The organism is Variovorax sp. P4_B10, from assembly GCF_056402375.1.
The window spans coordinates 1-57671 of record NZ_JBFUHN010000011.1 but is presented as its reverse complement, the minus strand read 5'-3'; the positions used below and the strand labels follow the sequence as shown (position 1 = coordinate 57671).

Genomic DNA, 57671 nt, shown 5'->3' with positions numbered 1-57671 from the left:
CGCGTGGTCGAGTCGCTCGACGCCACCAAGAGCGAGGTGCGCATCGAGGCCGCCGGCTGGCTGGCCGAACTCAAGTACGCCGATGCCGTGCCCGCGATCACCAAGGGGCTCGAGAAGGAGACGCGCGAAACCGTGCGCGCGGCCTACCTCACCGCGCTCGAAGCGCTGGGCGACGACATCTCGCCCCGGCTCGCGCCGGCGATTTTGCTGGCCGAGGCGAAGAAGGGCCTGAAGGCCAAGCCGCCCGCCGGCCTCGCCTGGTTCTCGCTCGACGCCCTGCCGGCCTGCAAGTGGCTGGACGGCAGCGCGGTCGAGCCCGAGATCCTGCGCTGGTGGGTGGTGCTCGCCTGCAAGCTCAAGGAGCCGGGCGGCAACGCGCTGCTCACGCGCTACCTGGGCCTGCTCGAGGGGCCAGGACGACAGGCCATCGGCAGCCTGGTGCTGCGCCAGTTCATCGCGCAGGACACGCGCCACCCCTCGCTCGACGAAGGCATCGCCTACGCCAACGCCACAGCGCCGCAGCGCTACCAGGGCAACCAGCAGCGCTACCAGAACGCCAAGGCCGAGCACAAGCAGTACTACGAGACGGACTTCCAGAAGACACAGGAGCAGGTCTTCGAGGAATGCAAGCGCGAGAAGATGAGCGAGTACCTCGGCAGCGCCATCGGCGAGAAGGGCATCCTGGCCCTCACCGCGCAGGCGCCGGGGCACGAGGTGGTGTCGCTGCTGCAGCAGTACATGCGCGACCACTACCAGCGCCGCTCGCAGATCGAAGCCATGCTCGAAGGCGTGGCGCCGGGCAACGACCCGGTGGTGATCCAGCTGCTGCTCGGCATCTCGCGCCGCTACCGCACGGCCTCGGTCCAGGAGAAGGCGCGCGCGCTGGTGCAGCAGATCGCCGACCGCAACGGCTGGACGCAGGACCAGCTCGCCGACCGCACCATCCCCACCGCGGGCCTCGACGACACCGGCAAGCTCGAGCTCGCCTATGGCGACCGCACCTTCACCGTGGTGCTCGACGCCGCCATGAAGCCCGAGCTGCGCAACCCCGAGGGCAAGGTCGTCAAGGCGCTGCCCGAGCCGCGCCAGAACGACGACCCGGCCCTCATCAAGGAGGCCAAGGCGCAGTTCTCGACCAGCAAGAAAGAGCTCAAGCAGGTCATCGACCTGCAGACCGCGCGCCTGTTCGAGGCTATGTGCACCGGCCGCGTCTGGCCGCAGGCCGAGTGGCGCGAGTACCTGCATCGGCATCCGGTGGCGGGGCGGCTGATCCAGCGGCTGGTCTGGCTGGAACTGGACGCGGGCGGCCAGGTCCGCGGCAGCTTCAGGCCCACCGAGGACGGCAGCCTGATCGACACCCAGGACGACGAGGTCGAACTCGCCGCCGACAGCCAGCTGCGCCTGGGCCATGCCTCGCTGGTCGACGAGGCCACCGCCAATGCCTGGAACAAGCACTTCAAGGACTACAAGCTCGCGCCGCTCTTCCCGCAGATGACGCGCAAGCCGCCGGCGGTCGCGTTCACCGACGACAAGGGCCACGCGGTCAGCGAGATCAACGACCGCCTGGGCTGGATCAGCGACACCTTCACCCTGCGCGGCAGCTTCACCAAGCTCGGCTACCAGCGCGCGCAGGCCGAGGACGGCGGCTTCTTCTACCAGTACACCAAGGAATTCTCGACCGCGGGTGTGCGCGTGGCCATCGAGTTCTCGGGCAACACCCTGCCCGAGGAGAACGTGCCTGCCGCGCTCAAGACCCTGGGCTTCGAGGACATGAAGGCCCGCGGCTACGGCGACCGCGCGCTGCCGCTGTCGGGCGTGCCGCCGGTGCTGCTGGCCGAGGCCTATGCCGACTACCTGGCCATCGCCCAGGCCTGCGCGGGCTTCGATGCCGGGTGGGAAAAGAAGATGCCGTGGTAGGCCGGTCGTGCAGCGCCGAAAGGCGCATTGCCTTGGCGCGGTGCATGAATCATGATGGTGGCGCGGAAGGGATGGCCGCCCAGCCTCATGCTTTCGCATTACTGCGCGGATGCGGTGCGGACACGCGAAAATACGACGGCGTTCCTGCCACAGAAAAGAAAGCATGATCGGTCGCCGCTGAGGCGACAACCCAACACGCATGGCTCTCACACTCGACCCTGAAGATACGCGCGGACGCATCCACGATCTCGTGTGGTGCGGCTTCTATCCCGATGCCGATGTCGAGTGGATGATCACCGATGAATACCTCGACCCCGACGAGCTCACGAGCGAGGACCGGGCCTGGGTGAAGGCCGAAGCCTCTGCCGCCTGCGCCAACAAGCGCGCCGCCGAGGCCGAGTGGCCGGCGCAAACGGAGTACGACCGGCTCGAAGCCGTGTTCGCCCAGTTGCGCAGCGAAAAGATCATTGCGCTGCACCGCGCCGGCAACACGCTGTCCGACGGCCATGACGATGTGCGCGAACAATGGCGCGCTGCCGGGCGGCTCGCTTCCGGCATTCGCGGCTGCTGCTTTTATCACTCGCAGGATCTCGATACGGCGGTGCGCACCGGCCGGCTGCACCTGGCGTTCAGCGGCGGCATGATTCCCGAGATCGAGCAGCGCGAGGCCAACACCGTGGTGGTGGGCCACCGCATCGTCGAGCTGCTGCGTGCCGCCGGCTTCGAGGCGCACTGGAGCGGCGACATCAACGAGCGCATCGAGGCCGACCTCGGCCAATGGCGCAAGCGAGGTCCGTCGGTGTGAGCGCCCCGGCCTGGCAGCCGCCGCGCCGCATCGATGCCATCGACTTCTGGCTGCGTTCCCGGCTGCAGGCCACCGCCCATGCGCTGCGCGAGGCGCTGCAGGCCTCACTCGCCGCCACACCAGCGGCTACGATCGCCAAGGGCTGACCCGCAGCGAAAAACCAGCAGCAACAACACCATGAGCACCGGCACTTCACCGTCTTCCTCCCCCGCCACCCAGGCCGTGCGCCTGGCCCCCGAGGCGCGCTATGCGGCCGAGCTCGCGCGCCTGCAGGCCGCCGACGCCGACGCGCGGCCCACCGGCTGGAAGCTCTCGCCGCGCGCGGTGCGGCGCTTCATCCTCGGCGACGAGAAACTGCAGGTGAGCCGCAAGTTCTACGGCGACGATCCGCTGGTGGACCGCGCGATCGTCACGCTCATGGGCCACCAGGGCCTGATGCTCGTGGGCGAGCCGGGCACCGCGAAGTCGCTGCTCTCGGAGCTGCTCGCGGCCGCCATCAGCGGCGATTCGGGGCTCACGGTGCAGGGCACGGCCGGCACCACCGAGGACCACATCAAGTACAGCTGGAACTACGCGCTGCTGCTGGCCGAAGGGCCGAGCCAGCGCGCGCTGGTGCCATCGCCGCTCTACCAGGCGATGCGCGCGGGCAAGCTGGTGCGCTTCGAGGAAATCACGCGCTGCCCGCCCGAGATCCAGGACGTGCTGATCTCGCTGATGAGCGACAAGCAGCTCATGATTCCCGAGCTGGGCGACGATGCCCGGCTCTACGCCCAGCGCGGCTTCAACATCATCGCCACCGCCAACCTGCGCGACCGCGGCGTGCACGAGATGTCGTCGGCGCTGAAGCGCCGCTTCAACTTCGAAACGGTGAAGCCGATCCGCGACCATGCCTTCGAGGTCGAGCTGGTGATGGCGCAGCTGCAGCGCGAACTGGACGGCGGCGGCGAGTCGCCGGTCGATGTGCCGCGCGACGTGGTGGCGCTGCTGGTCACCACCTTCCAGGAGCTGCGCGCGGGCCAGACGCAGGACGGCACCGCCATCAAGGGCCTCGATGCCGTGATGTCCACCGCCGAGGCGGTGAACGTGGCCTACGCGGCGGCCCTGCAGGCACGCCATTTCAACGACGGCAAGCTCACGGCGCGCGAGATCGCGGGCCAGCTGCAGGGCGTGGTGCTGAAGGACAGCAGCGACGACGTGAAGCGCGTGCGCCACTACTTCGACACCGTGGTGCGCGAGCGCGGCAAGCGCGACGCGCAATGGAAGACCTTTCACGACGCGGCGCGCGCGCTGTGGCAATAGCAGCAGCGGAAGACGGCCGCGTCCTGCCTGCGGCGCTGGAGGCCGCGCGCGGCCGGCTGTTCGGCGAGGAGGGCGTGTTCTTCGTGCCGGTGCGGCACCACAGCCCGGCCTGCGCGTTCGCATTGCGCGGGTTGCTGCGCGAGATCCAGCCCGCGGCGGTGCTGATCGAGGGGCCCGACGATGTGGGCGCGCTGATGCCGCTGCTGCAGCACGCGCAGACCCGGGCGCCCGTCGCCTGGTTGTGCCAGAGCACGCGCCAGGTGCCGGCCGAGGACCCCGATGCGGAAGAAAAGACGCGCACCGAATCGCGCACCTCCTTCTTTCCGTTCTGCGACTACAGCCCCGAGTGGATCGCCGTGCGCGAAGGCGCGGCGCTCGGCGCGCAGCTCGGGCTGATCGATCTTCCCTGGAGCGACAAGGCCTGGCACCGCAACGAGAGCGAAGAAGAAGGCGATGCCCGCGACGCCGCGCGCAGCCTGATGGAAGAGCGCTATTTCGCGCACAGCCGCTACCTGAACGCGTTGACCTCGCAGCTCGGCTGCGTCGACCACCAGGAGCTGTGGGATCGGCTGTTCGAGCTGCGCACGACGGCCGCGCTCGGCGACTGGCGCGCCTTCTTCTGCGACGTGTTCAGCTGGTGCGCGATGGCGCGGCTCGACTACGAGCCCGAGGTGCTGGAGGCCGAGCAGAGCCTGCCGCGCGAACGCCACATGGCCGCGCACATCCGCCGCTGGCGCAACGAGGTGAAGGGGCCGATCGTCGTGGTGACGGGCGGCTTCCACACGCTCGAGCTCGTCAACCAGTGGCAGAAGGCCAAGCCTTCGAAGGCGCCGGCCACGTCCACCGCGAAGGATGCCAACGCGGTCGATGCCTGGCTGATCCGCTACAGCTTCGAGCGCCTCGATGCGCTCAACGGCTATGCCTCGGGCATGCCCTCGCCGGGCTACTACCAGCAGGTGTGGGAACGGCTGGAGGCCGGCGAGGCCGACCCCTTCACCGCGGTGACGCTCGACAGCCTCACGCGTTTTGCGCGCCAGACCCGAGCGCAGGACCAGGTCGATGCGGTGTCCACCGCGCTGGTGCAGGCCGCCGCCGCGCAGGCCATGCGGCTCGCGGCGCTGCGCGGCAATGCAGGGCCGGGCCGCCAGGATTTGCTCGATGCGATCCGCTCCTGCTTCATCAAGGGCGCGATCGACGAGGGCACGCGCGGCTTCACGGCCGACCTGCGGAATTTCCTGAGCGGCACGCGCATCGGCGACGTGCCGCCGTCGGCCGGCTCGCCGCCGCTGATCGAAGACGCGCGCCGGCTCGCGCGCGCGGCCGGCGTGCGGCTGGACGACAGCACGGCGCGCGTGGCGCGGCTCGATCTCTACCGCAAGCCCTCGCACCGCGAGCGCAGCCGCTTCTTCCATGCGATGTCGTACCTCGATGCGGGGCTCGGCACCTGGCTCGCGGGGCCGGACTTCCTCGGCAACAGCCGGCTGCACATCCTGTTCGAGGAGTGGCGCGCCGCCTGGTCGCCGCTGGTCGAGGCGCGGCTGATCGAGCTGGCAGCCGATGGTGCGAGCGTGGAGGCGGTGTGCATGGCCAAGCTGCGCAAGGAAGAAGCCGCGCTCGCCGACCAGGGCCGCGGGCGCAGTGCGAGCGCGGCCGTGACGCTGCTGCTGCGCGCCTGCCTGGTCGGCCTGCAGTCGCGCCTGCCGCAACTGCTGTCGATGCTCTCGACGCACCTCGATGAAGATGCCGCGCTCGGCTCGGTGGTCGACTGCGGCCACCGGCTCGTCACGCTGTGGCGGGCGCGCGAGCCGCTGGGCGTGCAGCAGCATCCGCAACTGCGCAGCCTGCTGGAGCGCGTGTGGCCGGCGGCGCTGTTCCTGCTGCCCGACGTGGGGCCGTGCCCGGAAGAGGCCGAGGCGGGCGCGGTGAAGCAACTGCTGTCGCTGCGCGAACTCGGGCGCCTGCTCGCTGCATTGAAAGACGAATTCGGCGAGGACGGCCAGGCCATCGATCTCGATCTTCTGCGCGCCCAGATGGAGCGCTTCGCGACCGGTGCGGCGGTCGCGCCGGCCGTTGCGGGCGCGGCATCGGCCTTGCTGTACCTCGACGGCCATTGGGACGAGCACGCGCTCGAAACCGTGGTGCGGCAGCGTTTCGGCGCGGGCGCCCAGCCGCGTGAGGCGGTGCGCTTCCTCAATGGCGTGATGGCCGCGGCGCCCGAGCTGCTGCTGCGCCTGCCCGCGCTGCTGGAAGGGCTCGACAGCCTGGTGAGCGGCTGGGACGCCGAGGCCTTCGTGGCCCACCTGCCCGATCTGCGCCAGGCCTTCACGCGCCTCAAGCCGCAGGAAACCGCGGACCTCGCGGGCCGTGTCGCCGGCCTGCATGGCTTGGGCGAGGCGCAGGGCGAATCGCTCTACCAGGTGCACTACGAAACCACCGAGCACGACCTGCACGAAGGCGCACAGCTGCAGCTCGCACTGGCCGACTGCCTGCGGCGCGATGGCCTCGCCGCATGGCTGACGGCCGTGGGCAAGACCACCGAAAGCGCCACTTCATGACCATCGACCTCCAGACGCTCAAATGCGGCGAATGCGGCAGCAGCGTGCTCAAGCGCACCGGCCTCAACGAATACACCTGCGACCACTGCGGCTCGGTCACGCTGGTGGAAGACAACGTGTCCGACCGGCTCGAGCGCGTGCTCGACCAGGTCAAGAACGAGGCCGGCCGGCGGCTCGCGGCCGAAGAGGCGCTCAGGCAGAAGCTGCTGCTGCGCAAGATCGGCATCGGCGTGATCGCCGTGCTCGGCGTCGTCCTGATGGGGCGCGTCGTCGAGGTGTTCTTCGATTCGCGCAGGCCGGCCGATTCGCAACGACCCGTGGCCGCTTCGGCGGTCGACCGCACCATCCCGACGGACGGCCTGAAGCTCGGCGAGCCGCGGCAGGTGCTCGTGGGCAGCGGCAGTTCGGCGGTGCCCAAGCTGCTGGTGGTGGCGCGCAATGAAACCGGCAGGCCGCTGTCGCGCACCGGCATCCGGGCCGCGTACTTCGACGGCGACAGCCGGCTCGACGAGCGCACCGAGACGCTGCCGGTCTTCGTGCTCGAACCGGGCGAGAGCGTGCCCGCGCTGATCGACATGCCGAGCGGAAAGAACGTCACGCGGCAGGAGCTGCGCGTGCAGAAGCTGTCGGAGCCCTACAACGCGGTTCAGGGGCCGCGCATGGCGTTCTCGCGCGTGCGGCTGGTGCAGCAGGGCGAGCGCGTGCGGCTGGTGGGGCGCATCGTCAACGCGCGCAAGGACACGGCCATGCTCGGCGGCATCGACGTGCTGGCCACGCTGTACGACGATGCCGGGCAGGTGATCGGCTTCGGCCACGGCTATGCGCAAGCCAACGAACTCAAGCCCGGCGCGCAGACCTCGGTGGACGTGAGCATCGCCCGCTTCGGCCGCGCGGCCGCGATTGCGGCCTGGGACTACCGCATTGGCTACAACACGCTCGATGCCGCCGGCGCACGCACCCCGGTGCTGAATGCCGACCGGGTGATCCGCACCGCGGGCGGCCCCGAGGCCTTCAACCCCGACCTGCGCCTGAGCACCGAAGACCTGCTGGCCGACGACAGCGAGCGCTTCGACGCGAAGCAGCTCGAGCTGCTGCCGTTGGTGGCGGGGCGCAGCAGCATCCAGCGGCCGCTGTTCCTGGCCGAGCTGGTGAACCACAGCACCGACGCGGTCGTCGTCGCGCCGGGCGGCGTGATCTCGCGCTTCGGCGGCAGCAAGGCCGACGGCACGAGCAACATCTCGGGGCTGGCCTACCTGTACCCCGGCGAGCGCTTTCCGATCCTGCTCGAGGCGAACGCGGTGGACCGCATCACCCAGACCCGTATCGAATGGAAGCCGATGCGCCGCGCCGCGCTGCCGGGCCCGCGCACGCCGCTGGAGGTGCAGGTGACGGGCACCAAGGCCGAAACCAACAGCGTGCTGCTCAATTTCAGCCAGCGCTTTCTCTACAAGAGCGTCGAGGTCACGGGCAAGGTGAGGAACCCCGGCAACACCATCGTCGGCAAGGTGCGGCTGTGGGTCAGCCTGCGCGACCGCAACGGGCAGCTCACCGGCTTCAGGCTGGTCGAGAACCTGCCGGCCATCGCGCCGGGCGAGAGCGTGCCGTTCCAGGTCGACGTGGAGCAGCACGGCCGCGACTTCGCGAGCGTGACGACGCTATACCAAACCGAATAGCCCCGTGCGCGACGGCATCGGGCCGTTCGCGCCATGATGGCGCCATGATTCCGTTATCGATCCTCGACCTTTCCCCGATCACCGAGGGCAGCGACGCCGCACAGTCGTTCCGCAACTCGCTCTCGCTGGCGCAGCACGGCGAGAAGCTCGGCTACACGCGCTACTGGCTGGCCGAGCACCACGGCATGCCGGGCATTGCGAGCGCGGCCACGGCGGTGCTGCTGGCGTCCATCGGGGCGGGCACCTCGACCATCCGCATCGGGGCCGGCGGCGTGATGCTGCCGAACCATTCGCCGCTGGTGATCGCCGAGCAGTTCGGGACGCTGGAGTCGCTGTATCCGGGGCGCATCGACCTGGGCCTCGGGCGTGCGCCGGGTTCCGATCAGCGCACGGCGCGGGCCCTGCGGCGGAACCTCGAATCGGATGCGGACCAGTTTCCGCAGGACGTGGTCGAGCTGATGGACTTCATGTCGAAGTCGCCGCAGCAGCCGGTGCGGGCCGTGCCCGGGGCGGGGCTTGAAGTGCCGGTGTGGATCCTCGGGTCCAGCACCTTCGGTGCGCAGCTGGCCGCCCATCTGGGCCTGCCCTACGCCTTTGCCTCGCACTTCGCGCCGCAGCAGATCATGCAGGCGATCCAGATCTATCGCGAGACCTTCAAGCCTTCGGCGCAGTTGCAGAAGCCGTACGTGATGCTGGGCTTCAACGTGTTCGCGGCCGACACCGACGAGGAGGCCGAGTTCCGCGCCACATCCTGGCAGCAGGCCTTCGTGAATTTGCGCAGCGGCCGGCCGGGGCGCCTGCCGCCGCCGGTGGAGAACTATCGCCAGAAGGTCGGGCCGGCGGAGAACGCGCTGCTCGACTCGGTGCTTTCCTGCTCTGCAGTCGGCTCGGTCGAGACGGTGAAGAAGGGCGTCGAGGCCTTCGTCGCGCGCACCGGCGCCGACGAGCTGATGATCACCTCGCAGGTGTTCGACCATGTCGCCCGGCTGCGCTCCTACGAGTTGCTGGCCGGGGCGTTCAAGTAGACAGCATTAGGCCCGCTTGCGGACTTCCTCGTCGACGAGGTCCTTCTTCGACAGCTTGCCCACGGCCGTCTTGGGAAGCTCCGCGCGAATCTCCAGGGCGCCGATCATCTCGTGCTTGCCGAGGCGATCCTTGAGGAACAGCTTGAGCGCATCGAGCGTGAGTTCGGCCGCCCCGTCCTTCAGCTTGACGAAGGCCTTGGGCGATTGCCCCCGGTAGTCGTCCGGCACCCCGATCACGCAGACCTCCGCCACGGCGGGGTGCTCGTAGATGGACTCCTCCAGCACGCGCGGATAGACGTTGTACCCGCCGCACAGCAGCATGTCCTTCGTGCGATCGACGATGTAGAAGTACCCGTCCGCATCCATCTTCGCCACGTCGCCGCTGCGGAAGTAGCCATCCGGAGTCATCGACTCGGCCGTGGCCTTCGGGTTGTTCCAGTAGCCCTTCATCACGTTCGGTCCCTTGACGCACAGCTCGCCCGGTTCGCCGAACGCGGTGACGTCCTTCGCCGGATCGTCCAGGCTCACGAGCTTGATCTGCACGCGGGGCAGCGGCATGCCGCACGAGCCGGCCTTGCGCACGCCGCGCGCGGGCGTGAAGGTGCCGACCGGCGAGGTCTCGGTCATGCCCCAGCCTTCGTTGAGGTGGCAGCCCGTGAGCGCGAAGAAACGCTGCTCCACTTCCACCGGCAGCGGTGCACCGCCCGAGCCGCAGAACTTGAGCGAGCGCAGGTCCATCTCGTTCGCCTTCGGATGGGCCAGGATCGCGGTGTACATCGTCGGCACACCGGGGAACACGGTGATCCTGCTGGCGGCCAGCTCGTTCATCACGGCATCGACGTCGAAGCGCGTGTGCAGCACCAGCGCCGCGCCCAGGCGCACGCCGAGCAGCATGGCGGCGCTGAGCGCGAAGATGTGGAAGAGCGGCAGCACGACCAGGAAGCGCTCGGTGCCTTCGCCCAGGATCGGCGGATCGCCCTTGGTCGACTCGCAGTACTGCGCGGAGGCCGAGGTGAGGTTGGCGTGGGTGAGCATCGCGCCCTTGGGCAGGCCGGTGGTGCCGCCGGTGTACTGCAGCACCACGATCTCTTCGGCGAGGTCGCCGAGCGGATAGGTCCGGTGGCGGCCCTCGCTCTGCAGCAGCGCGGTGAAGGACACATGGCGGTCGTCTGCCGGCACGGGCGCGATCTGGCCGGCGGCCTGCAGCTGGGCATGCACCTTGTCGCGCGCCGCGCCGTAGTCGCTCAGGCTGCCGACCACCAGCTTCTGCAGGCGCGAGTTGTCCAGCAGCCGTGCCATCTGCGGGTAGAGATTGACCAGATCGAGCGTGATCAGGATGTCGGTGCGGCTGTCTTCGATCTTGTGCGCCAGCACGCGCTCTGCATCGAGCGGCGAGTAGTTCACCACCGTGCCGCCGGCCTTGAGCACGGCGAAGAAGGCGATCGGGTAGTGGGGCGTGTTCGGCAGGTAGAGGCCGACGTGCACGCCCGGCTTCACCCCCAGGTCCTGCAGCCCCTTGGCGGCGCGGTCCACCGCGGCACCGAGTTCGCGGTAGGTGATGACCTGGTCCATGAACTCGACGGCGGAGCACTCGGGCCAGCGCGCGACGGCTTCGTCGAGCATCTGCTGGACCGGCTTGACGGGCAGCTCGGCGTCCCAGCGCATGCCGGGCGGGTACGCGCGTGTCCAGGGGGTGTTGCCAGGCGCTTCGACTGGCGAGGAGGGGTTGACCATGGGGTTGTCTCCGGTCTGATGGGGGATCTCATGGGCGGATCGATGCCGCCTTTTGGGGCACTGTAGCGCCGGGTCCGCGGCATGGGGGGTGTGGCCTGACAAGCCGGAGACAGGGGATTTCACCGATTTCCCACACGCCGGAAGCCCCTACCCCGGGGCTGGGACAATGGCGGGCTTATGGCAAAGCAACGGATCGTGGTGGGACTGAGCGGCGGGGTGGACTCCGCGGTCACGGCGCACCTGCTCAAGCAGCAGGGGCACGAGGTGGTCGGCATCTTCATGAAGAACTGGGAAGACGACGACGACAGCGAATACTGCTCGTCGAACATCGACTTCGTGGACGCCGCCAGCGTGGCGGACGTGCTGGGCATCGAGATCGAGCACGTCAACTTCGCGGCCGACTACAAGGACCGCGTGTTCGCCGAGTTCCTGCGCGAGTACAAGGCGGGCCGCACGCCGAACCCCGACGTGCTGTGCAACGCCGAGATCAAGTTCAAGGCCTTTCTCGACCATGCGATGCGGCTGGGCGCCGAGAAGATCGCCACCGGGCACTACGCGCGGGTGCGCCGCAACGAAGCCACGGGCAAGCACGAGCTGCTGAAGGGGCTCGACCCCTCCAAGGACCAGAGCTACTTCCTGCACCGTCTGAACCAGGCGCAGCTGTTGAAGACGCTGTTCCCGGTCGGCGAGCTGCACAAGACCGAGGTGCGCCGCATCGCGGCCGAGATCGGCCTGCCCAACGCGAAGAAGAAGGACTCGACCGGCATCTGCTTCATCGGCGAGCGGCCGTTCCGCGAGTTCCTGAACCGCTATATCTCGAAGGAGCCGGGTCCGATCAGGGACGATCGCGGCCGCAAGCTCGGCGAGCACCAGGGCCTGAGCTTCTACACGCTGGGCCAGCGGCAGGGGCTGGGCATCGGTGGCGTCAAGGAAAAAGGCGCGCAGCGCGGATCGGGCGACCACTCGCCCTGGTTCGTGGCGCGCAAGGACGTCGAGAAGAACACGCTCTGGGTGGTGCAGGGGCACGACCATCCCTGGTTGTTGTCTTCGTCGTTGAAGGCCGACGACGCGAGCTGGGTCGCAGGCGAGGCGCCCGTGCCGGGCGGCTATGGCTCGAAGGCGCGCTACCGGCAGGCCGACGCGGGCTGCGAGATGGCCGATGGCGCCAACGGAGCCTTCAGCCTGCGCTTCGGCGAGCCGCAATGGGCGGTCACGCCCGGGCAGTCGGCCGTGCTCTACGACGGCGAGCGCTGCCTCGGAGGCGGCGTCATCGTCTGACCGGGGAAGGCCGCACCGATTCGTCGATGTGTATCAGTGCTAGCGGATGGCGCTGGCCGGCCAGGTAGTCTTCCACGCACTGCAGCAGCAGCGGGCTGCGATGCCGCGCCACGCTGGCTCGGATTTCGTCGGGCGTCATCCACAGGGTGCGCACGATGCCTTCGTCGAGCGCGCGGCCTTCTTCGCGTGCGCCGAGCACGCCGGCGAAGGCGAAGCGCATGTAGGTCACGTCTTCTCCCTGCTCGGCCTGTGGGCGAGCGCGTGCCATGTAGACGCCGATCAGTGCGGTCGGGGTGAAGTGATGGGCGGTTTCCTCGAGCGTCTCGCGCACGCAGCCCTCGGCCGGCGATTCGCCGGGGTCGAGGTGGCCTGCAGGCGTGTTGAGCCTGAGGCCGTCGGCGGCATGCTCTTCGACCAGCAGGAACCGGCCGTCTTGTTCGATCACCGCGGCCACGGTGACGTTGGGCTTCCAGCGCGCGGCCATGGGACGGGTCAGCGCAGCACGTAGCCGCTGAAACGCCAGGTGCGATCGCGGTCGAGATGAAAGCTCACGAGTTCGCGCAGGGTGCCCTCGGGCTTGTTGGCGAAGCGGGTTTCGTATTCGACGCTGACGTACTGGCCGGCCATGTCGGCGTCGGGGTCGGCAACGACCTGGCGATTGACCGCCACCCAGGTGCGCTGCTGGGGCAGGCCGAGCGTCGCGCGGCTCTTGGCGACCTGGCCCGTGAAGTCGACGCGGGTCACGCGCTTGCGGGTGGCCGGCGTGGCGCCGTCCCAGAGTTCGCCGGCCTTGCCCTGATCGATCATCTGGATCGCCTGCATGCCGCCCCGCACCATGTCGCTGGCCTCGACGATGTCCTGCGCGGCGGCAAGGCCGGTCCAACTGCTCCACAGCAGTGCGGCAGCGAGCAGCGGCCTGATCATGCGGTTCATCGTCCCGTTCCTTGTGGTTGAGTTGCCGTTGGAGACTGTAGCTTGGCAGAGATTCCCGGGCGGCCGGGTCGGCGCGACTATCGGGAGGCGGCGGGGGGCAGCGAATTCGCCTCGATCGTTTCGAGCCGGTAGCCCAGCCCGTAGATGGCCAGCAGCAGGAACCCATTCGCGGGGCGCAGGTCGAGCTTGGTCCGCAGGCGCGACACGTGGGTGTCGAGCGAGCGCGAGAGTGCCTCGACGCCCAGCCCCCACACCGCCTCGTGCAGGTGTTCGCGCGAAAGCAGCCGCCCGAGGTTCTGGAACAGGAACAGCGCAAGCTCGTACTCGCGGTTCTTCAGCTCGACCGGCTTGCCCCGGACCTTCAGCAGGCGCGAGGGCGGATAGAAATGGTAGGGGCCGAAAACCAGCTCGACCTCGTGCTTCGCAGGGTACGAGCGGCGCAGCAGCGCATTGACGCGGGCCTCGAGCTCGCCCGCACGGATGGGCCTGGTCATGAAGTCGTCGGCGCCGCTGTTGAGGCCTTCGACCATGTCGGCTTCGTCGCACCTGTCGGTCACGAAAAGAATGGGGAGGCGGCTCTTGAGCTCGCGCCGGATGGCCTTCACCACGTCCAGCCCCTGGATGTCGGGAAGGCTCCAGTCGAGGATCAGCAGGTCGAAGGTCTGCCGCCGCAGTGACTGCAGCAGTGCTTTTCCTTCGGTGTACAGGTGGCACTCGTGACCGAGTCCCAGCATGGTGTGATTGACCAGTTTGAGCTGATCCGGTCCGTTGTCGAGTACCGCGATACGCATTGCATCCCCTTCTTCCTCCCTTCGCCAGCCTCGGTGAGCGGACGATTGAACGGAAGTGTATCTATCTGCGTCTGATGTAAGAAATGGAGATTGCAACTAATGCACGCTATTTGCGATTTTTGAGGAAGTAATAAATGATGTTGGACACAGTTGAATGCAGATGTTTGGATTCCAATGGCCTTTGCATCCGCGTCATGGTGGTCTTCGGGCGCACCACGGTGTACTTGGAACATGCCTGTCCGTGAAGGGGGCCGCCCGGCACAGCGGGGCGATCCCGGGTAGCAAATACCCAGGTCTGCTATGAATTGAATAGCTGCACCAATAGCATGCATGGGCGCTGGCAGGCAAATGTGCTGAGGTATTCCTGCGACACGGCCATTTGTAATCTTGCTGTAAGCTCTGCCCGCATTCCGTGCTGCCCCTTCCCCCTGAGGAGATCTCTATGCTGATAGGCGTGCCTGCCGAGACCGCGGCTGGCGAAACCCGAGTGGCCGTGACACCCGAAACGGTGAAAAAACTGGTCGCTTCAGGACATACCGTTCGCGTGCAGTCGGGGGCCGGCGTTGCTGCCAGCGTCACCGATGCGGCTTACCAGACCGCCGGCGCGGAAATCACCGACCAGACCGGTGCGTTCTCCGCCGACATGGTGCTCAAGGTGCGCACGCCCAGCGACGCCGAAGCCGCACTGATGAAGTCCGGCACCGTCGTCATCGGCATGCTCAATCCCTTCGATGCTGCGGGCCTGCAACGCCTGGCCAGTGCCGGCCTCACCGGCTTCGCCCTCGAAGCCGCGCCGCGCACCACCCGCGCCCAGAGCATGGACGTCCTCTCATCGCAGGCCAACATCGCCGGCTACAAGGCCGTGATGATCGCGGCCGACAAGTACCAGCGCTTCTTCCCGATGCTCATGACCGCCGCCGGCACCGTGAAGGCCGCGCGCGTCGTCATCCTCGGCGTCGGCGTGGCGGGCCTGCAGGCCATCGCCACCGCCAAGCGCCTGGGCGCCGTCATCGAAGCCTCCGACGTTCGTCCGAGCGTCAAGGAACAGATCGAATCGCTCGGCGGCAAGTTCATCGAGGTGTCCTACGACACCGACGAAGAAAAGGAAGCCGCTGTCGGCGTCGGCGGCTATGCCAAGCCGATGCCTGCGAGCTGGCTCGCGCGCCAGCAGGTCGAAGTCGCCAAGCGCGTGGCGCTCGCCGACATCGTGATCAGCACCGCGCTCATTCCCGGGCGCGCCGCGCCGACGCTCATCACCGAGGACATGGTCAAGGCCATGAAGCCCGGTTCGGTGATCGTCGACATCGCCGCCGGCAAGGGTCCTGAGGGCGTGGGCGGCAACTGCCCGTTGTCGGAAGCCGACCGGACGGTGGTGAGGCACGGAGTGACCATCGTCGGCGAAACCAACCTCGCGGCGCTCGTGGCGGCCGATGCCTCGGCGCTCTATGCGCGCAACGTGCTCGACTTTCTCAAGCTCATCGTCACGAAGGAAGGTGCGCTCAAGATCGACCTCGAAGACGACATCGTCGCCGCCTGCCGCGTCACGCAAGACGGCCAGGTCACGAAGAAATAAGCGGTCACGCGAGGAGAAGAAATCATGGATCCCGTTTCCCACACCGTCATCAACCTCATCATCTTCGTGCTGGCCATCTACGTGGGCTACCACGTGGTCTGGACCGTCACGCCCGCGCTGCACACGCCGCTGATGGCCGTGACCAACGCGATCTCGGCCATCGTGATCGTGGGCGCGATGCTCGCGGCCGCGCTCACCGAGACCACGCTGGGCAAGACCATGGGCGTGCTCGCGGTGGCGCTCGCCGCAGTGAACATCTTCGGCGGCTTCCTCGTCACGCGGCGCATGCTCGAGATGTTCAAGAAGAAGGAAAAGAAAGCGGCAGCACCGAAGGCTGAAGCGGGGGCCGCCCAATGAGCATGAACCTCGTCACGCTGCTCTACCTGATCGCCAGCGTCTGCTTCATCCAGGCCTTGAAGGGCCTGAGCCATCCCACCACCTCGATCCGCGGCAACGCTTTCGGCATGGCCGGCATGGCCATCGCGGTGGTCACCACCGGTGCGCTGATCTACAACATCGCCGGCGGCCACCTCATGGGCCTGGCCTGGGTGCTGCTGGGGCTGGTGGTCGGCGGCGGCTACGGCGCCTACCGCGCCAAGACGGTCGAGATGACCAAGATGCCCGAGCTGGTGGCCTTCTTCCACAGCATGATCGGCCTGGCGGCGGTGTTCATCGCGGTCGCGGCCGTGGTCGAACCCGCGGCCATGCTGGAAGGCATCGCCAAGGGCGCGCCCATTCCGACCGGCAACCGGCTCGAACTGTTCCTGGGTGCGGCCATCGGTGCCATCACCTTCAGCGGCTCGGTCATCGCCTTCGGCAAGCTTTCGGGTACCTACAAGTTCCGGCTGTTCCAGGGCGCGCCGGTGCAGTTCGCGGGCCAGCACATGCTGAACCTCGTGCTCGGCCTGGCCATGATCGGGCTGGGCCTGGTGTTCGTCTTCACCGAAAGCTGGCCGGCCTTCTTCGCGATGCTGGCGCTGGCCTTCGTGATGGGCGTGCTCATCATCATCCCGATCGGCGGCGCCGACATGCCGGTGGTGGTGTCGATGCTCAACAGCTACTCGGGCTGGGCGGCCGCGGGCATCGGCTTCAGCCTGAACAACGCGATGCTGATCGTGGCCGGTTCGCTGGTGGGCTCTTCGGGTGCGATCCTGAGCTACATCATGTGCAAGGCCATGAACCGCTCGTTCTTCAACGTGATCCTGGGCGGCTTCGGCGGCGAGGCGGTCAGCGCGGCCAGCGGTGCGAAGGAGCAGCGTCCGGTCAAGAGCGGCAGCGCCGACGACGCGGCCTACATGCTGTCCAACGCCGAGACCGTGATCATCGTGCCGGGCTACGGCCTGGCGGTGGCGCGTGCCCAGCATGCGGTGAACGAGCTGGCCGAGAAGCTCATCCACAAGGGGGTGACGGTGAAGTACGCGATCCACCCGGTGGCCGGACGCATGCCGGGCCACATGAACGTGCTGCTGGCGGAGGCCGAGGTGCCGTACGACCAGGTGTTCGAGATGGAGGACATCAACGGCGAGTTCGCGCAGGCGGACGTGGCAATCATCCTGGGGGCCAACGACGTGGTGAACCCGGCGGCACTGCAGAAGGGCACACCCATCTACGGCATGCCGATCCTGGAGGCCTACAAGGCCAAGACGGTGATCGTGAACAAGCGCTCCATGGCGGCGGGCTACGCCGGCCTCGACAACGAACTCTTCTACATGGACAAGACCATGATGGTCTTTGGGGATGCCAAGAAAGTAGTGGAAGATATGGGCAAGGCCATCGAATAGGCCGACGGTCCATGCCCGCAGCGATGCGGGCCAGATCATCGCGGCGCCATCTCGTGCGCCGTTTTCGTTTTCAGTTATCAGACCCGGAGGAGACAAATCCATGACCGACCGCCCCTGGCTCAGCAGCTATCCGCAAGGCGTGCCTGCCGACATCGACGCTTCGCACTACCCCTCGCTGGTCGGGCTCATGGAAGAGAGCTTCACCAAGTACGCCGATCGCACCGCCTACAGCTTCATGGGCAAGGACGTCAGCTACGCCGAGACCGACAAGCAGAGCAAGGCCTTCGCGGCGTACCTGCAGGGCCTGGGCCTCGTCAAGGGCGACCGCGTGGCCGCGATGATGCCCAACTGCCCGCAGTACCCCATCGCGGTGGCGGGCATCCTTCGCGCAGGCCTGATCCTGGTCAACGTGAACCCGCTCTACACGCCGCGCGAGCTCGAGCATCAGCTCAAGGACTCGGGCGCCAAGGCCATCGTGATCATGGAGAACTTCGGCACCACGCTGCAGCAATGCATCGCGGCCACGCCGGTGAAGCACATCGTGCTGACGTCGATGGGCGACCGCCTCGGCTTCCTCAAGGGCGCACTCGTCAACTACGTGGTGCGCAACGTCAAGAAGATGGTGCCGCACTTCAGCCTGCCGGGCGCGGTGCGTTTCAACGATGCGCTCGAAAAGGGCGCCGGCCGCACGCTGCAGCCCGTGGCCATCGGGCCGGACGATGTGGCCGTGCTGCAGTACACCGGCGGCACCACCGGCGTCTCGAAGGGCGCCGTGCTGCTGCATCGCAACGTGATCGCCAACGTGCTGCAGTCCGAAGCCTGGAACGAGCCCGTGATGGCGCAGGTGCCGGCCAGCGAGCAGCCCACCAGCGTGTGCGCGCTGCCGCTGTATCACATCTTCGCGTTCACGGTCGGCATGATGCTGAGCATGCGCACGGGCGGCAAGCTGATCCTGATTCCGAATCCGCGCGACCTCGCGGGCGTGCTCAAGGAGCTGTCGAAGCACACCATCCACAGCTTCCCGGCCGTCAACACGCTGTTCAACGGCCTGGCGAACCACCCCGACTTCAACACCGTCAACTGGAAGAACCTGAAGGTCTCGGTGGGCGGCGGCATGGCCGTGCAGGCCGCGGTCGCCAAGCTCTGGCTCGAGAAGACCGGCTGCCCGATCTGCGAGGGCTACGGCCTCTCCGAAACTTCGCCCTCGACCACCTGCAACCCCACCAGCAGCAAGGCCTACACCGGCACCATCGGCTTGCCGCTGCCGAGCACCTGGCTCAAGCTGCTCGACGACGATGGCCACGAAGTGCCGATGGGGCAGCCCGGCGAAATCGCGATCAAGGGCCCGCAGGTGATGGCCGGCTACTGGCAGCGTCCCGACGAAACGGCCAAGGTCATGACGGCCGACGGCTACTTCAAGAGCGGCGACATCGGCGTGGTCGACGAACGCGGCTACTTCAAGGTGGTCGACCGCAAGAAGGACATGATCCTGGTATCGGGCTTCAACGTCTACCCGAACGAGATCGAGGATGTGGTCGCACAGATTCCGGGCGTGCTTGAATGCGCAGCCGTGGGCGTGGTCGACGACAAGACCGGCGAAGCGGTCAAGCTCGTGATCGTCAAGAAAGACGAGTCGCTGACCGAGGCGCAGGTGCGCGAATACTGCAGAGCAAACCTTACGGGTTACAAGCAACCGCGAATTATTGAGTTTCGTACAGACTTGCCGAAGACGCCGGTTGGGAAAATCCTGCGCCGCGAATTGCGAGACGCCAAGAAGTAAGGGTTCGGCCCGGGTAGGGCCACGGCATCGATCTTGCATATTCGCGGTCGATGTTTCGATTCATTCTGACTCGTGCAAGCCTGCTGGTGCCGACCTTCATCGGCATGACGCTGCTTGCCTTCTTTCTCATCCGGCTGGTGCCGGGAGACCCCATTGAAACCATGGCCGGCGAGCGCGGGATCGATCCCGCGCGCCATGCCGAGCTGCGCACCGCCTACGGCTTCGACAAGCCGATGATCGTGCAGTACGGCATCTACATCGGCCGCGTGCTGCACGGCGACCTCGGCAAGTCGATCATCACGCAGGACACGGTGATGAGCGAGTTTCTCGCGCTCTTTCCGGCCACTGTCGAGCTGGCGGTCTGCGCGATCCTTTTTGCGCTGCTGCTGGGGTTGCCCGCCGGCATCCTCGCCGCGGTGCGGCGCAATTCGATCTTCGACCACGGCGTGATGGCCACCTCGCTGACCGGCTACTCGATGCCGATCTTCTGGTGGGGGCTGCTGCTGATCCTGTTCTTCTCGGTGCAGCTCGGGTGGACGCCCGTGTCCGGACGCATCGCAGTGCAGTACTTCATCGAACCCGAGACCGGTTTCCTGCTGATCGACTCGCTGCGTGCCGGCGACACCGGCGCCTTCTGGTCGGCGCTGCACCACCTCATTCTTCCGGCCATCGTGCTCGGCACCGTGCCGCTGGCGGTCATAGCGCGCATGACGCGCTCGGCCATGCTCGAGGTGCTCGGCGAGGACTACATCCGTACCGCGCGCGCCAAGGGCCTGTCGCGCTTTCGCGTGGTGGGGTTGCATGCGCTGCGCAATGCACTGATCCCGGTCGTGACCGTGATCGGGCTGCAAGTGGGCGTGCTCTTCACCGGCGCGATCCTGACCGAGACGATCTTTTCATGGCCCGGAGTCGGCAAGTGGCTCATCGAAGCCATCGGCCGGCGCGACTACCCGGTGCTGCAGGGCGGCATGCTGCTGCTGGGCGTCATCGTGATGATGGTCAACCTGCTGGTCGACGTTGCCTACGGCGTCATCAACCCCCGTATCCGGCGCTGATGAACATGGCTTCGACCCCCGCCATCCCCACGACCGGCGCGAGCACCGCGCCGCCCGGCCCCTGGCGCGAATTCTGGAGCGCCTTCTCGGCCAACCGCGGTGCGGTCATCGGGCTCTTCACCATCGCCCTGCTGCTGCTCGTCGCGTTGCTCGCGCCGTGGATCGCACCGCATGCGCCGAACCAGACCAACAGCGCCGTCTTCCTTCAGCCGCCGGCGTGGCAGCAGGGCGGCTCGGTCAGCTATCTGCTGGGCACCGATGCCATCGGGCGCGACATTCTTTCGCGCCTCATGTACGGCGCGCGGCTCTCGCTGTCGATCGGTGTCGCCGTGGTGGCGCTGTCGGTCGTTGCGGGCGTGGTGCTCGGGCTGATCGCGGGCTTCTTCCGCGGCGTGCTCGAGATCGCGATCATGCGGCTGATGGACATCGTGCTCACGCTGCCGAGCCTGCTGCTCGCCATCGTGATCGTCGCGATCCTCGGGCCGGGGCTGGTCAATGCGATGCTCGCGGTGGCGATCGTGGTGCTGCCGCACTATGTGCGCATCACGCGCGCGGCCGTCATTGCCGAGGTCTCGCGCGACTACGTGACCGCGGCGCGCGTGAGCGGCGCCGGCACGCTGCGCCTGATGTTCAGCGAGGTGCTGCCCAACTGCGCAGCGCCGCTGATCGTCCAGGCCTCGCTCGGCATCTCGACCGCGATCCTCGATGCGGCCGCGCTCGGCTTTCTCGGTCTCGGCGCGCAGCCGCCGTCGCCCGAGTGGGGAACGATGCTGGCCGACGCGCGCGAGTTCGTGCTGCGCGCCTGGTGGGTCGTGACCTTCCCGGGCCTCGCGATCCTCGCGGCGGTGCTGGCTTTCAATCTGCTGGGCGACGGTCTGCGTGACGCCCTCGACCCGAAGCTGAAACGCTGAAGCAAAGGAGAAAGCAAATGCCTTTGCTGGACATCAAAGATCTGCATGTGGAGTTCCCCACGCAAGGCGGCGTGCTGCACGCCGTCGATGGCGTGAGCCTCACGCTCGAGGAAGGCGAGGTGCTCGGCATCGTCGGCGAATCGGGCTCGGGCAAGAGCGTCACCATGATGGCGCTGATGGGTCTGGTCGGCTTCCCGGGCCGCGTGCGCGCGGACCACATGCGCTTCGCGGGCAAGGACCTGCTCGGCATTTCCGACAAGGTGCGCCGCTCGCTGGTCGGCAAGGAGGTCGCGATGATCTTCCAGGAGCCGACCACCAGCCTCAACCCCTGCTTCACCATCGGCTTCCAGCTGATGGAGGTGCTGCGCCTGCACCTGCACCTCGACAGGCGCACGGCGAAGAAGCGTGCCACCGAGCTGCTGGAGCAGGTCGGCATTCCCGCCGCATCGTCGCGCCTGGGCAGCTACCCGCACCAGCTCTCCGGCGGCATGAACCAGCGCGTGATGATCGCGATGGCCATCGCCTGCAATCCGCGCCTCTTGATCGCCGACGAGCCGACCACCGCGCTGGACGTCACCATCCAGGCGCAGATCCTCGACCTGCTGCGCGAGCTGCAGAAGGAGCGCGGCATGGCGCTGGTGCTGATCACGCACAACATGGGCGTGGTGAGCGAGATGGCGCAGCGCATTGCGGTGATGTATGCAGGGCAGGTGATGGAGCACCAGCGCGTCGACCGGCTCTTCGCATCGCCGCAGCATCCGTACACCGAGGCCTTGCTCGCGGCGCTGCCCGAGCGTGCCGCGCCCGAAGGGCGGCTCGCCACCATCAGTGGCGTGGTGCCCGGCGTGCACGACCGGCCGTCGGGCTGCCTGTTCGCGCCGCGCTGCAGCTACGTCACCACGCGCGCCTGCAATGTGCGCCCGGCGCTGCGCGAGTGGCAGGGCGCCGAGGTTCGCTGCCATTTCCCGCTCGGCGAGCCGGGGCGCCTCGAGGCCATCGAGAAAGACCGGCCGCAACAGCATCCGCCGGTGGAGGTGCTTCCGTGAGCGGCGCTCCGGCAGACATCGTGGTGGAGGCCAACAGCCTCCAGCGCACCTACGACGTCCGGCGCGGCCTGTTCCGCGCACCGGCGCAATTGCGGGCCGTGGGCGACATCTCGTTCCGTCTCGAACGCGGACGCACGCTGGCCGTGGTCGGCGAGTCGGGCTGCGGCAAGTCCACGCTGGCGCGCATGGTCGCGCTGATCGAGAAGCCGACGGCCGGGCAGCTCACGCTCGTGGGTGTCGATGCGGTGAATCCGCCGCCCGAGCGCAGGCGTGAACTGCGCCAGGCCGTGCAGCTCGTGTTCCAGAATCCTTACGGCTCGCTCAACCCGCGCAAGAAGATATCGACCGTGCTCGAGGACCCGCTGGCGATCAACACCACGATGGGCAAGGCGGAGCGCGCTGCCAAGGCGCGCGAAATGCTCGCCCGCGTCGGCTTGCGGCCCGAGTATGCCAACCGCTATCCGCACATGTTCTCCGGCGGCCAGCGCCAGCGCATCGCGATCGCGCGCGCGCTGATGCTGTCGCCGCGCCTGCTGGTGGCCGACGAGCCGGTGTCGGCGCTCGACGTGTCGATCCAGGCGCAGGTGCTGAACCTGCTGGCCGATCTGCAGGCCGAACTCGGCCTGGCGTATCTCTTCATCTCGCACGACCTCGGCGTGGTGCGCCACATCGCCCACGACGTGCTCGTGATGTACCTCGGCCATGCGGTGGAGCAGGGCCCCAAGTCGCACATCTTCGCGCGTCCGCTGCACCCCTACACACAGGCCCTGCTGGCCTCGACGCCGGGACTCAGCAGCCAGCGCATCGTGCTCAAGGGCGAATTGCCGTCGCCGCTGAATCCGCCCTCGGGCTGCGTCTTCAGCACGCGCTGCCCGCATGTCCAGCAGCGCTGCCGCGAAGAGCGGCCCCTGCTGCGCGCGCTGGATGAACGGCTGGTGGCTTGCCACTACGCCGAGAAGTTTCTCGATGGCGCGGCTCCCGTGCGCGCCGATGTCCCGCCGCTCGCCGTTCCCCTGGCGACGAATTCCTAAGTTGGTTTTTTTCAACCGTGTCTCAAGGAGTCCTTATGAAGACCCAGCCATCCGTTTCGCGCCGCTCACGAAAGCTGGCGCTCCTGGCACCGACAGCGCTTGCGGCCCTTACCCTGGCCTGCGGCGCCGTGTCAGCCAAGACGTTGGTGTATTGCTCCGAAGGAAGCCCGGAGAATTTCTATCCGGGCATCAACACCACTGGCACCTCGCAAGACGTGACCACGCAGGTCTACAACAACATTGTCGAGTTCGAGCGCGGCGGCACCAAGGTCGTGCCGGGGCTGGCCGAGAAATGGGATGTCTCGGCCGATGGCACCGTCTACACCTTTCATCTGCGCAAGGGCGTGAAATGGCACAGCACGAGCAAGAGCTTCAAGCCCACGCGCGACTTCAACGCCGATGACGTGATGTTCATGATCGAGCGGCAATGGAAGGAGAGCGATCCTTACTTCAAGGTCACGAGCCAGAACCACTCGTACTTCACCGACATGGGCATGCCCAAGCTCCTGAAATCGGTCGACCGCGTGGACGACTACACGGTGAAGATCGTGATCAATCAGGCCGAAGCGCCTTTCCTTGCCAACTTGGCCATGCCGTTCGCCGGCATCCAGTCGAAGGAATACGCCATTGCCATGCTGAAGGCCGGCACGCCCGAGAAGGTCGACCAGGACCCGGTCGGCACCGGTCCGTTCTACCTCGTGCAGTACCAGAAGGACGCGGTCATCCGCTTCAAGGCCTTCCCGCAGTACTGGGGCGGCAAGGCCAAGATCGACGACCTCGTGTTCGCGATCACGCCCGATGCCTCGGTGCGCTGGGCCAAGCTGCAGAAGGGCGAATGCCATGTGATGCCGTACCCGAACCCGGCCGACCTCGACGCGATCCGCAAGGACCCGAACGTGCAGGTGCTGGAGCAGCCCGGCCTCAATGTGGGCTACCTCTCGTACAACACGACGAAGAAGCCCTTCGACGACGTGCGCGTGCGCAAGGCGATCAACATGGCGATCAACAAGAAGGCCATCATCGACGGCGTCTACCTGACGACCGGTGTCGCTGCCAAGAACCCGATCCCGCCGACCCTGTGGTCCTACAACGACGCGGTCAAGGACGATCCCTACGATCCCGAAGCCGCCAAGAAGCTGCTGGCGCAGGCCGGCTTCCCCGATGGCTTCAGCACCGACCTGTGGGCCATGCCGGTGCAGCGCCCCTACAACCCGAACGCCAAGCGGATCGCCGAGCTGATGCAGGCTGACCTTGCCAAGATCAATGTCAAGGCCGAGATCAAGAGCTTCGAATGGGGCGAGTACCGCAAGCGCCTGCAGGCCGGCGAGCACCAGATGGGCATGCTGGGCTGGACCGGCGACAACGGCGACCCGGACAACTTCCTCTACACGCTGCTGGGCTGCGCCTCGGCCAAATCGGCCAGCGGCAGCAACATCTCGAAGTTCTGCTACCAGCCTTATGAAGACCTCGTGGTGAAGGCCAAGAGCGCGACCAAGCAGGCCGACCGCGACGCGCTCTACAAGAAGGCGCAGGTGATCTTCAAGGAACAGGCGCCGTGGTTCACGATTGCGCATGCGGTGCAATTGAAGCCGGTGCGCAAGGAAGTCGTTGACTTCAAGCTGAGCCCGTTCGGCCGCCACACCTTCTACGGCGTGGACATCAAGTAAACCGTGGCCGCGCCCATTGCCATCGTCGCTGCGATGCACGAGGAGCTGGGTGCGCTCCTCGCGCAGATGCCCGACGAGCAGCGTGTGCGGATCGCCGGGCGCGACTTCTGGATTGGCCATCTGCATGGCCAGCCCGTGGTCGCGGTGCTGTCGCGCATCGGCAAGGTCGCGGCGGCGGTGACGGCCACGGTGCTGCTCGAGCGGTTTGCCGTGCGGGCCATCGTCTTCACCGGCGTCGCGGGCGGACTCGCGCCGGGCGTGAAGGTTGGCGATGTGGTCGTCGCAACGGAACTGCTTCAGCACGACCTCGACGCCTCGCCGATCTTTCCGAGATACGAAGTGCCCTTGACGGGCCTTTCGCGCTTCACTGCCGATGCGGCGATCGGCGATGCATTGGCGGCCGTTGCCGAAGAGACGTTGCGCGACCCGGTGGCGTTGGTGGGGCAGGGGGCCGTCGACGAGTTCGGCCTCCAGTCGCCGAAAGTGCATCGTGGCTTGTTGATCAGCGGCGACCGCTTCGTCTCGACCGCTGCCGAAAGCGAAGCGTTGCGCCGCCATCTGCCCGATGCGCTCGCGGTGGAAATGGAGGGCGCCGCAGTGGCACAGGCATGCCACGACTACGGCGTGCCGTTCGCGGCGATGCGGACGATTTCGGATCGCGCAGACGACGCAGCGCATGGCGACTTCGCACGCTTCGTCGCCGAGGTCGCGAGCCGCTACAGCCTCGCGCTGGTCGATGCGTGGCTGGCCAGGCGGCCTGCCGCTACTTGAGCCAGCCGCGCCGGCGAAAGTACCACATCGGCACCAGCGCGCTGGCCGCCATCAGCACGATGGCATACGGATAGCCCATTGCCCAGTCGAGCTCCGGCATGAACTTGAAGTTCATGCCGTAGATGCTCGCGATCAAGGTGGGCGGCAGCAGCGCCACGCTGGCCACCGAGAAGATCTTGATGGTCTTGTTCTGGTTGATGTTGATGAAACCGACGGTCGCATCCATCAGGAAGTTGATCTTGTCGAACAGGAAGGCCGTGTGGTTGTCCAGCGACTCGATGTCGCGCAGGATCTGCCGCGCCTCTTCGAACTGCTCGGCGTTGAGCATCTTGCTGCGCATCATGAAGCTGACCGCGCGGCGCGTGTCCATCACGTTGCGGCGGATGCGGCCGTTCAAGTCTTCCTGCCGCGCGATGGCACCGAGCACCTCGCCGGCCAGCTCGTCGCTGACGTTGCCCGACAGCACTTTCTTGCCGGCCACCTCGAGCTCGTCGTAGATGTTCTCCAGCGTGTCGGCCGAGTATTCGGCGTCGGCGTCGAAGAGCTTGAGCATCACTTCCTTGGCATCTTCGATCAGCCCCGGTGCGCGGCGTGCGCGCATGCGCAGCAGGCGGAACACGGGCACGTCCTCGTCGTGGATCGAGAACAGCACGCCGCGGCTGCGCAGGTCGGTGTTGTGCTGGTTCAGGATGAAGGCGACGCGCACGGTGCGCGGGTCTTCGTCGTCGTCGATCAGGAAGTCGGAGCGGATGTGCAGTTCGCCGTTGTCTTCCTCGTAGAAGCGGGCCGACTCCTCGATGTCCTCGTCCATCGCGTCTTCGGGAATCGAGAGACCGTAGTACTGCTTGATCCAGCGCTTCTCTTCGAGCGTGGGCGACTCGAGGTCGACCCAGATCGGCTGGAACTTGGAGAGCTCCTCCAGCGCCTCGATCTCTTCCTGGACGAGGCGGCCGTTGGCGAGCGTAAAGATGTTGAGCATGGGCTCACTCCCGGGGATGACTGAACGTTGGGCGAGGGCGGGGCGCTTTCAATTCCCAGGCCCGGCGCAAGGCGTCAGAAGGGAGTTGAAAGCTGCCGAGACGGGGCGGTTTCCAAGGGGAGTCTCCGGTTGCAGCGAGGCGCGATTATGTCACCGGCCACGAGGCGGCAAGGCGTCCGGACTGGACGGACATACAGTAAAGTCTGGTCCCATGCAGACCGCTGCGCTCCCCGTTTTTTCCGCTGCGCCCCAGACCCAGGCCGAGCGCCTGGCCGCGGCGCTCGCCACGCTCAACGACGAACAGCGCGCGGCGGTCGAACACGGCGTGGATGCGACGGTGGGTGGCGATCACCGCCCCCTGCTCGTGATTGCCGGCGCCGGCTCCGGCAAGACCAGCACGCTGGCGCACAGGGTGGCGCACCTGATCGCGGGCGGTGTCGATCCGCAGCGCCTGCTGCTTTTGACCTTCTCGCGCCGCGCCGCGCAGGAAATGGAGCGCCGCGCGGGCCAGGTGCTGGCCCGGGTGCTGGGCCTGAAGTCGGAGCGGCCGCCCGCGCTGCCGTGGGCCGGCACCTTCCATGGCATCGGCGCGCGCCTGCTGCGCGAATACGCCGCGCAGATCGGGCTGGACGAGAACTTCACGATCCACGACCGCGGCGATGCCGAAGACCTCATGGGGCTGGTGCGGCACGAGCTGGGCCTGTCCTCGACGGTGAACCGCTTCCCCCGCAAGGGCACCTGTCTGTCGATCTACTCGCGCTGCGTCAACACGTGCGCGCCGCTGGCCGATGTGCTCAAGGAAGCCTTCCCCTGGTGCGGCGAATGGGAGGCCGAGCTCAAGAACCTGTTCGGCGCCTACGTCGAGGCCAAGCAGCAGCAGAACGTGCTCGACTACGACGACCTGCTGCTCTACTGGGCCGGCATGGTCGCGGAGCCTGCGCTGGCCGAGGCCGTGGGCGCGCGGTTCGACCATGTGCTGGTCGACGAATACCAGGACACCAACCTGCTGCAGGCCTCGATTCTTCTGGCGATGAAGCCCGACGGACGCGGCGTCACGGTGGTGGGGGACGACGCGCAGTCGATCTACGCGTTCCGCGGCGCGACGGTGCGCAACATCCTCGATTTTCCGTCGCAGTTCTCGCGGGCTTCGGCGGAAGGCCCCGTTCCGGTGCCCGCGCGGGTCGTCACACTGGAGCGCAACTACCGCTCGACGCAGCCGATCCTCGATGTGTCGAACCGCGTGATCGCGCAGGCGGCCGAGCGTCACGCCAAGACGCTCTGGACCGACAAACCCTCCGCCGGCAAGCCGCAGCTGGTGCTGGTGCCCGACGAGGCCGGGCAGGCGCGCTGGGTGGCCGACAAGGTGCTCGCGCACCGCGAGGGCGGGCTGGCGCTCAAGTCGCAGGCGGTGCTGTTTCGCACCTCGTCGCACAGCGCGGCACTCGAGCTCGAACTCGCGCGCCGCAACATCCCGTTCATGAAGTTCGGCGGCCTCAAGTTTCTCGAGGCCTCGCATGTGAAGGACCTGCTCGCGGTGCTGCGCTTCGCCCAGAACCCGCGCGGGCGCATGGCGGGGTTTCGCGTCACGCAGCTGATCCCCGGCATCGGACCCGTCACGGGCACGCGATTGCTCGACGCGATGGACCAGGCCGCCGACCCGGTGGCGGCGGTGCGCGGCTTCGTGCCGCCGTCCGCTGCGCGCGAACAGTGGGCCGGCTTTGCCGAGGCCTATGCCGCCTTGCGCGCGCCTTCGCTGGCGTGGCCGACGGATGTGGAACTGGCGATGGGCTGGTACCTGCCGCACCTGGAGCGGCTCTATGACGACACCTCCGGCGTGCGCCGCGCCGATGTGGAGCAGCTGGTGCGGCTCGCCTCGGGCTACGCCTCGCGCGAGCGCTTCCTGACCGAACTCACGCTCGATCCGCCGGAGGCCACGAGCGATCGCCCCGGTCCGCCGCTGCTCGACGAGGACTACCTGATTCTCTCCACCATCCATTCGGCCAAGGGCCAGGAATGGAATTCGGTGCATGTGCTCAACGTGGTCGACGGTTGCCTGCCGGCCGACGTGGCGCAGAGCGCGCATGAGCTCGAGGAGGAACGACGCCTGCTCTACGTCGCGATGACGCGGGCCCGCGACCATCTGCACCTGCTGGTGCCGCAGCGCTTCTACATCACGCAGCAGGCGGCGCGGGGCGACCGGCACCTCTATGCGAACCGCACGCGTTTCATCGCGGAGGCCGATCTCGCGGGCTTCGAACAGCAGACCTGGCCGCCACCGCCGGTGCGTCCGCCCGCGGTGCCGCCGCCCACCGCCGTGATCGACCTGCGCAACCGCATGCGCGCCGCCTGGCGCTGAAACTGCTGGCCCTTCGTCCGGGAGGGTCACCGATGGCAAAACGCTGAAACACTTGCTTCCAAATGGCCGCAATGGCGGGCCAACATGCGCGGGCAGCTATGGAATCAATAGCGGATTGAAGCAGAACCCGGCGGCGCCTGCCACCCGGAGAACTCAGGTATTGCAATACCGTGACAGCTTGGGCATAGTGAATCGGCCATCTCTTCTTTCCCCCCTCTTTCTCCTTCTCCCCCTCTCCCCCCAATCAAACCTGTTTCGCCGGCCACGTTCCATCCCGGAGCGCGGTCATTTTCCCAACCGTCAATTCTCAGGAGGTCATTCATGAATTTGACGATCAGCGGTCATCACCTCGACGTCACACCTGCCTTGCGCACCTACGTCACGAGCAAGCTGGACCGGATCACACGGCACTTCGACCAGGTGGTCGATGTGAAGGTGATCCTCACGGTGGAAAAGCAGAAGGAAAAGGAACGCCGCCAAAGGGCGGAGTGCAACATCCACGTCAAGGGCAATGACATGTTCGCGGAGTCGAGCCACGCTGATCTCTACGCTGCGGTCGATGAACTGGTCGACAAGCTCGACCGCCAGGTGGTGCGCCACAAGGACCGCCTGCAGGACCACCACCACGCGGCACCCAAGCGCGTGATGTGAGCCCCTTGGGGTTCGCACAGGCCGCCTTCGGGCGGCCTTTTGCTTTTCCGACTGCGGCAGTAGGTTTTTACAAGGCCTTCCCTGGAGCGCGAGGCCTGCGAGCAACATGCTGTAAACAAAAAGTAGATAGCGGGACTGGGGGTTTTTACCAAGCGGGTGCATAATCGCCCCCGCTCTGCCCCCACCATGAATCGCCTCGCGTCCATCCTGCCGCCCGCCCAAGTGCTTGTGAGCGTTGACGCTACCAGCAAGAAACGTGCTTTCGAAGAAGCAGGCCTGCTGTTCGAAAGCCTTCACGGCCTGGGACGCGCCCTGATCACCGACAGCCTGTTTGCGCGCGAGCGCCTCGGCTCCACCGGTCTGGGCCACGGCGTTGCCATTCCGCATGGCCGCATCAAGGGCCTCAAGGCTCCGATGGCCGCTGTGTTCCAGCTGGCGAATCCCATCGGGTTCGACGCCCCCGACGAGCAGCCCGTCGGGCTGCTGATCTTCCTGCTGGTGCCCGAAGCGGCCACGCAGAAGCACCTCGAAATCCTCTCCGAAATCGCCGAGCTGCTGAGTGATGCCAGCCTGCGCGAACAGATCAAGTCCAGCACCGATGCCGCCGCGTTGCACGGCCTGATTGCAGGCTGGCAATCCACCCAAGTCGCTTGAGGTGGCTCGCCCCCAGGCTTCGCGCACTTCGTGTCGCTGCGCCAACCCCCTGCCGGGGGCAATACCGGCGGCCCGGCGAAGCCGGTTCCGCGGTATTCTGGGCTGCTCCAAACTAGGCGTTGAGCGCCGTCTCCTGAACGCATGAAGCCGACCGTCATCAGTGCCGATGCCATGTTCGAGGAGTTCCGCGGGTCGCTCCGCTGGGAATGGCTCGCAGGCCTCGGTGCCTCGGAACGCCAGTTCGACCCCGAAGTCATCAGCCGCGCCCAATCGGCCGCCGACCTGGTCGGCTACCTCAACTACATCCATCCGTACCGCGTGCAGATCCTGGGCGCCCGCGAGGTGGCCTACCTGACGCGCGGCAGCCCCGAAGACTGCGCCCGGCGCATCGCCCGCATCGTCACGCTGGAGCCGCCGATGCTGGTGCTGGCCGATGGTCAGGCCGCGCCCGACGAGCTGCTGTCGATCTGCGAGCGCGCCCAGCTGCCGCTGTTCGCCACGCGCGAGTCGTCGGCCTTCGTGATCGACCTGCTGCGCGCCTACCTGTCCAAGCACTTCGCCGAGCGCACTTCGATGCACGGCGTGTTCATGGACATCCTGGGCATGGGCGTGATGATCACGGGCGAGTCCGGGCTCGGCAAAAGCGAGCTCGGCCTCGAGCTGATCTCGCGCGGCAACGGCCTGGTGGCCGACGATGCGGTCGATCTCTACCGCATCAACCAGAACACCATCGAGGGGCGCTGCCCCGACCTGCTGCTGAACCTGCTGGAAGTGCGCGGCATCGGCCTGCTGGACATCCGCGCGATCTTCGGCGAGACGGCGGTGCGAAGGAAGATGCGGCTGAAGCTCATCGTGCATCTCGTGCGGCGCGACAGTTTCGAGCGCGACTACGAGCGCATGCCTTCGGCGCCGCTCACACAGGACGTGCTGGGCATCCCGGTGCGCAAGGTCATCATCCAGGTGGTGGCGGGGCGCAATATCGCCGTGCTGGTCGAGGCGGCGGTGCGCAATTCGATCCTGCAGCTGCGGGGCATCGACACCTATGCGGATTTCGTGGCGCGCCACCACAAGGCGATGGAAAACGGACGCGACGGCGACTGAACCGCGCCGATGCGGCCGCCGCCGGGCCGCTAACGTTTTTTTACACAGTCGCCGCAGAGGCCGTAGAGGGACATGGCGTGGTCCTGCAGGATCCAGCCCTTGTCCTTGGCGATCATCTGCTGGCGGCGCTCGATCTCGGCGTCGTAGAACTCCTCGACCTTGCCGCACGAGGTGCAGATCAGGTGGTCGTGGTGCGTGCCCTCGTTGAGCTCGTAGACGGCCTTGCCGCTTTCGAAGTGGCTGCGCTCCAGGATGCCGGCCTGTTCGAACTGCGTCAGCACCCGGTACACCGTCGCCAGGCCGATGTCGGAGTGTTCGTTGAGCAGCACGCGAAACACGTCTTCGGCCGTCATGTGCCGCTGGCTGCCGGTCTGGAAGATCTCCAGAATCTTCAGGCGCGGCAAGGTGGCCTTGAGGCCGGTGTTCTTGAGTTCGTCGATATTGGCCATGATGGTTCCTGCACCCTGCGCGGCGGTCAGGTCCTGAAAAGGTCAGCCGCTACAATGGTCGATCATATCGCTACCCCCTTTTCCTCCCATGCCTGCCATTCTCCAACGCCGTCCCTGGCTGCTGGCTGCGGCCGTTGCCGCGACGCTCTGCCTCGGTGCCTGCAGCGGCTTCAGCGATCGCACGCGTGGCGCGCTGACGGCCATCACCCCTTACAAGGTCGAAGTGGTGCAGGGCAATTTCGTGTCGAAGGAGCAGGTCGCGGCGCTCAAGCCCGGCATGTCGCGCCAGCAGGTGCGTGAAATCCTCGGCACTTCGCTGCTGAACGACGTTTTCCATGCCAACCGCTGGGACTACGTGTTCACCATCCGCCGCCAGGGCGTCGATCCCCAGGAGCGCCACCTGACCGTGTTCTTCAACGGCGAACTGCTCGACCGCTTCGAAGGCGACGAGATGCCCAGCGAAGAAGAATTCGTCGCCACGCTCGACACCCGCAAGAAAGCCGGCAAGGTGCCCCAGCTCGAAGCGTCGGAAGACGAACTCAAGAAATTCGCGCCCGCCAAGGACGAGAAAGCCGACGCCGCTGCATCGGCGTCCGTGCCCTCGCTGCCGGCGGCGTATCCCCCGCTCGAAGCTGCGCGCTGAGCGCAGCGGGAGCGGGCGGCGCCCGCCGAGTCAGGCGGCGTCCGTCCGGTGCCCATCATGGTTTCCAGTGGCCTGCGGGCCATTCCGAAGACTGAATCCGCGTGACTGAACCTACTTCCTCCTCCTCCATTTCCGCCACCCCCGCGCTGCGCCGCATTGCCATCGCCGGGGCTTCGGGCCGCATGGGCCACATGCTGATCGAGGCCGTGCGCAACGCGCCGGACTGCCGCCTCGCCGGCGCGCTCGACATGGCCGGCAGCGAAGCCATCGGCGCCGACGCGGCCGCCTTCCTGGGCTTCACGAGCGGCGTGCCCATCGTGGCCGACCTGCGCACCGGCCTGCAGGACGCGCAGGTGCTCATCGACTTCACCCGCCCCGAAGGCACGCTCGCGCACCTCGCGGCCTGCCGCGAACTCGGCGTGCAGGCCGTGATCGGCACCACCGGCTTCAGCGATGCGCAGAAGGCCGAGATCGCCGACATCGCCAAGGACGTCGCGATCATGATGGCGCCCAACATGAGCGTGGGCGTCAACGTCACCTTCAAGCTGCTCGAAATGGCGGCCAAGGCCATGTCGACCGGCTACGACATCGAGATCATCGAGGCGCACCACCGGCACAAGGTCGACGCGCCCTCGGGCACCGCGCTCAAGATGGGCGAAGTGATCGCCGACGCGCTGGGCCGCGACCTGAAGGACTGCGCCGTGTACGCCCGCGAAGGCATCACGGGCGAACGCGATCCCTCGACCATCGGCTTCTCCGCCATCCGCGGCGGCGACATCGTCGGCGATCACACCGTGCTGTTCGCCGGCATCGGCGAGCGCATCGAAATCACCCACAAGTCGTCGAGCCGCGTCACCTACGCGCAGGGCGCTCTGCGCGCCGTGCGCTTCCTGGCCGACAAGAAGGCCGGTCTGTTCGACATGTACGACGTGCTGGGCCTGCGCTAAAAGTAAGCCAATGAGCGTCCTCGAGTTGTTGACCCATGGCGACGGCGTCAGCCGTTCGGTGGCGGCGCTGCTGTTGGCCATGTCGATCGCGAGCTGGGTCGTGATCCTCTGGAAGGCCTGGCTGCTGCGCGGCGGCACGCGCGACGTGCTGCGCAGCATTGCGGCGTTCTGGCAGTCGGCCACGCTGGTCGATGCGGAGCAGAAGCTGAAGGCATTCGACCGGGCAACGCTGGTCCTGCCTGCGGTTTCGGCGATCAAGAATGCAGCATCCGGCACCGTCGGCGGAACGCTGGGCGCCACAGGCGACCGCAACCAGCGCCTGACGCGCGCGCTGCGCAATGCCCTGCATGGCGCGCTCCGGCGCCTGCAGGCGGGCCAGATCCTTCTCGCCACGGTGGGCGCCACCGCCCCCTTCGTCGGCCTGCTGGGCACGGTCTGGGGCATCTACGGCGCGCTGTCGGGCATTGCAGGCCAGACCGGCGGCTTCACCATCGACAAGGTGGCCGGGCCGGTCGGCGAGGCCCTGGTCATGACGGCCTTCGGCCTGGCGGTCGCCATTCCGGCCGTGCTGGCCTACAACGTGTTCGGCCGTGTCATCGGCCGCGTCGAGGCCGAGCTGGAAGGCTTTGCGCACGACCTGCTCGGCAGCTTCGGCGAGACGCCGGCACCCGCCGCACCGCCGCCGGCACGGCCGATGCCGGTCTGAGGGGTTCACGCACCATGGCCTCCTTCGGTCGCTCTTCGCTAGGCAGCAGCGCCACGGGCGGCGGGCGTGCCATGGGGGCCGGCGGGCAGCGGCCGCTTTCGGACATCAACGTCACCCCGCTGGTCGATGTGATGCTGGTGCTGCTGGTGATCTTCATCATCACGGCGCCGCTGATGGCGAGCTCGATCAAGCTCGACCTGCCGCAGACCGACGCGGGCCAGCCCAACGACACGCCCAAGTTCGTGAGCCTGTCGGTCGATGCGTCGGGCAAGGTCTTCTTCAACGACCAGGCCGTGACCGACGAAGAACTGGCCGCCCGGCTCGAGAAAGCCGCCGCGGACAGCAAGGACACCGAAGTGCAACTGCGTGCCGACCAGACCGTGCCCTACGGCAAGGTGGTGGCGCTCATGGGCATCGCGAACAAGGCCGGGCTGAGCCGCATCGGCTTCGTCACCGAGGCGGGGGCGACGCCTCCCACGCCGCGCTGATCCTGCCTTGCTCCTTCCCCCTCTGGCAGAAAGACAAGGGCTCAGGCGAGCACCACCGGCTTCGTGTGCCAGATCTCGTGCGCGTACTGCGCGATCGTGCGGTCCGAAGAAAACGCCCCCATCCCCGCGACATTGAGGATCGCCATCCGCGTCCACGCATCCGAATCGCGGTACAGCGTGTCGACCTCGGCCTGCTTCGCGACGTAGCTCGCATAGTCCGCCAGCAGCAGGTAGTGATCGCCCCAGTTCACGAGCGCGTCGTAGATGCCCTGGTAGCGCCCCGGCTCGCCCGGTGAGAACGCGCCGTCGCGGATCGCATCGAGCACGCGCTTGAGTTCGGCGTTTTCTTCGTAGATGTCGCGCGGCTGATAGCCGCGGGCGCGGATGTCGGCCACCTCGGGCGTGGTGTTGCCGAAGATGAAGATGTTCTCCGGCCCCACGTTGTCGCGCATCTCGACATTCGCGCCGTCGAGCGTACCGATGGTGAGCGCCCCGTTGAGCGCGAACTTCATGTTGCCGGTGCCCGAGGCCTCGGTGCCCGCCGTGGAGATCTGCTCCGACAGGTCGGCCGCCGGCATGATGATCTCGGCCAGGCTCACGCTGTAGTTCGGCAGGAACACCACCTTCAGCAGCTTGCCCACGCGCGCATCGGCGTTGATCGTGGTCGCCACGTCGTTGATGAGCCGGATCACCAGCTTGGCCGTCTGGTAGGCCGAGGCCGCCTTGCCCGCGAACACCACCACGCGCGGCACGATGTCGATGGGGCCGCCTGCCGCCTGCGCGTCGAGGATGCGGTGATAGCGCGTCACCACGTGCAGCACGTTGAGCAGTTGCCGCTTGTATTCGTGGATGCGCTTGACCTGCACGTCGAACATCGCATCGGTGTCGAGGTCGATCTTCAGGTGCTGCTCGACCCAGTTGGCCAGCCGCAGCTTGTTCTCGCGCTTGGCATGGCGGAATGCGCGCACGAAAGCCGGCTGCGCGGCCATCGGCTCGAGCGCCTCGAGCTGCGACAGGTCGCGCCGCCAGCCCTTGCCGATGCGCTGGTCGAGCAGCCCGGCCAGCGGCGGGTTGGCTTGCGCCAGCCAGCGGCGCGGCGTGACGCCGTTGGTCTTGTTGTTGAAGCGCTCCGGAAAGATCTTTGCGAAGTCGGAAAAGATCGACTGCTTCATCAGCTCCGAATGCAGCCCCGACACGCCGTTGATCGAGTGGCTCGCGAGCACCGCCACGTAGGCCATGCGCACGCGCCGCTCGCCCGATTCGTCGACCAGCGAGAGCCGGCGCATCAGCTCCACGTCGTTGCCGACCTTCTGCGTGACAGCGGCGAGGAACTTCGCGTTCATGTCGTAGATGATCTGCAGGTGCCGCGGCAGGATGCGCCCCAGCATCTCCACCGGCCAGGTCTCCAGCGCCTCGTGCATCAGCGTGTGGTTGGTGTAGCTGAACACCTTCTGCGTGTGCGCCCAGGCCACGTCCCACGCCAGGCCGTGCTCGTCGAGCAGGAGGCGCATGAGCTCGGGCACCGCGAGCACCGGGTGCGTGTCGTTGAGGTGGATGCTGACCTTCTCGGCCAGCTGGTCGAAGGTCTTGTGGTTGCGCAGGTAGCGGCGCAGCAGGTCCTGCACGCTCGCGCTGCAGAAGAAGTATTCCTGGTGCAGCCGCAGCTCGCGGCCCGACGGCGTGGAGTCGTCGGGGTAGAGCACGCGCGAGACGTTCTCCGAGTGGTTCTTGCTTTCCACCGCCTGCATGTAGTTGCCGCGGTTGAAGGCCGAGAGGTCGATCTCCTCGGTGGCGCGCGCCGACCACAGCCGCAGCGTGTTGGTGGCCTGCGTGCCGTAGCCCGGGATGATGGTGTCGTAGGCCACGGCGAGCACGTCGTGCGTGTCGACCCAGTCGGCCGCGCCGTAGGGGGCGTTCTTGCCTTCGCGTTTCTGCACGTGCCCGCCGAAGCGCACCCGGTAGTTCACCTCGGGCCGCTGGAACTCCCAGGGGTTGCCGCGCGTGAGCCAGTAGTCGGGCGTCTCGACCTGCTGGCCATCGACGATGCGCTGGCGGAACATGCCGTACTCGTAGCGGATGCCGTAGCCCATGCCCGGCACGCCGAGCGTGGCCATCGAGTCCAGGAAGCAGGCCGCGAGCCGGCCGAGGCCGCCGTTGCCGAGCGCCGCATCGGGCTCGCGCTCGGACAGCGCCGACATGTCGACGCCGAAGTCGGCCAGCGCCTCGCGCACCGTGTCGTAGAGGTCCACCGCCAGCAGCGCATTGGTGAAGGTGCGCCCGATCAGGAACTCCATCGAGAGGTAGTAGACGCGTTTCAGGTCCTGCGCGTAGTTGGCGCGCGTGGTCGCCATCCAGCGCTCGACCAGTTGGTCGCGCACGGCCTGCGAGGTGGCGTTGAGCCAGTCGTCCTGGCTGGCCGCAACCGGGTCCTTGCCGACCGCGTAGATCAGCTTGTTGGCCACGGCGCGCTTGAAGGCCGCGACGTCGCGGTCGGGGTGGTCGTAGGCGAAGTCTTTGATCGTCATGGTTGTGGCGCTCTCGGGTGAGTGGTGTTGTGTTGGCCGTGCGTGGGTCAGGTGGGGCCCAGCGCCTGCCGGTAAACGTCGATGTATTGCGCGGCCGCGGTGGCCCAGTCGGCCGGCCGCCGCATGGCGTTGCCGCGCACGCGGCGCCAGTCGGGCGCGCGCTGGTAAAGCGCGAAGGCGCGGCGCAGTGCGCGCTCGTAGTCGTGGCCGTCGAAGCGGTCGAACACGAAACCCGTGGCCTCGCCGCTCGCCATGTCCTCGAGCGTGCTGTCGACCACCGTGTCGGCCAGCCCGCCCACGCGGCGCACCAGCGGCAGGCTGCCGTACTTGAGGCCGTACATCTGCGTCAGCCCGCAGGGCTCGAACAGCGATGGCACCAGCGTCACGTCGCCGCCGCCGAAGAGCTGGTGCGCGAGCGTTTCGTTGTAGCCGATGGTGACGCTGACCGATTGCGGCGCCGCCGCGGCGCGCTGGCGAAAGGCTTCTTCGAGCCAGGTCTCGCCGCTGCCCAGCAGCGCGAGCTGGCCGCCCTGGGCCAGCAGGGCATCGATGCCGTCGAGTACCAGGTGCAGGCCCTTCTGCTCGGTGAGCCGGCTGACCAGGATGAAGAGCGGCGCGTCGGGGCGCTCGGCCAGGCCCAGCTGGTGCTGCAGCACGGCCTTGCAGCGCGCCTTGCCCGCCATGTGGCGGCCCTCGGGCGTGTGATAGCCCTGCACCAGCGCAGCGTCGGTGGCCGGATTCCAGACCTTGTCGTCGACCGCGTTGAGGATGCCGCTGAGTGCGCCGCTGCGCTGACGCAGCAGGCCGTCGAGGCCGCAGCCCTGTTCGGGCGTCTGGATTTCGAGCGCGTAGGTCGGGCTCACCGTGGTGAGCCGGTCGGCAAAGTAGAGGCCGCCCTTCATGAACGAGATCTGGCCGTGGTATTCGAGCCCGTCGATGTGGAAGGCGGGGCCCGGCAAACCCAGTTCGGCGAAATGCCGGGGCGCGAAGAGGCCCTGGTAGGCCAGGTTGTGCACCGTGAACACGCTGCCCACGTGCGGCCGGCCTGCCTGCCGTGCAAAGGCGAGGTAGGTGGGCGCCATCGCCGCATGCCAGTCGTGCGCATGCACGACTTCGGGCTGCCACGCCGGGTCGAGCCCCTGCGCCAGCTGTGCCGCGGCCCAGCCGAGCAGCGCGAAGCGCCGGTGATTGTCGCCATAGGGCTGGCGCGTCGTGTCTTCGTAGGGGTTGCCGGGCCGGTCGTAGAGGGTCGGCGCATCGATCACATAGGCGGGAATCGGCGGCGCGCCGTCGATGACGATGTGCCCGGCGCGCAGGCCGAAGCGCTCGCCCCACGGCGCCGTGAAATCGGCCACCGGCGCCAGCTCGCGCACGCCGGCCACGATGGCCGGGAAGCCCGGCAGCAGCACGCGCGCGTCCTGCCCTTCGGCCATGAGCGCGATGGGCAGGGCGCCGGCGACGTCCGCCAGGCCGCCGGTCTTGAGCAGGGGGAAGAGTTCGGCACTGACCTGGAGGATTCGCATCGTTCGTCGTCGCGGCCTCAGGCGGCCAGCCTTTTCAGCATTTCGCGCGTCACGAGCACCACCCCGTTCTCGGTGCGTTCGAAGCGCGCGGCATCGGCGGCGGCATCTTCGCCGATCACCATCTCGTCCGGTATGACACAGGCGCGATCGATCACCACCCGGTTGAGCCGGGCGCCGCGGCCGACTTCCACGTCGGGCAGCAGCACCGCCTCGTTGATCTCGCAGAAGGAGTGAATGCGCACGCCCGAGAACAGCACCGAACTGCTGACCTTGGAGCCCGAGACGATGCAGCCGCCCGACACGATGGTGTTGACCGTCATGCCGTGCTTGCCGTCGCGGTCCAGCACGAACTTGGCCGGCGGCAGCTGCCGCTGGTAGGTCCAGATGGGCCAGTCCGTGTCATAGATGTCGAGCTCCGGGGTGATCGAGGCCAGGTCGAGGTTGGCGGCCCAGAATGCATCAATCGTGCCCACGTCGCGCCAGTAGGCCTTGGCGCCCGGCCCGCGCGAGGCCCGCGTGACGCAGGACATGGCGAAGGGATGGGCCAGCGCGCGGCCCTGCGCCACGGCGCGCGGGATGATGTCCTTGCCGAAGTCGTGGCTCGAGTCGGGGTTGGCGTTGTCTTCCTCGAGCAGCTGGTAGAGGTAGGCCGAATCGAACACGTAGATGCCCATGCTGGCCAGCGCCACGTCGGGGTGGCCGGGCATGGCGGGCGGGTCGGCCGGCTTTTCGAGAAAGGCCGTGATCTGGCGATCGTCGTCGACGGCCATCACGCCGAAGGCCGTGGCCTCCATGCGCGGCACCTCGATGCAGCCGACCGTGCAGCCCAGGCCGCGCTCGGCATGGTCCTTGACCATGATCGAGTAGTCCATCTTGTAGATGTGGTCGCCGGCCAGCACCACCACGTAGTCGTGCGGGGTCGAGCGGGTCTGGATGATGTCGAGGTTCTGGAACACGGCGTCGGCCGTGCCCCGGTACCAGTGCTCGTCGCCCACGCGCTGCTGCGCGGGCAGCACGTCGACCATCTCGTTGAGTTCCGCCCGCAGGAAGCTCCAGCCGCGCTGCAGGTGGCGCATGAGCGAGTGCGACTTGTACTGCGTGACCACCGCCATGCGCCGGATGCCGGAGTTGAGGCAGTTCGACAGCGCGAAGTCGATGATGCGGAACTTGCCGCCGAAGTAAACGGCCGGCTTGGCACGCCGGTCGGTCAGTTGCTTGAGGCGGGAGCCTCTGCCACCGGCCAGCACCAGGGCGATGGTGCGGCGGACCAGTTGATGTGCCTGCAGGGGTTCCTGCGTGGTGAGCTGCTTGTCCATCCTGTGTCTCCGTTCGTTCGTTGATCTCGGTCGTCAGAGTTTCTGCATCGAGACTAGCACCGCGCTGTGCGATTGGCTCCTACGTTCTTGCAATCCGGAGGCTCGAACCCGGCACTTCCGCGGCATTGCCGAGTGCTTGCGGCGCAGCGCCATGGTCCTGCTCCGGATCGGTGGCGAGACAGCAGTGCCAGGCACCCGGGGGCAGCTTGAAAGACACGGCCTCCGCCCCCGCGTTCACCAGCACCAGCCATGCCCCGGCGTCGTCCGCCGCATCGTTCTCGAAGAAGATCGCAAGGGCCGTGCCCAGGCGCCAGTCGTCCGGCGTCATCGGCTGGCCGTCGGGGCGGAGCCAGCGGATGCCCGGCGTTCCCTGCGGCGGTTCGGCCGGCCACCAGCGCGTGCTGCGCAGCGCCGGCGCCTCGCGGCGCAAGGCCGTGAGGCGCGCCACGAAGTCGCTCGTGCGGGCCATGTCGCTGCCGGGGTCGGACGCGCCGATCCATGCGAGCCAGGTGGTTTCGTTGTCCTGGCAATAGGCGTTGTTGTTGCCCAGCTGGCTGTGGCCCAGTTCGTCGCCGGCCAGCAGCATCGGCGTGCCCTGCGACAGCAGCAGCACCGCGAGCAGCGCGCGTTGCAGGCGGCTGCGCCGGGCCCGCACGGCGGGGTCGTCACTGGGGCCTTCGACGCCGCAGTTGTTGCTCAGGTTGTGGGCGTGGCCGTCGCGGTTGTTCTCGCCGTTTGCGAGGTTGTGGCGTTCTTCATAGCTCACCAGGTCGCGCAGCATGAAGCCGTCGTGCGCGGTGATGAAGTTGATGCTCGCCATCGGCGCCCGGCCATGGCGGGAGAACTGTGCACTGGAAGCGGTGAAGCGGTGCGCGAAATCGCCGAGGCCCGCCGCGTCGTTCCGTCCTTGCCGCAGCCAGAAGCCGCGCTGCGTGTCGCGGTAGCGGTCGTTCCATTCGAGCCAGCCGGACGGAAATTCGCCGAGGCGGTAGCCGCCGGGGCCGATGTCCCAGGGCTCGGCGATCAGCAGCGTGCGCGAGAGCACCGGGTCTTGCGCGATGGCGGCGAAGAAGGGCGCGCGCGGGTCGAAGCCCGTCTTCGCATCGCGCCCCAGCACCGGCGCGAGGTCGAAGCGGAAGCCGTCGACGCCGAACTCGCAGGCCCAGTGGCGCAGGCTGTCCATCACGAGCTGCAGCACGCGCGGTTCGCCGAGGTTGAGGCAGTTGCCGCACCCGGTCCAGTTCTCGTAGAGCGCGCGGTCGTCGGGCCGCAGGTGGTAGTAGAGCGCGTTGTCGATGCCGCGCAGGGAGAGCGTGGGGCCGAATTCGTCGGTCTCGGCGCTGTGGTTGTAGACCACGTCGATCACCAGCTCCATGCCGCGCGCATGCACGGCGTCGGCCATCGCGCGGAACTCGCTCGCGGGCGTGGTGCCGGGGCGGCCGCTCCAGTAGCGGGCCTCGGGTGCGAACCAGCCGATGGTGTTGTAGCCCCAGTAGTTGCTCAGGCCCATCGCCAGCAGACGTTGCTCGTCGGCGCGGTGCTGCACGGGCATCAGGCTCAGGGTGGTGATGCCGAGGCGCTGCAGATGGTCGAGCACCGCGGGCTCGGCGAGGCCGGCGTAGCTGCCGCGCAGGGCCGCGGGGACGCCCGGGTGCAACCGGGTCTGGCCGCGGACGTGCAATTCGCAGAGCACGCGGTCACCGGCGGCGATGCGCGCATGGCCCGGGGGCGTTGTTGTGCCTTTGTCAGCTGCGACGCGTCCCTTGAGTGCGACGACACCGTTGTCCCGCGCATCCCGTCGATCCGGATGCGCCGGGTCGTGCCCAAGGAACAGATCGCTGCCGTCATAGCGCCCCACGATCTCGCGCGCATACGGGTCCAGCAGCAGCTTGGCCGCATTGAACCGCTGTCCCTCGTGCGGCGCCCATGGGCCGTGCACGCGATAGCCATAGACCAGCCCTGCACGCCCGCTGGGCAGCAGACCATGCCAGACCCCATCGGTGCATGCAGGCAGCCGCAGGCGTTGCTGCTCGTTCTGCCCGGTGCCATCGAAGAGGCAGAGCTCGACGGCCTGCGCATTCGGCGCAACCAGCGCGAAGTTGACGCCGCTCGGCGAAAGCGTTGCCCCGAGAGGAAACGGAGAACCGGGACTCAGCATGGTCAAGAGGAGGAAGATCGCATCAGGCCAGCACCCACATCACGGTCGCCAGCGGCGGCACGCTGATGGAAATCGAATCCGCCTTCCCATGCCAGGCCGTCGGCGAGCTTTCGACGATCCCGTTGCCCACACCGCTCCCCCCGTACACAGAGCCATCCGTATTGACGATCTCGCGATAGGACCCCGCCGCAGGAACCCCCAGCCGGTAAGCGTGCCGGGGCACAGGCGTGAAGTTGCACACCGCCACCACGAACGCCCCGTCCCTGGCCTTGCGAACGAAGGCGAACACCGATTGATCCGCATCGTCGTGCACGATCCACTCGAAGCCCGCGCCATCGTTGTCCAGCTCATGCAGCGCAGGAAAGTGCCGGTACACGTTGTTCAGATCGCGCACCAGCCGCCGCACCCCTTGATGCGGCGCATGTTCCAGCAGATGCCAGTCGAGGCTGCGGTCCGCATTCCACTCGGCAAACTGCGCGAACTCGCCGCCCATGAACAGCAGCTTCTTCCCCGGATACGCCCAGAGATAGCCATACAGGTTGCGCAGCCCCGCGAACTTCTGCCACTCGTCGCCCGGCATCCGCCCGATCATCGAGCCCTTGCCGTGCACCACCTCGTCGTGCGACAGCGGCAGCACGAAGTTCTCGCTGTGCGCGTACATCAGCCCGAAGGTGATCTGCTGGTGATGGTGCTTGCGGTAGACCGGGTCGGTGCCCGCATAGGCCAGCGTGTCGTTCATCCAGCCCATGTTCCACTTGTAGTGAAAGCCAAGGCCGTCGTTCTCGGGCGGACGCGTCACGCCCGGAAAACTCGTCGATTCCTCGGCCAGCGTCACCGCGCCCGGCCGCTCGACGCCCACCACGCGGTTCATGCGGCGCAGGAAGTCGATGGCCTCCAGGTTCTCGCGGCCGCCTTGCGCGTTGGGCACCCACTCACCGGCCTTGCGGCTGTAGTCGCGGTACAGCATCGAGGCGACCGCATCGACGCGCAGGCCATCGACGCCATAGCGTTCCAGCCAGTACAGCGCATTGCCGACCAGGTAGTTGCGCACCTCCGTGCGGGCGTAGTTGAAGATCAGCGTCTGCCAGTCGTTGTGGAAGCCCTCGCGCGGATCGGCGTATTCGTACAGCGCCGTGCCGTCGAAACGAGCCAGGCCATGCGCATCGGTCGGGAAATGCGCGGGCACCCAATCGAGGATCACCCCCAGCCCCGCCGCATGCGCGGCTTCCACGAAATGCCGGAAGTCGCCCGGCGTGCCGAAGCGCGAGGTTGGCGCATACAGCCCGATCGGCTGATAACCCCACGAGCCGTCGAAGGGGTGCTCGCTGATCGGCAGCAGCTCGATGTGCGTGAAGCCCATGTCGCGCGCATAGGGCACCAGCGTGTCGGCCAGCTCGCGGTAGTCGAGCCACTCGTGGCCGTTCTTGTGGCGCCATGAGCCCAGGTGCACTTCGTAGATGCTGATCGGCGCATGGCGTTCGTTGGCCTCGGCGCGTCCTGCGGGCATCGCCACCGCTGCCGGCAACGGCTGCACCACGCAGGCGGTATCGGGCCGCAGCCGCGACGAAAAGGCGAAGGGGTCGGCCTTGCGCAGCACCTCGCCCTTCGCCGAGAGGATCTCGAACTCGTAGCTGTCGCCCGTCGCCACATGCGGCGCGAAGATCTCCCACACGCCGCATTCGCGGCGCAGCCGCATCATGTGCCGCCGGCCGTCCCAGTTGTTGAAATCGCCGACCACCGACACCCGCCGCGCATTGGGCGCCCAGACCGCGAAGGCCACGCCCTTGACCCCGTCGATCTCGCGCAGATGCGCACCCAGCCTCTCCCAGGGCCGCAGATGCGTGCCTTCGGCCAGCAGCCACACGTCCGTTTCGCCGAGCACGAACGGAAAACGGTAAGGGTCTTCGAGCCGCGAGGTGTGCGAGCCCCAGTCGACCTGGAACGAATAGCCCAGCCTGGCCTCCGCGGCCGGCACCAGCCCACCGAACAGATCGGAGCCTTCATGCCGCGTGAGCATCGCCAGCGGCCAGCCGGTGCGCGAATGCATCACCGCCACGCTCTGCGCGCCGGGCATCAGCGCGCGCACCTCCAGCCCCTCGCGTGTCTCGTGCGGTCCGAGCACGGCAAACGGATCGCCATGTTCGGCGCGCATCAGCGCGCGGACTTCGGATTCAGGCAGCGGCTTCGGGTGCATGGTGGTCAGCTTTGTCCTTCGTCAGCGGGTTTTCCGAGAAAGATGCCATAGGGCGTCAGCCTCAGCATGCGCTTTTCGCCGTCGGCCTGCACGGTGCCGGCCTCCGGCAGCGGATGGCCGTGCAGCGGCACCAGCATCTCGCGCAGCGGGACCGACGCGGGCTCGCTCCCCAGATTGAAGATGGCTTGCAGCGATCGGTTCCCGTCGCGCCGTTCGAACCACAGCACGGGCTCCGGCGTGTCGAAGAACGCGATGCGGCCGGTGCGCAGCAGCGGCTGCGTGCGGCGCCAGTGCAGCAGGGTGCGGCTGAAGGCCAGCATCGAACCCGGGTCGTCGGCCTGTCGTTCGACGGCCAGCGGCAGGTGCGGGCCGTACACCGGCAGCCAGGGCGCGCCGGTCGTGAAGCCGCCGTGGGGTGCGTCGGCGTTCCAGGGCATCGGCGTGCGGCAGCCGTCGCGGCCCTTGAACTCGGGCCAGAAGGCGCGGCCATAGGGATCCTGCAGCAGCTCGAACGGCACTTCGGCCTCGGGCAGCCCCAGTTCCTCGCCCTGGTAGATGCTGGCGCTGCCGCGCAGTGTGAGCAACAAGGCGAGCCAGAGCCGGTCGCGCCGTGCATCGGCGGGCCCGCCATCGCTCCAGCGGGTGGCGACGCGCGGCACGTCGTGGTTCGACACCGCCCAGCAGCCCCAGCCGCCCGTGGGCGCCAGCGCATGGTCGAGCACCTCGGCCTGATGGCGCAGGTGCTTCGCGCTGCGGTCGGCCGTCAGCAGGCTGAAGCTGTAGGCCAGGTGCAGGCGCTTGCCGAACTCGGTGTATTGCGCCATGACGGGCGGCGCGTTCTCGTCGCCCACTTCGCCCAGCGCCACCGCGCCGTAGCCGTCGAGAAATTGGCGCAGGCTTTCGAGAAAGGCCAGGTTCTCGGTCTGGCTCTTGTCGTACAGGTGCTGCTGCATCGCGTACGGGTTGTCGGCCCGCACTGTGCTGACTTCGCCGATCGATTCGACCGTGGCCGGCGGGTTGTCGCGCAGCAGCGCGTCGTGGAACTGGTGGTTGCAGGCGTCGAAGCGGAAGCCGTCCACGCCGCGCTCGCACCAGAAACGCACCTCGCCGAGCAGGGCGTCCTGCACGGCGGGGCAATGGAAGTTGAGGTCGGGCTGCTCGGAGAGGAAGCTGTGCAGGTAGTACTGCCGCCGGCGCGAATCCCACTGCCAGGCCGAGCCGCCGAAGACCGACAGCCAGTTGGTGGGCGGCGTGCCGTCGGGCTTCGGGTCGGCCCAGACGTACCAGTCGGCCTTCGGGTTGTCGCGGCTCGAGCGGCTCTCCACGAACCAGGCGTGCTGGTCGGAGGTGTGCGAAAGCACCTGGTCGATGATGAGCTTCAGGCCCAGCGCATGCATGCGCGCCAGCATCGCGTCGAAGTCGGCCAGCGTGCCGAACATCGGGTCGACGGCGCGGTAGTCGGCCACGTCGTAGCCGAAGTCCTTCATCGGCGAGCGGAAGAAGGGCGAGACCCAGATCGCATCGACCCCGAGGCTCGCCACGTGGTCGAGCCGGGCCGTGATGCCGGGCAGGTCCCCGATGCCGTCGCCGTTGCTGTCCATGAAGCTGCGCGGGTAGATCTGGTAGATCACTGCGCCACGCCACCATTCGCTGTTGCTGCTGCCCATGCGTGTCCCTGTGGTCGGAATTTCATTGTGGCATGCGAAATCCGGGCCAGTGATACGGGCTTGCCGGCCGGGGGCGCGGCTCGAAGACCCGCGAAGCTTTCTACACTGGGCGCAGTTTTCGTTTTTCAAGATGACATCAGATTCCGTTTCCTCCCTCGCCGCGCTCGAGACGCGGCTCGCCCAAGACCTCGAATACCTCGGCTGGCCCGGGCGCCAATGGATGCCCGCGCAGCAGGCGGCGGGCGAGGCGATGCTGGACGTGGCCGTCATCGGCGGCGGCCAGGCCGGCCTGGCCGCCGCGGTGGCGCTGGCGCAGCAGGGCATCCGCGCCGTGGTGTTCGACCGGTCGCCCGCGGGCAGCGAAGGCCCCTGGGCCACCACGGCGCGCATGGAGACGCTGCGTTCGCCCAAGGAGCTCACCGGGCCCGCGCTGGGCCTGCCGTCGCTGACCTTCCGCGCGTGGTTCGAAGCCCAGTTCGGCCTGGAAGCCTGGAACGCGATGGACAAGATCCCGCGCCTCCAGTGGATGGACTACCTGGTCTGGTACCGCCGCGTGATGAGCGTGGACGTGCGCAACGACACCGCCGTCACCGGCATCCACCCGCTGCCCGACGCGGCGGCCGTGCGCCTGGACCTGCGCACGCCGAACGGCAGCCGCAGCGTGCTGGCGCGCCGCGTCGTGCTGGCCACGGGCCGCGACGGCCTCGGCGGGCCGGCGGTGCCGGCTTTCGTCGACGCGCTGCCGCGTTCGCAATGGGCGCATTCGTCCGACGAGATGGACTACGGCAAGCTGGCCGGCCTGCGGGTCGGCGTGGTCGGCGCGGGTTCGTCGGCGATGGACAGTGCGGGCACGGCATTGGAGGCGGGCGCGCGCAGCGTCGAACTGCTGATCCGCCGCCTCGACCTGCCGCGCGTCAACAAGGGCAAGGGCGCCGGCGTGCCGGGCCTCACGCAGGGACACTTCGACCTGCCCGACGAACTCAAATGGCGCATCCGCCACTACATCAACGTCGCGAACGTGCCGCCGCCACATGGCAGCACGCTGCGTGTGTCGGGTCATCCCCATGCGTACTTCAACTTCGGGTGCCCGATCCTCTCGATCACGCCGCAAGGCGAGTCGATGCGCGTGTCGACGCCCAAGGGCGATTTCGAGTTCGACTTCCTGATCGTCTCGACCGGCTTCAAGGTCGACTGGGCGAACCGCCCCGAGTTCGACGCCATCGCATCCCATGTGCGGACCTGGAAGGAGCGCTTCGTGCCCGCCCCCGGCGACGAAGACCAGGAGCTGGCCGATTCGCCGGACCTCGGGCCGGTCTTCGAGTTCCAGGAGCGCGTGGCGGGCGGCTGCCCCGGGCTCGGCCGCATCCATTGCTTCTGCTACCCGGCGGCCCTGTCGCATGGCACGGTGTCCGGCGACATCCCCGCGATCAGCGATGGCGCCAAGCGGCTCGCGAGCGGCATCGCCAGCTTGTTCTACCGCGAGGATTTCGATCATCACTTCGCCAACCTCGAGGCCTACAGCGAACCGGAGTTGTTCGGCGACGAATGGACGCCTGCACTACCGCCTCACGAAAGAAACTGAGCCATGACAAACAGCATTTCCAATGCCGTCGACGTGATCGATGCCGCGGTGCCGCTGGCGCCGGATCGGGCCACCTGGGCGCTGCGGCGCCAGCGCGACAAGGTCGTCTCTGCCACGCAGGGCAGCTACGACGCGATGTTCTCCCCGGCGGTCGAAGGGCTGTCGGTCACCGAGCGCCTGCTGGTGGCGCTGCATGCCTGCCGCGTGTCGAAGGCCGACAGCCTGGCCGCGCACTACCGCGACCGGCTCGCGGCCGAAGGCGCGGACAGCGTCGTGACGGCGGCGGTCGACAGCGGCAAGCCCGTGGCCGATGCGCGCCTGCGGGCCGTGCTGGCCTTCACCGGCAAGCTGATCGAGCGCCCCATCGAGGGCGACAAGGCGGCTGTTCAGTCGCTGGCCGACAGCGGCCTTTCGACGCCCGCCATCGTTGCCATGAGCCAGCTGATCGCCTTCCTCTCGTACCAGATCCGCGTGGCCGCGGGCCTGAAGGCGCTGGCCGCCGTGGAGGCCGCGGCATGACGCTCCCGATCCGCATCAAGGGCTTCACCAACGAGGTGCTGAGCTGGAAGCCCTGGCTCGACATGGTCCATGTCGACACCGCCACGCCGGCCCAGCTGGCCGCGCTGGACGAGATGAGCCCGCAGGCCCGCACCTCACCGTACTTCCTGGTGCTTGCGCACCAGCCGGAGATCTTGCTGCAGCGCTCCATCGCCTTCAACGCGATCATGTTCGCGCCGGGCGGCATGCCGCGCGCCGAGCGCGAGCTGGGCGCCACGGTGGAATCGCGCGTCAACGGCTGCGTGTATTGCGCCTCGGTGCATGCGCAGCGCTTCGAGCAGCTCGCCAAGCGCAACGACGTGATCTCGCAGGTGTTCGAGGCGCCGGCTTCCGCGGGCACCACGCCGCGCGAGAAGGCCATCGTCGAGTTCTCGGTCCGGCTGGGCGCCGAGCCGGACAAGGTGTCGGCCGAGGACATCCGGGCGCTGAAGCGGGTCGGGCTGGCCGAGCTGGAAATCCTCGACCTGATCCATTCGGTGGCCCTTTTTGCGTGGGCCAACCGCCTGATGCTCAACCTGGGCGAGCCGGTCTTTCCCGCGGCTGCGTCATAGGCGGGCGAGCAGCCCGGCGACGGTTTCGTTCGCCAGGCCCAGCGGCGCCAGCAGGTCGTTCTCCTGCCGAAAGTCGATGCCGTTGACCAGCGAGGCGGCGTCCACGATGGTGCGCGTCGCGGGCGTCGGCACGCCGGCGATCTGCCCCAGCGCTTCCACGAAAGCCAGGCCGTAGGGCATGTCTTCGGTCACGTAGCGGGTGTCGGTGCGCACCGGCCCGGGCGGCCCGCCGCGCTGGGCGTGCAGTTCGGCCGCGATGTCCTCGAGCCGGGTCGATGCGGTGCCGAAGGAGCGCGCGAAGTGGTCCTCGATCGGGCCGAGCTCGATGCCGAAGGCCTGGGCCACGGCGCGCCGCTCCAGATCCAGCGCCTCGATCACGCGGGACACCCCGGGCGTCATGCAGTGGTACTGCGGCCAGTTTTCCGCGCGCTCGATGCGGGTCCAGTTGAAGACCGCGAGCGGGCCGTGGGACTGCGGATTGACGTTGGCGAGTGCGCTGGCGAGCACGCTGTCCTGCGGAAAGAAGCCGTCGCCGAACAGCGCGGTGCACAGGGCGAGGGCCTGCGCGACATTCGCGCCCGGCAGGGCGGACACGCCGACCGCCTTGCGCCGCGTCATCACCCTGACCTGGGTGCCGGACTCCCTGCGCGCGGTCAGTACCGTCGTGCCGAAGCTCGCGACCGTCACCTGCTTGCCAGCACGCCGTGCGCTTTCATGAAGATAGAGCGACGACAGCGAGGCCATCGAGCTGACGATCACGGTCTGCCCGTCGCGCAGGAAGGGCAACAGCGCATCCATCACCCGCCGGTGGCCGTTGACCGGCAGTGCGAGCAGCAGCACGTCCGATGCATGCCCAAGCTGCGCCGCATCGTCGGCGACTTCGACCGTCACGGTGCATGGCTGGACGCCGCCGGCTTCCAGCGGCTGCGTGCGCAAGGCCTCGGCCCCCTGCCCACCCGGCGACCAGAGCATGACGCCGTGGCCCGCCTGGCGCAGCCACGCGGCGCAGGCCAGCGCAATGGCCCCGGTGCCTGCGATGCCGACCCGATAGCGCTTCTCGGCCGCCTCAGTCAACTTTGATTCCGCCCTGCTTGATCACTTTGGCCCAGCGTTGGCTGTCTTCTGCGATCACCTTACCGAGTGCCGCGCCGCCGCCGCAGGTGTTCACCGCGCCCAATTGCGCAAAGCGCTGTTTGGTTTCCGGCAGGTTGCACACCTCGACCAGTGCCGCAGAAAGCTTCTCGATGCTGGCCGCCGGCATGCGCGCAGGCGCCATCACGCCGACCCAGACCGGCACGTCCATGCCGGCCAGCCCGGTCGCGTCGCCGACCGTCGGCGGCGTGCCGAGGCTGGGCAGGGCCGCGCGGGAGAAGGTGCCCAGCACCCGCGCCTTGCCGCTCGCGACCATCGGTTCGATGGAGGCTGCGCTGGTGACGATCAGCGCCACCTGCCCGCCCAGCAGGTCGGTCAGGGCCGGCGCCGCGCCGCGATAGGGCACATGGAGCAGGTTCACGCCGCTCGCCTGCGCCAGCAGGGCGCCCGTGAGGTGCGACACCGTGCCGTTGCCCGTGGAGGCATAGGTAACCTGTCCGGGCTTCGCCTTGGCGTCGCGCAGCACGTCGGCCAGGGTCTTGTAGGGGCTTTCGGTGCGCACGGCCAGCGTCATCGGTGTGTCGCCCACCAGGGCCACGGGCGCCAGGTCGTGCACCGGGTCGTAGGGCAGCTTGCCCTGCAGGTGCGGCGCGATGGTGATGGCGCCGCCGGTCGCCAGCAGCACGGTGGCGCCGTCGGTCGCCTTGGCCACCGCATCGGCGGCCACGATGCCGCCGGCGCCCGCCTTGTTGTCGATGATCACGGGCGTGCCCAGCCTGTCGGTGAGCTTGGCACCCAGGTAGCGGGCAATGACGTCCTGCGCCCCGCCGGAGGCGAAGGGCACGACGATGCGCAGCGGCCTGTCGTTCTGCTGCGCCCACAGCGGCGTGGCGGTGGCAAGGCAGGCCGCAAGGCCCAGGGCAAGGTGTTTCCAGAGCAGTTTCATGGCGTTCAGGCGGGACGAAAGCAGACGTTACCCAGGCAACAAGCAGGTTATGTGCCCCAAGTCTAGGGTCTGCCGCGCCGGATGGCGCCGGCCGGGCGCGATAATCCGCCTTCCCCGGCCGCTCCGCGCCGGGCTCCTGCCGAACCGTCATGAACCCCAGCTACAAACCCAGCGACGTCGAGTCCGCTGCCCAGGCGCAATGGAGCGCCGCCGATGCCTACCGCGTCACCGAGGACGCGAGCCGCAAGAAGTACTACGCCTGCTCGATGCTGCCGTACCCCAGCGGCAAGCTGCACATGGGCCACGTGCGCAACTACACGATCAACGACATGCTCACGCGCTACCTGCGCATGAGCGGCTACAACGTGCTGATGCCCATGGGCTGGGACGCCTTCGGCCTGCCGGCCGAGAACGCGGCGCTGAAGAACGGCGTGCCGCCGGCCAAGTGGACCTACGAGAACATCGACTACATGCGCGGCCAGCTCCAGGCCATGGGCCTGGCGATCGACTGGAGCCGCGAGATCGCCACCTGCGATCCGAGCTACTACAAGTGGAACCAGTGGCTGTTCCTGAAGATGCTCGAAAAGGGCATTGCCTACCGCAAGACCCAGGTCGTCAACTGGGATCCGGTCGACCAGACCGTGCTGGCCAACGAGCAGGTGATCGACGGCAAGGGCTGGCGCACCGGCGCCACGGTCGAGCGCCGCGAGATTCCCGGCTACTACCTGAAGATCAGCGATTACGCCGAAGAACTGCTCGAGCACACCCAGCACAAGCTGCCGGGCTGGCCCGAGCGCGTCAAGCTGATGCAGGAGAACTGGATCGGCAAGAGCGAGGGCCTGCGCTTCGCCTTCACGCATGACATCAAGGACGGGAGCGGCCGGCTGATCCAGGACGGCCGCATGTACGTGTTCACCACGCGCGCCGACACCATCATGGGCGTGACCTTCTGTGCCGTGGCCCCCGAGCATCCGCTGGCCGCGCACGCCGCCACGCTCGACCCGAAGGTCGCGGCCTTCATCGAGGAGTGCAAGGCCGGCGGCACCACCGAGGCCGAACTCGCCACGCAGGAGAAGAAGGGCATGCCCACGGGCCTGACCGTGACGCACCCGATCACCGACGAACAGGTGCCGGTGTGGGTGGGCAACTACGTGCTCATCGGCTACGGCGACGGCGCCGTGATGGGCGTGCCCGCGCACGACGAGCGCGACTTCGCGTTCGCCAACAAGTACGGCATCGAGATCATCCAGGTGGTGCTGGTCGACGACGAGCCGCACTTCGACTATCACAGGTGGCAGGACTGGTACGGCGACAAGCTGCGCGGCGTGACCATCAACTCCGACAACTTCAGCGGCATGACGTACAAGGAGGCCGTGGCCGCCGTGGCGCATGCGCTGGGCCAGAAGGGCCTGGGCGAGCTGCAGACCACCTGGCGCCTGCGCGACTGGGGCGTGAGCCGCCAGCGCTACTGGGGCACGCCGATCCCGATCATCCATTGCGACGATCACGGCGCGGTGCCGGTCCCCGAGAAGGACCTGCCCGTGGTGCTGCCGATCGACTGCGTGCCGGACGGCTCGGGCAACCCCCTGAACAAGCACGAAGGCTTCCATGCCGGCGTGGTCTGTCCCGTCTGCGGCAAGCCCGCGCGGCGCGAGACCGACACGATGGACACCTTCGTCGATTCGTCGTGGTACTTCATGCGCTACTGCGATCCGAAGAACGACGACGCCATGGTGGCCGGCGGCGCCGACTACTGGATGCCGATGGACCAGTACATCGGCGGCATCGAGCATGCGATTCTTCACCTGCTGTACGCACGCTTCTGGACCAAGGTCATGCGCGACCTCGGGCTGGTGAAGGCCGACGAGCCCTTCAGCAAGCTGCTGACGCAGGGCATGGTGCTCAACCACATCTTCTACAAGCGCAACGAGAAGGGCGGCAAGGACTACTTCCCGCCCTCCGAAGTCACGACCGTGCTCGACGCGCAGGGCCGCATCACCGGCGGCACCACCGCCGACGGCACGAAGGTCGAATACGGCGGCGTCGGCAAGATGGGCAAGAGCGAGCGCAACGGCGTCGACCCGCAGGACCTGATCGAGAAGTACGGCGCCGACACCGCGCGCCTGTACACCATGTTCACCGCGCCGCCCGAAGCCACGCTCGAATGGAACGACGCGGCCGTCGAAGGCAGCTACCGCTTCCTGCGCCGGGTGTGGAACTTCGGCGTGGCGCAGGCCGACGTGCAGCCGGCGCCGGCCGGCGGCCAGACCTTCGGCAAGCCCGCCCAGGCGCTGCGCCGCGAGATTCACACGGTGCTGCGCCAGGTCGACTACGACTACCAGCGCATGCAATACAACACCGTGGTGTCGGGCGCGATGAAGCTGCTCAACGCGCTCGAAGGCTTCAAGCCCGACGGCAGCACGGGCGATGCGGCCGCGGTGCGCGAAGGCTTCGGCATCCTGCTGCGCTGCCTGTACCCCGCCACGCCGCACATCGCGCACCAGCTCTGGCAGCAGCTCGGCTACGACAAGGCGCTGGGCGACCTGCTCGATGCGCCTTGGCCGACGGTCGACGTGGGTGCGCTGGAGCAGGACGAGGTCGAACTCATGCTGCAGGTCAACGGCAAGCTGCGCGGTTCGCTGCGCGTGCCCGCCGGCGCCTCCAAGGCCGAGATCGAGGCGCTCGCCCTGGCCTGCGACGATTTCGTCAAGTTCGCGGAAGGCGCGCCGGCCAAGCGCGTGATCGTGGTTCCCGGCCGTCTGGTCAACGTGGTCCTTTGAACGCTAGAAGCATGAACACTCGCAATGCCTCGTTGCCGCGCCGCGGCTTTCTTCTTGGCCTGACGGTGGCGGGCGCCACCCTGGGCCTGGCCGGTTGCGGCTTCGAGTTGCGCAAGGCGCCGGTCTTTGCGTTCAAGACGCTGTCCCTGGAGGGCAATTCGGCCCTGATCAACCGGCTGCGGCGCGACCTGCGCGCGACCGGTACCGTGACGCTGGTGCCCAAGGAAGACGCCAAGACCGCCGACGCCGTGCTCGAAATTTTGGGCGAGGATCGCGACCGCTTCGTGATCTCGACCAATTCGGCGGGCCAGCTGCGCGAGCTGCAACTGCGCCTGCGCGTTCGCTTCAACCTGCGCGCGCCGGGCGGCAAGGAACTGCTTCCCGCCTCCGAGGTATCGCAGACACGCGACCTGAGCTTCAACGAAACCAATGCGCTGGCCAAGGAGGGCGAGGCCGACCTGCTGTTCCGCGACATGCAGGCCGACATCGCGCAACAGCTGATGCGTCGCCTGGCGGCCGTCAAGTCGCTCTAGGCGCGCATCACGGCGATTCCATGCAACTTGCCAGTGCCCAGCTCGGCGCCCATCTGCAGAAGGGGCTCAAGCCGCTCTACACGATCCATGGCGATGAGCCATTGCTCGCACAGGAGGCAGCCGATGCCATCCGCGCCGCCGCGCGCACGCAGGGCTACACCGAGCGCAGCTCGTACACCGTGGCCGGCGCGCACTTCGACTGGAGCGCGGTGCTCGCGGCGGGCGGTTCGCTCTCGCTGTTCGCCGACAAGCAGATCGTCGAGATCCGCATCCCCTCGGGCAAGCCCGGCAAGGACGGCAGCACGGCGCTGCAGCAACTGGCCGAGGCCGCGCCAGGCAACGACAGCACGCTCACGCTGGTGATGCTGCCGCGCCTCGACAAGGCCACGCGCACCGGCGCGTGGTTCTCGGCGCTCGAGAACAATGGCGTGAGCCTGCAGGTCGACCCGATCGAACGTGCCGCGCTGCCGCAGTGGATCGCGCAGCGCCTCGGGCTGCAGGGCCAGCGCGTGATGCCCGGCGACGAAGGCCAGCGCACGCTGCAATTCTTTGCCGACCGCGTCGAGGGCAACCTGCTGGCCGCGCACCAGGAAATCCAGAAGCTCGCGCTGCTGCATCCGGCGGGCGAACTGAGCTGGGAGCAGGTCGAGGGCGCGGTCAACAACGTGGCGCGCTACGACGTGTTCAAGCTCTCCGAGGCCGTGCTGGCCGGCAACCCGCAGCGCGTGGCGCGCATGCTCGACGGCCTGCAGGCCGAGGGCGAGGCCGAGGTGCTGGTGCACTACACGATCGCCGAAGACATCCGCGCCCTGAAGCGCGTGAAGGACGCGATGGCCTCCGGCCGTCCGCTGCCGATGGCGCTGCGCGAAAACCGCATCTGGGGCCCGCGCGAGCGTGCCTTTGAACGCGTGCTGCCGCGGCTCGACGACCGCATGCTGGCTCGGCTGCTGCGCGCCGCCCACTTGGTGGACGGCATCTGCAAGGGATTGAAGCAGCCCGACTGGCCCGCCAGCGGTTGGCAGGCCCTGCAGCGCCTGGCGCTGATGCTGTGTCGGGCGTGCAGCAGCGCTCCGGCCGCTGCACGCCGCGCCTGATTGGTGGCCTGAGACGCCAAAAGGCCCGCGTCAGCCGGGCCGCAGGTCGGCGTGGGAAAATGCGGACATGAACGCGTTCAACGTCAGCGAGCACATGCAGACCCTCGGGCTGCAGGCAAAAGCCGCTGCTTTCCTCATGGCCCGTGCGGATGCAGCTACCAAAAACAGAGCATTGAAGGCGCTGGCCCGGCGCCTGCGCGAAGCCGGCCCGACACTGGCTGTCGCCAACGAGAAGGACCTGGTGCGCGCCACTGCCGCCGGCCTTTCGGCCCCGATGGTCGACCGCCTCAAGCTCACGCCGAAGGTCATCGAGACCGTGGCCCTGGGCTGCGAGCAGCTCGCCGGCATGGCCGACGTGATCGGCGAAATCATCGGCATGAAGCAGCAGCCCAGCGGCATTCGCGTGGGCCAGATGCGCGTGCCGATCGGCGTCTTCGGCATGATCTACGAGAGCCGCCCCAACGTGACCATCGAGGCCGCAAGCCTTGCGATCAAGAGCGGCAACGCGGCCATCCTGCGCGGCGGCTCGGAAGCCATCGAATCCAACAAGGCGCTGGCGCTGCTGGTGTCCGAGGCGCTGGCCGAGGCCGGCCTGCCGGTCGAGGCGGTGCAGCTGGTGCAGACCACCGACCGCGAAGCCGTGGGCCAGCTGATCGCCATGCCCGAGTTCGTGGACGTGATCATTCCGCGCGGCGGCAAGGGCCTGATCGAGCGCATCAGCCGTGACGCCAAGGTGCCGGTCATCAAGCACCTGGACGGCAACTGCCACGTCTACGTGGACGACACGGCCGAATTCGACATGGCGCTGCGCATCGTCGACAACGCCAAGACCCAGAAGTACAGCCCCTGCAATGCGGCCGAAGGCCTGCTGGTGTCGGAGGCGGTGGCGGAAGACTTTCTGCCGAAAATTGCCGCCATCTTCGCGGCCAAAGGCGTGGAAATGCGCTGCGATCCCGCGGCGGCCCGGATCCTGCGGGCGGACGACGCGATCGATCCGGCAGCGAAGGTGATCGATGCGGTCGAGTCCGACTGGTCCGAGGAGTATCTCGCCGCGGTGATCAGCATCAAGGTCGTGGCCGGCGTCGACGAGGCCATCGCACACATCAACCGCTATTCGAGCCACCACACCGACGCCATCGTCACCCGCGACCATGTGCATGCGCAGCGCTTCCTGCGCGAGGTCGATTCGGCGAGCGTCATGGTCAATGCGAGCACACGCTTCGCCGATGGTTTCGAGTTCGGCCTGGGTGCCGAAATCGGCATCAGCACCGACAAGTTCCACGCCCGCGGGCCGGTCGGCATCGAAGGGCTGACCTCGCTCAAGTACGTGGTGCTGGGCCAGGGCGAAGTGCGGACGTGATGCACGCCGAAGCTGCGTGTGCGGTCTTGTCATCGGGGCGGACACCCCCAAATCCTACAATTCCGCTCCACCTTTAAGTACAAATCCAAGAAGGCCGCCGCATGGTTCCGCATCTCGTCACCGCCCTGACCGGCCCGATCAACGAACTGGAGCAGCGGGTGCTCGACTCGATGCCCGCCATCGAGCGCTGGTTCCGGCTCGAATGGATGGAGCACACGCCGCCCTTCTACAGTTCGGTCGACATCCGCAACGCAGGCTTCAAGCTCGCACCCGTCGACACCAACCTGTTTCCGGGCGGCTGGAACAACCTCACCAAGGAGATGCTGCCGCTGGCGGTGCAGGCCGCGCAGGCGGCCATCGAAAAGATCTGTCCGGAAGCGCGCAACCTGCTCGTCATTCCGGAAAATCATTCGAAAAACACCTTTTATCTCGCCAACGTCGCGCAACTGGTGCGCATCTTCCATATGGCGGGGCTCAATGTGCGGGTCGGATCCATCGATCCGGCGATCAAGTCGACCAAGAAGATCGAACTGCCCAACGGCGAGACCGTGACCCTGGAGCCGGTGGTGCGCAGCAAGCGCCGCCTGGGGCTCAAGAACTTCGATCCCTGCACGATCTTGCTCAACAACGAGCTTTCTGCAGGAACGCCCGGCATCCTCGAGGATCTTCACGAGCAGTACCTGCTGCCGCCGCTGCACGCAGGATGGTCGGTGCGCCGCAAGAGCAACCACCTGCACAGCTACGAAGAGCTGTCCAAGCGCTTCGGCAAGCTGCTGGGCATCGACCCCTGGCTCATCAACCCGATCTATGCGCGCGCCGAAGGCGTCGATGTGGCCGAGGGCCGCGGCATCGACGTGCTGACCAGCCATGTCGACGCCGTGCTCACCAAGGTACGGCGCAAGTACAAGGAATACGGCATCAACGAAAAGCCCTTCGTGGTCGTCAAGGGCGGTCACAGCGGCAGCGGCAGCCCGGGCGTGGTCACGGTGCGCGACGCCAAGGAGGTCGAGGCGCTGATCGGCAAGTCGCGCACCAGCACGTCCTCGGCGGCGAAGACCAGCGCCGGCCGCGACCTGCGCGAACCCACCGAGCTGATCGTCCAGGAAGGCGTGCTGACCAACGAGCGCGTGCACAACGGCGTGGCCGAGCCGGTGGTCTACATGATGGACCGCTACGTGGTGGGCGGCTTCTAC

General features: G+C 67.5%; 48 protein-coding genes (1 of these 48 running past the window's edge). 34 read left to right on the top strand and 14 right to left on the bottom strand.

Annotation, left to right across the window (positions count from 1 at the left end):
* The 7 genes from AC1DXX_RS07940 to AC1DXX_RS07910 all read left to right on the top strand — a co-directional run.
* On the top strand, positions 1–1917 hold the 3' portion of the coding sequence (locus tag AC1DXX_RS07940; RefSeq protein ID WP_478133630.1) for a DUF4132 domain-containing protein. It extends 1908 nt beyond the left edge of the window; the window shows 1917 of its 3825 coding nt (coding positions 1909–3825); its start codon lies off the left edge, out of view; the stop codon is at positions 1915–1917.
* Between the two features lie 199 nt (positions 1918–2116).
* The gene (locus tag AC1DXX_RS07935) at positions 2117–2722 is read left to right on the top strand and encodes a DUF6891 domain-containing protein (RefSeq protein WP_478133629.1); all 606 of its coding nucleotides are present in this window, start codon (positions 2117–2119) and stop codon (positions 2720–2722) included.
* On the top strand, positions 2719–2868 hold the full coding sequence (locus AC1DXX_RS07930; protein WP_478133628.1) for a hypothetical protein: 150 nt from the start codon (positions 2719–2721) through the stop codon (positions 2866–2868). Before AC1DXX_RS07935 ends, AC1DXX_RS07930 begins: the two co-directional genes overlap by 4 nt.
* A 31-nt stretch (positions 2869–2899) precedes the next feature.
* Complete coding sequence (locus AC1DXX_RS07925) at positions 2900–4021, top strand: ATP-binding protein (RefSeq protein WP_478133627.1); 1122 nt, start codon at positions 2900–2902, stop codon at positions 4019–4021.
* Positions 4012–6576 carry a DUF5682 family protein gene (locus tag AC1DXX_RS07920; protein WP_478133626.1) on the top strand — a complete coding sequence of 855 codons (2565 nt, stop codon included), beginning with the start codon at positions 4012–4014 and terminating at the stop codon, positions 6574–6576. Before AC1DXX_RS07925 ends, AC1DXX_RS07920 begins: the two co-directional genes overlap by 10 nt.
* Positions 6573–8249, top strand: a complete 1677-nt coding sequence (locus AC1DXX_RS07915) for an FxLYD domain-containing protein (protein WP_478133625.1) — start codon at positions 6573–6575, stop codon at positions 8247–8249. Before AC1DXX_RS07920 ends, AC1DXX_RS07915 begins: the two co-directional genes overlap by 4 nt.
* A gap of 44 nt (positions 8250–8293) precedes the next feature.
* Positions 8294–9274 (top strand): LLM class flavin-dependent oxidoreductase, encoded by a 981-nt coding sequence (locus AC1DXX_RS07910; protein ID WP_478133624.1) that lies wholly within the window; start codon positions 8294–8296, stop codon positions 9272–9274.
* Between the two features lie 6 nt (positions 9275–9280).
* On the opposite strand, the gene AC1DXX_RS07905 is transcribed toward AC1DXX_RS07910, so the two are convergent.
* Positions 9281–11008, bottom strand: coding sequence for a long-chain-fatty-acid--CoA ligase (locus AC1DXX_RS07905; RefSeq protein WP_478133623.1), 1728 nt, complete (start codon positions 11006–11008; stop codon positions 9281–9283).
* A 177-nt stretch (positions 11009–11185) separates the two neighbouring features.
* Here AC1DXX_RS07905 and mnmA point away from each other — a divergent pair, with 177 nt between their 5' ends.
* A complete protein-coding gene (gene mnmA / locus AC1DXX_RS07900) occupies positions 11186–12286 on the top strand; it encodes a tRNA 2-thiouridine(34) synthase MnmA (RefSeq protein ID WP_478133622.1) in 1101 nt (366 codons plus the stop codon).
* Here mnmA and AC1DXX_RS07895 read toward each other — a convergent pair.
* From AC1DXX_RS07895 to AC1DXX_RS07885, 3 genes are all read right to left on the bottom strand, one after another.
* Positions 12276–12770, bottom strand: a complete 495-nt coding sequence (locus AC1DXX_RS07895; RefSeq protein WP_478133621.1) for an NUDIX hydrolase — start codon at positions 12768–12770, stop codon at positions 12276–12278. The genes mnmA and AC1DXX_RS07895 overlap by 11 nt on opposite strands.
* Positions 12771–12778: 8 nt before the next feature.
* Positions 12779–13219, bottom strand: coding sequence for a DUF4019 domain-containing protein (locus AC1DXX_RS07890; RefSeq protein WP_478133620.1), 441 nt, complete (start codon positions 13217–13219; stop codon positions 12779–12781).
* Positions 13220–13296: 77 nt separating this feature from the next.
* The gene (locus AC1DXX_RS07885; protein WP_478133619.1) at positions 13297–14010 is read right to left on the bottom strand and encodes a response regulator transcription factor; all 714 of its coding nucleotides are present in this window, start codon (positions 14008–14010) and stop codon (positions 13297–13299) included.
* A 442-nt stretch (positions 14011–14452) separates the two neighbouring features.
* Here AC1DXX_RS07885 and AC1DXX_RS07880 point away from each other — a divergent pair, with 442 nt between their 5' ends.
* The 10 genes from AC1DXX_RS07880 (at position 14453) to AC1DXX_RS07835 (ending at position 25625) form a co-directional block, all read left to right on the top strand.
* Positions 14453–15583: a Re/Si-specific NAD(P)(+) transhydrogenase subunit alpha gene (locus AC1DXX_RS07880; protein WP_478133618.1), complete on the top strand. Its 1131-nt coding sequence runs from the start codon at positions 14453–14455 to the stop codon at positions 15581–15583.
* A 24-nt stretch (positions 15584–15607) separates the two neighbouring features.
* The gene (locus tag AC1DXX_RS07875) at positions 15608–15940 is read left to right on the top strand and encodes an NAD(P) transhydrogenase subunit alpha part 2 (RefSeq protein ID WP_478133617.1); all 333 of its coding nucleotides are present in this window, start codon (positions 15608–15610) and stop codon (positions 15938–15940) included.
* The gene (locus tag AC1DXX_RS07870) at positions 15937–17364 is read left to right on the top strand and encodes an NAD(P)(+) transhydrogenase (Re/Si-specific) subunit beta (RefSeq protein WP_478133616.1); all 1428 of its coding nucleotides are present in this window, start codon (positions 15937–15939) and stop codon (positions 17362–17364) included. Before AC1DXX_RS07875 ends, AC1DXX_RS07870 begins: the two co-directional genes overlap by 4 nt.
* A gap of 100 nt (positions 17365–17464) precedes the next feature.
* On the top strand, positions 17465–19144 hold the full coding sequence (locus tag AC1DXX_RS07865) for a long-chain-fatty-acid--CoA ligase (RefSeq protein ID WP_478133615.1): 1680 nt from the start codon (positions 17465–17467) through the stop codon (positions 19142–19144).
* A gap of 50 nt (positions 19145–19194) precedes the next feature.
* The gene (locus AC1DXX_RS07860; protein ID WP_478133614.1) at positions 19195–20199 is read left to right on the top strand and encodes an ABC transporter permease subunit; all 1005 of its coding nucleotides are present in this window, start codon (positions 19195–19197) and stop codon (positions 20197–20199) included.
* Positions 20200–20204: 5 nt separating this feature from the next.
* Entirely contained in the window at positions 20205–21110 is a 906-nt protein-coding gene (locus AC1DXX_RS07855; protein WP_478133613.1) for an ABC transporter permease subunit, read from the top strand.
* A gap of 17 nt (positions 21111–21127) precedes the next feature.
* Positions 21128–22156, top strand: coding sequence for an ABC transporter ATP-binding protein (locus AC1DXX_RS07850; RefSeq protein ID WP_478133612.1), 1029 nt, complete (start codon positions 21128–21130; stop codon positions 22154–22156).
* Positions 22153–23187 (top strand): peptide ABC transporter ATP-binding protein, encoded by a 1035-nt coding sequence (locus AC1DXX_RS07845; RefSeq protein ID WP_478133611.1) that lies wholly within the window; start codon positions 22153–22155, stop codon positions 23185–23187. The genes AC1DXX_RS07850 and AC1DXX_RS07845 overlap by 4 nt, the downstream gene beginning before the upstream one ends.
* Positions 23188–23222: 35 nt before the next feature.
* Positions 23223–24854, top strand: a complete 1632-nt coding sequence (locus AC1DXX_RS07840) for an ABC transporter substrate-binding protein (RefSeq protein ID WP_478133610.1) — start codon at positions 23223–23225, stop codon at positions 24852–24854.
* Positions 24855–24857: 3 nt separating this feature from the next.
* Positions 24858–25625 carry a 5'-methylthioadenosine/adenosylhomocysteine nucleosidase gene (locus tag AC1DXX_RS07835; RefSeq protein WP_478133609.1) on the top strand — a complete coding sequence of 256 codons (768 nt, stop codon included), beginning with the start codon at positions 24858–24860 and terminating at the stop codon, positions 25623–25625.
* On the opposite strand, the gene corA is transcribed toward AC1DXX_RS07835, so the two are convergent.
* On the bottom strand, positions 25618–26604 hold the full coding sequence (gene corA, locus AC1DXX_RS07830; protein ID WP_093053979.1) for a magnesium/cobalt transporter CorA: 987 nt from the start codon (positions 26602–26604) through the stop codon (positions 25618–25620). The two genes, AC1DXX_RS07835 and corA, sit on opposite strands and share 8 nt — an antisense overlap.
* Positions 26605–26815: 211 nt before the next feature.
* Between corA and AC1DXX_RS07825 the strand changes: the two genes are divergently transcribed.
* The 4 genes from AC1DXX_RS07825 to hprK all read left to right on the top strand — a co-directional run bounded on the left by AC1DXX_RS07825 (position 26816) and on the right by hprK (position 31366).
* Positions 26816–28960, top strand: a complete 2145-nt coding sequence (locus tag AC1DXX_RS07825; RefSeq protein ID WP_478133608.1) for an ATP-dependent helicase — start codon at positions 26816–26818, stop codon at positions 28958–28960.
* 321 nt (positions 28961–29281) lie between these two features.
* On the top strand, positions 29282–29611 hold the full coding sequence (gene hpf / locus AC1DXX_RS07820) for a ribosome hibernation-promoting factor, HPF/YfiA family (RefSeq protein WP_056515121.1): 330 nt from the start codon (positions 29282–29284) through the stop codon (positions 29609–29611).
* Positions 29612–29797: 186 nt separating this feature from the next.
* A complete protein-coding gene (locus AC1DXX_RS07815; protein ID WP_478133607.1) occupies positions 29798–30265 on the top strand; it encodes a PTS sugar transporter subunit IIA in 468 nt (155 codons plus the stop codon).
* 141 nt (positions 30266–30406) lie between these two features.
* Complete coding sequence (gene hprK / locus AC1DXX_RS07810) at positions 30407–31366, top strand: HPr(Ser) kinase/phosphatase (protein ID WP_478133606.1); 960 nt, start codon at positions 30407–30409, stop codon at positions 31364–31366.
* 29 nt (positions 31367–31395) lie between these two features.
* Here the strand turns inward: hprK and fur are convergent, their stop codons facing one another.
* Positions 31396–31815: a ferric iron uptake transcriptional regulator gene (gene fur / locus AC1DXX_RS07805; protein ID WP_056584276.1), complete on the bottom strand. Its 420-nt coding sequence runs from the start codon at positions 31813–31815 to the stop codon at positions 31396–31398.
* An 88-nt stretch (positions 31816–31903) separates the two neighbouring features.
* On the opposite strand from fur, the gene AC1DXX_RS07800 reads away from it, so the two are divergent.
* The 4 genes from AC1DXX_RS07800 to AC1DXX_RS07785 all read left to right on the top strand — a co-directional run bounded on the left by AC1DXX_RS07800 (position 31904) and on the right by AC1DXX_RS07785 (position 34599).
* Positions 31904–32458 carry an outer membrane protein assembly factor BamE gene (locus tag AC1DXX_RS07800; protein ID WP_478133605.1) on the top strand — a complete coding sequence of 185 codons (555 nt, stop codon included), beginning with the start codon at positions 31904–31906 and terminating at the stop codon, positions 32456–32458.
* A gap of 146 nt (positions 32459–32604) precedes the next feature.
* Positions 32605–33405, top strand: a complete 801-nt coding sequence (gene dapB, locus AC1DXX_RS07795; protein ID WP_478133677.1) for a 4-hydroxy-tetrahydrodipicolinate reductase — start codon at positions 32605–32607, stop codon at positions 33403–33405.
* 10 nt (positions 33406–33415) lie between these two features.
* Complete coding sequence (locus tag AC1DXX_RS07790; protein ID WP_478133604.1) at positions 33416–34111, top strand: MotA/TolQ/ExbB proton channel family protein; 696 nt, start codon at positions 33416–33418, stop codon at positions 34109–34111.
* 14 nt (positions 34112–34125) lie between these two features.
* Positions 34126–34599: an ExbD/TolR family protein gene (locus tag AC1DXX_RS07785; RefSeq protein WP_478133603.1), complete on the top strand. Its 474-nt coding sequence runs from the start codon at positions 34126–34128 to the stop codon at positions 34597–34599.
* 41 nt (positions 34600–34640) lie between these two features.
* On the opposite strand, the gene AC1DXX_RS07780 is transcribed toward AC1DXX_RS07785, so the two are convergent.
* From AC1DXX_RS07780 to AC1DXX_RS07755, 6 genes are all read right to left on the bottom strand, one after another.
* Positions 34641–37124: a glycogen/starch/alpha-glucan phosphorylase gene (locus tag AC1DXX_RS07780; protein WP_478133602.1), complete on the bottom strand. Its 2484-nt coding sequence runs from the start codon at positions 37122–37124 to the stop codon at positions 34641–34643.
* Positions 37125–37171: 47 nt separating this feature from the next.
* Entirely contained in the window at positions 37172–38647 is a 1476-nt protein-coding gene (gene glgA, locus AC1DXX_RS07775) for a glycogen synthase GlgA (RefSeq protein ID WP_478133601.1), read from the bottom strand.
* Positions 38648–38664: 17 nt separating this feature from the next.
* Positions 38665–39963, bottom strand: coding sequence for a glucose-1-phosphate adenylyltransferase (gene glgC, locus AC1DXX_RS07770; protein WP_478133600.1), 1299 nt, complete (start codon positions 39961–39963; stop codon positions 38665–38667).
* A 79-nt stretch (positions 39964–40042) separates the two neighbouring features.
* A complete protein-coding gene (gene glgX, locus AC1DXX_RS07765) occupies positions 40043–42121 on the bottom strand; it encodes a glycogen debranching protein GlgX (RefSeq protein ID WP_478133599.1) in 2079 nt (692 codons plus the stop codon).
* Positions 42122–42143: 22 nt separating this feature from the next.
* A complete protein-coding gene (glgB, locus tag AC1DXX_RS07760) occupies positions 42144–44315 on the bottom strand; it encodes a 1,4-alpha-glucan branching protein GlgB (protein ID WP_478133598.1) in 2172 nt (723 codons plus the stop codon).
* 5 nt (positions 44316–44320) lie between these two features.
* Entirely contained in the window at positions 44321–45982 is a 1662-nt protein-coding gene (locus AC1DXX_RS07755) for an alpha-amylase family glycosyl hydrolase (RefSeq protein ID WP_478133597.1), read from the bottom strand.
* Between the two features lie 130 nt (positions 45983–46112).
* Here AC1DXX_RS07755 and AC1DXX_RS07750 point away from each other — a divergent pair, with 130 nt between their 5' ends.
* The 3 genes from AC1DXX_RS07750 to AC1DXX_RS07740 are packed head-to-tail and all read left to right on the top strand — an operon-like array spanning position 46113 to position 48673.
* Positions 46113–47564, top strand: coding sequence for an FAD-dependent oxidoreductase (locus tag AC1DXX_RS07750; protein ID WP_478133596.1), 1452 nt, complete (start codon positions 46113–46115; stop codon positions 47562–47564).
* 3 nt (positions 47565–47567) lie between these two features.
* A complete protein-coding gene (locus AC1DXX_RS07745) occupies positions 47568–48083 on the top strand; it encodes a CMD domain-containing protein (protein ID WP_478133595.1) in 516 nt (171 codons plus the stop codon).
* Entirely contained in the window at positions 48080–48673 is a 594-nt protein-coding gene (locus AC1DXX_RS07740; protein WP_478133594.1) for a peroxidase-related enzyme, read from the top strand. The genes AC1DXX_RS07745 and AC1DXX_RS07740 overlap by 4 nt, the downstream gene beginning before the upstream one ends.
* On the opposite strand, the gene AC1DXX_RS07735 is transcribed toward AC1DXX_RS07740, so the two are convergent.
* Entirely contained in the window at positions 48668–49747 is a 1080-nt protein-coding gene (locus AC1DXX_RS07735) for an NAD/NADP octopine/nopaline dehydrogenase family protein (protein ID WP_478133593.1), read from the bottom strand. The two genes, AC1DXX_RS07740 and AC1DXX_RS07735, sit on opposite strands and share 6 nt — an antisense overlap.
* Positions 49740–50711, bottom strand: coding sequence for a Bug family tripartite tricarboxylate transporter substrate binding protein (locus AC1DXX_RS07730; RefSeq protein ID WP_478133592.1), 972 nt, complete (start codon positions 50709–50711; stop codon positions 49740–49742). Before AC1DXX_RS07730 ends, AC1DXX_RS07735 begins: the two co-directional genes overlap by 8 nt.
* A 149-nt stretch (positions 50712–50860) precedes the next feature.
* Between AC1DXX_RS07730 and leuS the strand changes: the two genes are divergently transcribed.
* The 5 genes from leuS to gshA form a co-directional block, all read left to right on the top strand.
* The gene (gene leuS, locus AC1DXX_RS07725) at positions 50861–53491 is read left to right on the top strand and encodes a leucine--tRNA ligase (RefSeq protein ID WP_478133591.1); all 2631 of its coding nucleotides are present in this window, start codon (positions 50861–50863) and stop codon (positions 53489–53491) included.
* Positions 53492–53502: 11 nt separating this feature from the next.
* On the top strand, positions 53503–54024 hold the full coding sequence (locus AC1DXX_RS07720) for an LPS-assembly lipoprotein LptE (protein WP_478133590.1): 522 nt from the start codon (positions 53503–53505) through the stop codon (positions 54022–54024).
* 20 nt (positions 54025–54044) lie between these two features.
* Complete coding sequence (holA, locus tag AC1DXX_RS07715) at positions 54045–55118, top strand: DNA polymerase III subunit delta (RefSeq protein ID WP_478133589.1); 1074 nt, start codon at positions 54045–54047, stop codon at positions 55116–55118.
* A gap of 67 nt (positions 55119–55185) precedes the next feature.
* Complete coding sequence (locus AC1DXX_RS07710; protein ID WP_478133588.1) at positions 55186–56478, top strand: glutamate-5-semialdehyde dehydrogenase; 1293 nt, start codon at positions 55186–55188, stop codon at positions 56476–56478.
* 101 nt (positions 56479–56579) lie between these two features.
* Positions 56580–57671 (top strand): glutamate--cysteine ligase (gene gshA, locus AC1DXX_RS07705; RefSeq protein ID WP_478133587.1); only part of this gene is annotated, 1092 nt, incomplete at its 3' end.

Bases quoted from the DNA above. Each gene is read 5' to 3' on its own strand.
- AC1DXX_RS07790 (WP_478133604.1), top strand. From the start codon at position 33,416: ATGAGCGTCCTCGAGTTGTTGACCCATGGCGACGGCGTCAGCCGTTCG.
- AC1DXX_RS07885 (WP_478133619.1), bottom strand. From the start codon at position 14,010: ATGCGTATCGCGGTACTCGACAACGGACCGGATCAGCTCAAACTGGTC.
- AC1DXX_RS07865 (WP_478133615.1), top strand. From the start codon at position 17,465: ATGACCGACCGCCCCTGGCTCAGCAGCTATCCGCAAGGCGTGCCTGCC.
- AC1DXX_RS07755 (WP_478133597.1), bottom strand. From the start codon at position 45,982: ATGGGCAGCAGCAACAGCGAATGGTGGCGTGGCGCAGTGATCTACCAG.
- AC1DXX_RS07890 (WP_478133620.1), bottom strand. From the start codon at position 13,219: ATGAACCGCATGATCAGGCCGCTGCTCGCTGCCGCACTGCTGTGGAGC.
- AC1DXX_RS07785 (WP_478133603.1), top strand. From the start codon at position 34,126: ATGGCCTCCTTCGGTCGCTCTTCGCTAGGCAGCAGCGCCACGGGCGGC.
- glgC (WP_478133600.1), bottom strand. From the start codon at position 39,963: ATGGACAAGCAGCTCACCACGCAGGAACCCCTGCAGGCACATCAACTG.
- AC1DXX_RS07915 (WP_478133625.1), top strand. From the start codon at position 6,573: ATGACCATCGACCTCCAGACGCTCAAATGCGGCGAATGCGGCAGCAGC.
- glgX (WP_478133599.1), bottom strand. From the start codon at position 42,121: ATGCTGAGTCCCGGTTCTCCGTTTCCTCTCGGGGCAACGCTTTCGCCG.
- AC1DXX_RS07780 (WP_478133602.1), bottom strand. From the start codon at position 37,124: ATGACGATCAAAGACTTCGCCTACGACCACCCCGACCGCGACGTCGCG.
- AC1DXX_RS07870 (WP_478133616.1), top strand. From the start codon at position 15,937: ATGAGCATGAACCTCGTCACGCTGCTCTACCTGATCGCCAGCGTCTGC.
- hpf (WP_056515121.1), top strand. From the start codon at position 29,282: ATGAATTTGACGATCAGCGGTCATCACCTCGACGTCACACCTGCCTTG.
- AC1DXX_RS07730 (WP_478133592.1), bottom strand. From the start codon at position 50,711: ATGAAACTGCTCTGGAAACACCTTGCCCTGGGCCTTGCGGCCTGCCTT.
- AC1DXX_RS07925 (WP_478133627.1), top strand. From the start codon at position 2,900: ATGAGCACCGGCACTTCACCGTCTTCCTCCCCCGCCACCCAGGCCGTG.
- AC1DXX_RS07850 (WP_478133612.1), top strand. From the start codon at position 21,128: ATGCCTTTGCTGGACATCAAAGATCTGCATGTGGAGTTCCCCACGCAA.
- AC1DXX_RS07745 (WP_478133595.1), top strand. From the start codon at position 47,568: ATGACAAACAGCATTTCCAATGCCGTCGACGTGATCGATGCCGCGGTG.
- AC1DXX_RS07860 (WP_478133614.1), top strand. From the start codon at position 19,195: ATGTTTCGATTCATTCTGACTCGTGCAAGCCTGCTGGTGCCGACCTTC.
- AC1DXX_RS07815 (WP_478133607.1), top strand. From the start codon at position 29,798: ATGAATCGCCTCGCGTCCATCCTGCCGCCCGCCCAAGTGCTTGTGAGC.
- AC1DXX_RS07880 (WP_478133618.1), top strand. From the start codon at position 14,453: ATGCTGATAGGCGTGCCTGCCGAGACCGCGGCTGGCGAAACCCGAGTG.
- hprK (WP_478133606.1), top strand. From the start codon at position 30,407: ATGAAGCCGACCGTCATCAGTGCCGATGCCATGTTCGAGGAGTTCCGC.
- glgB (WP_478133598.1), bottom strand. From the start codon at position 44,315: ATGCACCCGAAGCCGCTGCCTGAATCCGAAGTCCGCGCGCTGATGCGC.
- AC1DXX_RS07910 (WP_478133624.1), top strand. From the start codon at position 8,294: ATGATTCCGTTATCGATCCTCGACCTTTCCCCGATCACCGAGGGCAGC.
- fur (WP_056584276.1), bottom strand. From the start codon at position 31,815: ATGGCCAATATCGACGAACTCAAGAACACCGGCCTCAAGGCCACCTTG.
- AC1DXX_RS07750 (WP_478133596.1), top strand. From the start codon at position 46,113: ATGACATCAGATTCCGTTTCCTCCCTCGCCGCGCTCGAGACGCGGCTC.
- AC1DXX_RS07855 (WP_478133613.1), top strand. From the start codon at position 20,205: ATGGCTTCGACCCCCGCCATCCCCACGACCGGCGCGAGCACCGCGCCG.
- AC1DXX_RS07840 (WP_478133610.1), top strand. From the start codon at position 23,223: ATGAAGACCCAGCCATCCGTTTCGCGCCGCTCACGAAAGCTGGCGCTC.
- AC1DXX_RS07935 (WP_478133629.1), top strand. From the start codon at position 2,117: ATGGCTCTCACACTCGACCCTGAAGATACGCGCGGACGCATCCACGAT.
- AC1DXX_RS07740 (WP_478133594.1), top strand. From the start codon at position 48,080: ATGACGCTCCCGATCCGCATCAAGGGCTTCACCAACGAGGTGCTGAGC.
- AC1DXX_RS07905 (WP_478133623.1), bottom strand. From the start codon at position 11,008: ATGGTCAACCCCTCCTCGCCAGTCGAAGCGCCTGGCAACACCCCCTGG.
- AC1DXX_RS07875 (WP_478133617.1), top strand. From the start codon at position 15,608: ATGGATCCCGTTTCCCACACCGTCATCAACCTCATCATCTTCGTGCTG.
- AC1DXX_RS07825 (WP_478133608.1), top strand. From the start codon at position 26,816: ATGCAGACCGCTGCGCTCCCCGTTTTTTCCGCTGCGCCCCAGACCCAG.
- AC1DXX_RS07710 (WP_478133588.1), top strand. From the start codon at position 55,186: ATGAACGCGTTCAACGTCAGCGAGCACATGCAGACCCTCGGGCTGCAG.
- AC1DXX_RS07800 (WP_478133605.1), top strand. From the start codon at position 31,904: ATGCCTGCCATTCTCCAACGCCGTCCCTGGCTGCTGGCTGCGGCCGTT.
- mnmA (WP_478133622.1), top strand. From the start codon at position 11,186: ATGGCAAAGCAACGGATCGTGGTGGGACTGAGCGGCGGGGTGGACTCC.
- glgA (WP_478133601.1), bottom strand. From the start codon at position 38,647: ATGCGAATCCTCCAGGTCAGTGCCGAACTCTTCCCCCTGCTCAAGACC.
- corA (WP_093053979.1), bottom strand. From the start codon at position 26,604: ATGCTCAACATCTTTACGCTCGCCAACGGCCGCCTCGTCCAGGAAGAG.
- AC1DXX_RS07720 (WP_478133590.1), top strand. From the start codon at position 53,503: ATGAACACTCGCAATGCCTCGTTGCCGCGCCGCGGCTTTCTTCTTGGC.
- AC1DXX_RS07895 (WP_478133621.1), bottom strand. From the start codon at position 12,770: ATGGCCGCGCGCTGGAAGCCCAACGTCACCGTGGCCGCGGTGATCGAA.
- holA (WP_478133589.1), top strand. From the start codon at position 54,045: ATGCAACTTGCCAGTGCCCAGCTCGGCGCCCATCTGCAGAAGGGGCTC.
- leuS (WP_478133591.1), top strand. From the start codon at position 50,861: ATGAACCCCAGCTACAAACCCAGCGACGTCGAGTCCGCTGCCCAGGCG.